General features: G+C 58.5%; 54 protein-coding genes (1 of these 54 only partly in view). 18 read left to right on the top strand and 36 right to left on the bottom strand.

From position 1 onward, the window contains the following. Positions 1-63 precede the first annotated feature (63 nt). Complete coding sequence (locus DKW72_RS02140; protein ID WP_111640654.1) at positions 64-948, top strand: sugar phosphate isomerase/epimerase family protein; 885 nt, start codon at positions 64-66, stop codon at positions 946-948. A gap of 83 nt (positions 949-1,031) precedes the next feature. Here the strand turns inward: DKW72_RS02140 and bglB are convergent, their stop codons facing one another. Continuing rightward, on the bottom strand, positions 1,032-2,138 hold the full coding sequence (gene bglB, locus DKW72_RS02135; RefSeq protein WP_111640653.1) for a beta-galactosidase BglB: 1,107 nt from the start codon (positions 2,136-2,138) through the stop codon (positions 1,032-1,034). Between the two features lie 286 nt (positions 2,139-2,424). Between bglB and DKW72_RS02130 the strand changes: the two genes are divergently transcribed. Next, the gene (locus tag DKW72_RS02130; RefSeq protein WP_111640652.1) at positions 2,425-3,939 is read left to right on the top strand and encodes a rhamnogalacturonan acetylesterase; all 1,515 of its coding nucleotides are present in this window, start codon (positions 2,425-2,427) and stop codon (positions 3,937-3,939) included. 60 nt (positions 3,940-3,999) lie between these two features. Next, complete coding sequence (locus DKW72_RS02125; protein ID WP_157960366.1) at positions 4,000-6,009, top strand: rhamnogalacturonan lyase; 2,010 nt, start codon at positions 4,000-4,002, stop codon at positions 6,007-6,009. A 57-nt stretch (positions 6,010-6,066) separates the two neighbouring features. On the opposite strand, the gene DKW72_RS02120 is transcribed toward DKW72_RS02125, so the two are convergent. After that, a complete protein-coding gene (locus DKW72_RS02120) occupies positions 6,067-7,404 on the bottom strand; it encodes an oligogalacturonate lyase family protein (RefSeq protein WP_111640651.1) in 1,338 nt (445 codons plus the stop codon). A gap of 233 nt (positions 7,405-7,637) precedes the next feature. Between DKW72_RS02120 and rhaM the strand changes: the two genes are divergently transcribed. The 5 genes from rhaM (at position 7,638) to DKW72_RS02095 (ending at position 14,022) form a co-directional block, all read left to right on the top strand. Further along, positions 7,638-7,952: an L-rhamnose mutarotase gene (rhaM, locus tag DKW72_RS02115; RefSeq protein ID WP_111640650.1), complete on the top strand. Its 315-nt coding sequence runs from the start codon at positions 7,638-7,640 to the stop codon at positions 7,950-7,952. A gap of 7 nt (positions 7,953-7,959) precedes the next feature. Continuing rightward, positions 7,960-9,342, top strand: a complete 1,383-nt coding sequence (locus tag DKW72_RS02110) for an FGGY-family carbohydrate kinase (RefSeq protein ID WP_111640649.1) — start codon at positions 7,960-7,962, stop codon at positions 9,340-9,342. Between the two features lie 142 nt (positions 9,343-9,484). Next, positions 9,485-10,270, top strand: a complete 786-nt coding sequence (locus DKW72_RS02105) for a DeoR/GlpR family DNA-binding transcription regulator (RefSeq protein WP_111640648.1) — start codon at positions 9,485-9,487, stop codon at positions 10,268-10,270. Positions 10,271-10,523: 253 nt separating this feature from the next. Further along, a complete protein-coding gene (locus DKW72_RS02100; protein WP_111640647.1) occupies positions 10,524-12,716 on the top strand; it encodes a bifunctional rhamnulose-1-phosphate aldolase/short-chain dehydrogenase in 2,193 nt (730 codons plus the stop codon). A gap of 13 nt (positions 12,717-12,729) precedes the next feature. Continuing rightward, positions 12,730-14,022, top strand: coding sequence for a TIM barrel protein (locus DKW72_RS02095; protein ID WP_111640646.1), 1,293 nt, complete (start codon positions 12,730-12,732; stop codon positions 14,020-14,022). Positions 14,023-14,140: 118 nt separating this feature from the next. On the opposite strand, the gene DKW72_RS02090 is transcribed toward DKW72_RS02095, so the two are convergent. Genes DKW72_RS02090 through DKW72_RS02080 form a run of 3 tightly spaced genes read right to left on the bottom strand, consistent with a single transcriptional unit; the run spans position 14,141 to position 16,990 of the window. Then, positions 14,141-14,782: a LutC/YkgG family protein gene (locus DKW72_RS02090; RefSeq protein ID WP_111640645.1), complete on the bottom strand. Its 642-nt coding sequence runs from the start codon at positions 14,780-14,782 to the stop codon at positions 14,141-14,143. Next, positions 14,769-16,226, bottom strand: a complete 1,458-nt coding sequence (locus DKW72_RS02085; protein WP_111640644.1) for a LutB/LldF family L-lactate oxidation iron-sulfur protein — start codon at positions 16,224-16,226, stop codon at positions 14,769-14,771. Before DKW72_RS02085 ends, DKW72_RS02090 begins: the two co-directional genes overlap by 14 nt. Further along, positions 16,226-16,990: a (Fe-S)-binding protein gene (locus DKW72_RS02080; protein ID WP_111640643.1), complete on the bottom strand. Its 765-nt coding sequence runs from the start codon at positions 16,988-16,990 to the stop codon at positions 16,226-16,228. The genes DKW72_RS02085 and DKW72_RS02080 overlap by 1 nt, the downstream gene beginning before the upstream one ends. A 137-nt stretch (positions 16,991-17,127) precedes the next feature. Here DKW72_RS02080 and DKW72_RS02075 point away from each other — a divergent pair, with 137 nt between their 5' ends. Continuing rightward, entirely contained in the window at positions 17,128-18,156 is a 1,029-nt protein-coding gene (locus tag DKW72_RS02075) for a glycoside hydrolase family protein (RefSeq protein ID WP_111640642.1), read from the top strand. A 90-nt stretch (positions 18,157-18,246) separates the two neighbouring features. Here the strand turns inward: DKW72_RS02075 and DKW72_RS02070 are convergent, their stop codons facing one another. After that, positions 18,247-18,627: a winged helix-turn-helix transcriptional regulator gene (locus DKW72_RS02070; protein ID WP_111640641.1), complete on the bottom strand. Its 381-nt coding sequence runs from the start codon at positions 18,625-18,627 to the stop codon at positions 18,247-18,249. Positions 18,628-18,775: 148 nt separating this feature from the next. On the opposite strand from DKW72_RS02070, the gene DKW72_RS02065 reads away from it, so the two are divergent. After that, a complete protein-coding gene (locus DKW72_RS02065; RefSeq protein ID WP_111640640.1) occupies positions 18,776-19,615 on the top strand; it encodes an SDR family oxidoreductase in 840 nt (279 codons plus the stop codon). 9 nt (positions 19,616-19,624) lie between these two features. Here DKW72_RS02065 and DKW72_RS02060 read toward each other — a convergent pair whose 3' ends face one another. From DKW72_RS02060 to DKW72_RS02030, 7 genes are all read right to left on the bottom strand, one after another. Then, positions 19,625-20,431 carry a DUF1961 family protein gene (locus DKW72_RS02060; RefSeq protein WP_111640639.1) on the bottom strand — a complete coding sequence of 269 codons (807 nt, stop codon included), beginning with the start codon at positions 20,429-20,431 and terminating at the stop codon, positions 19,625-19,627. A gap of 52 nt (positions 20,432-20,483) precedes the next feature. Further along, positions 20,484-21,779 (bottom strand): TRAP transporter large permease, encoded by a 1,296-nt coding sequence (locus DKW72_RS02055; RefSeq protein WP_111640638.1) that lies wholly within the window; start codon positions 21,777-21,779, stop codon positions 20,484-20,486. Then, a complete protein-coding gene (locus DKW72_RS02050; protein ID WP_157960365.1) occupies positions 21,772-22,254 on the bottom strand; it encodes a TRAP transporter small permease in 483 nt (160 codons plus the stop codon). Before DKW72_RS02050 ends, DKW72_RS02055 begins: the two co-directional genes overlap by 8 nt. Before the next feature lie 47 nt (positions 22,255-22,301). After that, positions 22,302-23,330: a TRAP transporter substrate-binding protein gene (locus DKW72_RS02045; RefSeq protein ID WP_198411184.1), complete on the bottom strand. Its 1,029-nt coding sequence runs from the start codon at positions 23,328-23,330 to the stop codon at positions 22,302-22,304. A gap of 189 nt (positions 23,331-23,519) precedes the next feature. Beyond that, positions 23,520-24,056, bottom strand: coding sequence for an RNA 2',3'-cyclic phosphodiesterase (gene thpR / locus DKW72_RS16740; RefSeq protein WP_111640636.1), 537 nt, complete (start codon positions 24,054-24,056; stop codon positions 23,520-23,522). A 2-nt stretch (positions 24,057-24,058) separates the two neighbouring features. Further along, entirely contained in the window at positions 24,059-25,039 is a 981-nt protein-coding gene (locus DKW72_RS02035; RefSeq protein ID WP_198411183.1) for a Gfo/Idh/MocA family protein, read from the bottom strand. Then, positions 25,039-25,503, bottom strand: coding sequence for a nuclear transport factor 2 family protein (locus DKW72_RS02030; protein ID WP_157960364.1), 465 nt, complete (start codon positions 25,501-25,503; stop codon positions 25,039-25,041). Before DKW72_RS02030 ends, DKW72_RS02035 begins: the two co-directional genes overlap by 1 nt. 135 nt (positions 25,504-25,638) lie before the next feature. Between DKW72_RS02030 and DKW72_RS02025 the strand changes: the two genes are divergently transcribed. Continuing rightward, complete coding sequence (locus DKW72_RS02025; protein ID WP_111640633.1) at positions 25,639-26,334, top strand: winged helix-turn-helix transcriptional regulator; 696 nt, start codon at positions 25,639-25,641, stop codon at positions 26,332-26,334. Between the two features lie 82 nt (positions 26,335-26,416). Then, a complete protein-coding gene (locus DKW72_RS02020) occupies positions 26,417-27,550 on the top strand; it encodes an NAD(P)-binding domain-containing protein (RefSeq protein ID WP_111640632.1) in 1,134 nt (377 codons plus the stop codon). Between the two features lie 39 nt (positions 27,551-27,589). Here the strand turns inward: DKW72_RS02020 and DKW72_RS02015 are convergent, their stop codons facing one another. Continuing rightward, positions 27,590-28,279, bottom strand: a complete 690-nt coding sequence (locus DKW72_RS02015) for an MBL fold metallo-hydrolase (protein ID WP_111640631.1) — start codon at positions 28,277-28,279, stop codon at positions 27,590-27,592. An 87-nt stretch (positions 28,280-28,366) separates the two neighbouring features. Between DKW72_RS02015 and soxR the strand changes: the two genes are divergently transcribed. Further along, on the top strand, positions 28,367-28,843 hold the full coding sequence (gene soxR, locus DKW72_RS02010) for a redox-sensitive transcriptional activator SoxR (RefSeq protein WP_232522281.1): 477 nt from the start codon (positions 28,367-28,369) through the stop codon (positions 28,841-28,843). Between the two features lie 98 nt (positions 28,844-28,941). Here soxR and DKW72_RS02005 read toward each other — a convergent pair whose 3' ends face one another. The 3 genes from DKW72_RS02005 to DKW72_RS01995 form a co-directional block, all read right to left on the bottom strand. Beyond that, positions 28,942-29,385, bottom strand: coding sequence for a YybH family protein (locus tag DKW72_RS02005; protein WP_111640630.1), 444 nt, complete (start codon positions 29,383-29,385; stop codon positions 28,942-28,944). Between the two features lie 88 nt (positions 29,386-29,473). Next, positions 29,474-30,391: a VOC family protein gene (locus DKW72_RS02000; RefSeq protein ID WP_111640629.1), complete on the bottom strand. Its 918-nt coding sequence runs from the start codon at positions 30,389-30,391 to the stop codon at positions 29,474-29,476. 61 nt (positions 30,392-30,452) lie between these two features. Continuing rightward, positions 30,453-31,127 (bottom strand): RluA family pseudouridine synthase, encoded by a 675-nt coding sequence (locus tag DKW72_RS01995; RefSeq protein WP_111640628.1) that lies wholly within the window; start codon positions 31,125-31,127, stop codon positions 30,453-30,455. A 70-nt stretch (positions 31,128-31,197) separates the two neighbouring features. Here DKW72_RS01995 and DKW72_RS01990 point away from each other — a divergent pair, with 70 nt between their 5' ends. Further along, a complete protein-coding gene (locus DKW72_RS01990; protein ID WP_232522280.1) occupies positions 31,198-31,434 on the top strand; it encodes a DUF2970 domain-containing protein in 237 nt (78 codons plus the stop codon). A 7-nt stretch (positions 31,435-31,441) separates the two neighbouring features. On the opposite strand, the gene DKW72_RS01985 is transcribed toward DKW72_RS01990, so the two are convergent. Continuing rightward, positions 31,442-31,924: a MarR family winged helix-turn-helix transcriptional regulator gene (locus tag DKW72_RS01985; protein WP_157960363.1), complete on the bottom strand. Its 483-nt coding sequence runs from the start codon at positions 31,922-31,924 to the stop codon at positions 31,442-31,444. Positions 31,925-32,168: 244 nt separating this feature from the next. Further along, positions 32,169-32,294 carry a hypothetical protein gene (locus DKW72_RS16660; RefSeq protein ID WP_269777869.1) on the bottom strand — a complete coding sequence of 42 codons (126 nt, stop codon included), beginning with the start codon at positions 32,292-32,294 and terminating at the stop codon, positions 32,169-32,171. 283 nt (positions 32,295-32,577) lie between these two features. On the opposite strand from DKW72_RS16660, the gene DKW72_RS01980 reads away from it, so the two are divergent. Continuing rightward, on the top strand, positions 32,578-34,242 hold the full coding sequence (locus tag DKW72_RS01980; RefSeq protein WP_111640625.1) for a nitrite/sulfite reductase: 1,665 nt from the start codon (positions 32,578-32,580) through the stop codon (positions 34,240-34,242). After that, the gene (locus tag DKW72_RS01975; protein WP_111640624.1) at positions 34,226-34,732 is read left to right on the top strand and encodes a DUF934 domain-containing protein; all 507 of its coding nucleotides are present in this window, start codon (positions 34,226-34,228) and stop codon (positions 34,730-34,732) included. The genes DKW72_RS01980 and DKW72_RS01975 overlap by 17 nt, the downstream gene beginning before the upstream one ends. Positions 34,733-34,762: 30 nt before the next feature. Here DKW72_RS01975 and DKW72_RS01970 read toward each other — a convergent pair whose 3' ends face one another. The 5 genes from DKW72_RS01970 to DKW72_RS01950 form a co-directional block, all read right to left on the bottom strand. Further along, on the bottom strand, positions 34,763-35,932 hold the full coding sequence (locus DKW72_RS01970; RefSeq protein ID WP_111640623.1) for a patatin-like phospholipase family protein: 1,170 nt from the start codon (positions 35,930-35,932) through the stop codon (positions 34,763-34,765). Between the two features lie 38 nt (positions 35,933-35,970). After that, the gene (locus DKW72_RS01965) at positions 35,971-37,590 is read right to left on the bottom strand and encodes an AMP-binding protein (RefSeq protein WP_111640622.1); all 1,620 of its coding nucleotides are present in this window, start codon (positions 37,588-37,590) and stop codon (positions 35,971-35,973) included. 114 nt (positions 37,591-37,704) lie between these two features. After that, entirely contained in the window at positions 37,705-38,880 is a 1,176-nt protein-coding gene (locus DKW72_RS01960; RefSeq protein ID WP_111640621.1) for a phosphoglycerate dehydrogenase, read from the bottom strand. A 65-nt stretch (positions 38,881-38,945) separates the two neighbouring features. Further along, positions 38,946-40,061 (bottom strand): phosphoserine transaminase, encoded by a 1,116-nt coding sequence (locus tag DKW72_RS01955; RefSeq protein WP_111640620.1) that lies wholly within the window; start codon positions 40,059-40,061, stop codon positions 38,946-38,948. 161 nt (positions 40,062-40,222) lie between these two features. Next, a complete protein-coding gene (locus DKW72_RS01950; protein WP_111640619.1) occupies positions 40,223-40,729 on the bottom strand; it encodes a hypothetical protein in 507 nt (168 codons plus the stop codon). An 878-nt stretch (positions 40,730-41,607) separates the two neighbouring features. On the opposite strand from DKW72_RS01950, the gene glk reads away from it, so the two are divergent. Then, positions 41,608-42,618, top strand: a complete 1,011-nt coding sequence (glk, locus tag DKW72_RS01945; protein ID WP_111640618.1) for a glucokinase — start codon at positions 41,608-41,610, stop codon at positions 42,616-42,618. On the opposite strand, the gene DKW72_RS01940 is transcribed toward glk, so the two are convergent. The 7 genes from DKW72_RS01940 to DKW72_RS01910 all read right to left on the bottom strand — a co-directional run bounded on the left by DKW72_RS01940 (position 42,575) and on the right by DKW72_RS01910 (position 50,779). Then, entirely contained in the window at positions 42,575-43,594 is a 1,020-nt protein-coding gene (locus DKW72_RS01940) for a LacI family DNA-binding transcriptional regulator (RefSeq protein WP_111640617.1), read from the bottom strand. The two genes, glk and DKW72_RS01940, sit on opposite strands and share 44 nt — an antisense overlap. A gap of 79 nt (positions 43,595-43,673) precedes the next feature. Then, positions 43,674-44,525: a thioredoxin gene (gene trxA, locus DKW72_RS01935; protein WP_111640616.1), complete on the bottom strand. Its 852-nt coding sequence runs from the start codon at positions 44,523-44,525 to the stop codon at positions 43,674-43,676. 6 nt (positions 44,526-44,531) lie between these two features. Continuing rightward, entirely contained in the window at positions 44,532-46,025 is a 1,494-nt protein-coding gene (gene lysS / locus DKW72_RS01930) for a lysine--tRNA ligase (protein WP_111640615.1), read from the bottom strand. A gap of 48 nt (positions 46,026-46,073) precedes the next feature. Further along, positions 46,074-47,169, bottom strand: a protein-coding gene (gene prfB / locus DKW72_RS01925; protein ID WP_111640614.1) for a peptide chain release factor 2 whose coding sequence is annotated in 2 segments (ribosomal slippage) — positions 46,074-47,096 and positions 47,098-47,169 — 1,095 coding nt in all. Because the reading frame shifts where the segments join, the coding sequence is not laid out codon by codon here. A gap of 119 nt (positions 47,170-47,288) precedes the next feature. Then, entirely contained in the window at positions 47,289-47,543 is a 255-nt protein-coding gene (locus tag DKW72_RS01920) for a DUF4404 family protein (RefSeq protein WP_111640613.1), read from the bottom strand. 69 nt (positions 47,544-47,612) lie between these two features. Beyond that, positions 47,613-50,099, bottom strand: a complete 2,487-nt coding sequence (locus DKW72_RS01915; RefSeq protein WP_111640612.1) for an ABC transporter permease — start codon at positions 50,097-50,099, stop codon at positions 47,613-47,615. Between the two features lie 2 nt (positions 50,100-50,101). Beyond that, positions 50,102-50,779, bottom strand: a complete 678-nt coding sequence (locus tag DKW72_RS01910; RefSeq protein WP_111640611.1) for an ABC transporter ATP-binding protein — start codon at positions 50,777-50,779, stop codon at positions 50,102-50,104. A gap of 83 nt (positions 50,780-50,862) precedes the next feature. Between DKW72_RS01910 and DKW72_RS01905 the strand changes: the two genes are divergently transcribed. Continuing rightward, positions 50,863-51,492, top strand: a complete 630-nt coding sequence (locus DKW72_RS01905; protein ID WP_111640610.1) for an arylesterase — start codon at positions 50,863-50,865, stop codon at positions 51,490-51,492. Here DKW72_RS01905 and recJ read toward each other — a convergent pair. The 5 genes from recJ to DKW72_RS01880 form a co-directional block, all read right to left on the bottom strand. Beyond that, a complete protein-coding gene (gene recJ, locus DKW72_RS01900) occupies positions 51,486-53,237 on the bottom strand; it encodes a single-stranded-DNA-specific exonuclease RecJ (RefSeq protein ID WP_111640609.1) in 1,752 nt (583 codons plus the stop codon). The genes DKW72_RS01905 and recJ overlap by 7 nt on opposite strands. A gap of 15 nt (positions 53,238-53,252) precedes the next feature. Then, on the bottom strand, positions 53,253-54,017 hold the full coding sequence (locus DKW72_RS01895) for a ThuA domain-containing protein (protein ID WP_111640608.1): 765 nt from the start codon (positions 54,015-54,017) through the stop codon (positions 53,253-53,255). 158 nt (positions 54,018-54,175) lie between these two features. Continuing rightward, positions 54,176-55,573 carry a threonine synthase gene (gene thrC, locus DKW72_RS01890; RefSeq protein ID WP_111640607.1) on the bottom strand — a complete coding sequence of 466 codons (1,398 nt, stop codon included), beginning with the start codon at positions 55,571-55,573 and terminating at the stop codon, positions 54,176-54,178. Positions 55,574-55,612: 39 nt separating this feature from the next. Then, positions 55,613-56,917: a homoserine dehydrogenase gene (locus tag DKW72_RS01885; protein ID WP_111640606.1), complete on the bottom strand. Its 1,305-nt coding sequence runs from the start codon at positions 56,915-56,917 to the stop codon at positions 55,613-55,615. 146 nt (positions 56,918-57,063) lie between these two features. Further along, positions 57,064-57,671, bottom strand: partial view of a DsbC family protein gene (locus tag DKW72_RS01880; protein WP_111640605.1) — the 3' portion only. Its footprint extends 160 nt past the window's final position; 608 of the gene's 768 nt are visible here — the last part of the coding sequence; its start codon lies off the right edge, out of view; its stop codon occupies positions 57,064-57,066.

The following is a 57,671-nucleotide window of genomic DNA, read 5'->3' as shown; positions in this document are numbered from 1 at the left end:
GTCTCCCGCTATAACACACACGCCGGGTCAGTCCCGCCACACCCACTCACTTTTGGTAGATCTATGAAACCTTTACTTGGCCTACGCGCCCACGACTTTGGACCCAAGCCTGCAGAGCAGCTCGCACCTTCCATCGCCGCATCAGGCGCCGCCTGCGTACAGTTGGCACTCGCTAAAGCGCTGCCCGAGGGCCATTTGTGGCCGTCAGACTTCAAACCAGGGGAGCTGGAGCAGATACGCGGCCACTTCGATAAAAACGGCCTTTCAATTGCGGTACTCGGCTGCTATATCGACATGGTTACCCCCGACGATCAGGCTCGCGAGCTGGAACTGCAACGATTTGAGGCGCATGTGGCCATGGCCGGCCGACTCAACTGCACCATCGTCGGCACGGAAACCGGCTCTCCGGACCCTTACCTGCATCACCCCGACGGTCGCGAACAGGCCTTCCAGGTAGCACTCGCGGGCATTCAGCGTCTGAGCAAGGCGGCCGAGGCTCAGAGCGGCGTGCGCGTGGGATTGGAACCGGTGGCCGAAACCCATGCAGTGGCATCCGCCACCCACGCCCGGCGCGTGCTCGACCACGTAAACTCCCCCGCGCTGGGCATTATTTTCGATCCGGTCAATCTGGTGCCACCCAAGGGACTCGACAGCATGGAGGCTTTTCTGGATGAATGCTTTGACGCCTTCGGCGACAAGATCATCGCCTTGCACGCCAAGGATTTTGTGATGGACTCGATTGCTGGCAGTCCCCGCAAGCGCGACAACCTGCCCGCCGGCACCGGTGTCATGGATTGGGTGGGTGTCTTTACCCGCTTGATCAAGGCCGGAAAACAACATGTACCGATTTTGCTGGAAGACGCGGGGCCCGATAGCGCCGCGCTGGCATTCACCAACCTGCGCGCCGCCTGGCTACAGGCTGAAGAGCACTTGTCAGCTAACCCCTGATCCCCCATAAAAAACGCCGACCAAGGGTCGGCGCTTTAGGGGCGTTTCGCTCGGGCGCCGCCACGCCAGGCGGCGGCGAACGATCAGATATACTTGTTCATGTATTCAACCAACGCCAGAATCGCCATGGACTGACCATAGGGCATGGACGTCAGGGGAATATCCCGGTAGCCCTGCAGGTCATCAAATACCGGCGTACCAAAAGACACATTCTGCAACTCGCCGTCATCGGAAATATTGGCCAGTACCGCGCTAATGGCTTTTTGCGCAACCGGTTCGTACTCGGCCGACAAGTAGCCTTTGCGCACACCCTTGAGAATACCGTAGGCAAAACCCGCCGCGGCAGAGGCTTCCAGGTAGGAGTCGCTGTCATCCAGCAGTGTGTGCCATAGGCCATCTTCATGCTGACACTCGGCCAAGGCCTTGACCTGGGCGTCCAGGGTCTCCTCCAGGAACATTCTCAAACCATCATCCGCGGGCAGATCCAACAGCTCGATAAACTCGGGAATGGCGATGGTCACCCAGCAGTTGCCGCGCGCCCACAGGGCATCGGCAAAGTTGTGGCGGCCGTCAAAGGTCCAGCCGTGAAACCAGAGCCCGGTCTTGCGATCCGCCAGGTACTTGATGTGCAGCATGAACTGGCGCTTGGCCTCTTCAACGTAGGCGGGGCGGTTCAGCAGCAGGCCGATCTTGGCCAGTGGCATCACCGACATCATCAAGGTGTCGTCCCACAGTTGCTGATGGTTCTCTGAGTTGAACACGATGTGCTGCAGGCCGTTTTCCTCGGTGCGCGGCATATCCCGCATTATCCACTCGGCCCACACATCCAGGTAAGGCAAGTAGCTGCGCTCATCCAGGCGCTCGGCCAAATAGGCCAACGTCAAAAACGGGGATACCGTGTTGACGTTTTTGGTTGGGGTGCCAGCCGCAAAACGGTCCTTGAACCAGTCCTGCATGACCTGCAAGGGTTTTTCATCGCCGGTAATGTCCCACAGCTTCAACAGGCCGTAGAGACCGATACCGTGGGTCCACTCCCAGTCGTTCCAGCCCTTGGTGTCGATCACCCGCCCGTCATCCAGGCGCAGGAGAAACTCGCCGCTGGTATCCTTGATGTTGACCAGGTTGTCGATCAGTTTATCGATGGTTTGCTGCACATCGCTGCGCTCGATGCCGTGTACTGTGTTAACCATAAAACACTCTCATTTATTGCTACAGATTTATTAGACCAAAGACTCCACGCGGCTTGGTGGATGCAGTTAGTATTCAGATCTACGACCTGATTGCCGGGCCGGGCGCCGACTCTACGGGGCGCGGCTCACGCTGAGCGCTAAGCATACCAGCTCCACTCGACAATGTCGATCATATTCAATCACAACTGGTCATAACTGTTCAGGCATGTTATAAAAGTGATTGGAATAGTGACCCGGCTACCCAGCGCCCCGTAGCCTGCCTAACAACGATAATGAGTGTACCGCCATGACAATCCGCTGCCTCTGCCTGCTTTTTTGGATTCTGCTCGCGCCCGCCAGCCTTGCCCAGCCAAACCTGCCCCGCATTGTTATCGCTGGGGACTCCACCGCCGCCAGCTATAACAACCCCGATCAGCAGGGCTGGGCAGCGGTGCTGGAAGAGTATATCGATACCGACCGCGCCCAGGTGATCAATCGCGCCCGAGGCGGACGCAGCAGCCGCACCTTTATTACCGAGGGCCTTTGGCAAACACTGCTGGACGACCTGCGGCCCGGAGATATCGTTGTTATTCAGTTCGGTCACAACGACGCCAGTCCGGTCAACGATACGACCCGCGCCCGGGGCAGCCTGCCCGGTACCGGCGATGAGAGCCAAGCCATCGACAACCAACTGACCGGCCAGCCGGAAACCGTTTACACCTTTGGCCACTACCTGCGCACCATGATTGCCGACGTGCGCGCCCAGGGCGCCACGCCCCTTTTACTGTCTCCTACTCAGCGCAACCGGTGGCACAGCGATGGCCGCCTGCGGCGCCACAACGACCACGGGCGCTGGGCCTATGAAGTAGCCCTGGCACAGAACACGGGCTTTATCGATCTGACGAATCTGGTCGCCGACCAACTTGAAGCCTTGGGGCAGGACGCTGTGGCAGCGCTTTACCCAAAAGATCACACCCACTTTAATCGCGCCGGTGCCCTACTCCATGCCGAGCAGGTGATTCGCGCGGCGCGCGGCCTGCGCCCGAACCCTTGGGATGACCTGCTTAACGACCGGGGCCGCGCTCTGGATGCCGACATAACCACTTGGCTGCGCCTGCCCATGCGCGCCCGGGCCGACCAGCGCTCGGTGTTTCTGATCGGTGACTCCACCGTGCGCAACGGCGCCGGGGACGGTGCTAATGGCGAGTGGGGCTGGGGCGATTTTCTAGCCCGATACCTGGATACCGGCCGGGTCAACGTCGTCAACCGTGCAGTCGGCGGTCTGAGCAGCCGTACCTACTATACTCAGGGCTACTGGACGCGCACCCTGAACATGATGCAACCGGGGGATGTGTTGGTGTTGCAGTTTGGCCACAATGACGCCGGTGCCATCAACGACGACAGCCGTGCCCGGGGTACGCTGCGGGGCATCGGCCCCCACTACCAACAGATCGACAACCGGCTCACCGGCGAGCCCGAAACGGTCTACAGCTACGGCGGCTATCTGCGCCGCTATGTCGGCGAGGCCAAGGCCCGAGGCATCACCGTGGTGATCTGCTCTCCCATTCCCCGCAATCGCTGGCAAGGAGATGCGCTGATTCGCGCCGAGGATTCCTACCCGGATTGGGCCCGGCAGGTCGCCCTTCAAAGCCAAAGCGCCTTTATCGATCTACACCAACAGGTAGCCCAGCGCTACGACCAACTGGGCCCCGAGCGGGTAACCGAGCTGTTTGCCAATGATCACACCCACACCAGCGCAGCCGGTGCCGAGCTCAATGCCGAGCTGGTGGCCCAGGCGCTCAAACCGCTACTGGGCCTGTAAATTTGAACCTGCCAGTTTCAGGCGTAGACGTTTTCTTCACCATAACAAAGAGAGAGATATATGAATCAACCTTGCACTCCCAGTGGGCGTCGCACACGCCTGGCCTACCTGGCTCTGCCTCTGGCCTTGAGCCTGGCAGGCTGCAGCGCCGACAACCAGAGCCCCACCAACACGAGCGCGACGTCAAGCGCCGCGCCCGCCGACACTCCGCTGGCACGTCAGATTGAACATCTGGATCGAGGCTTGTTGGCCGTGCCCGGGCCCGAAGGCATATTGGTGTCCTGGCGCCGACTTTATGGCGACAATGAATCCCTGAACTTCAGCCTCTACCGTAACGGTAACCGAGTCGCCACCGCAGGCAACCACACCAACTTTCTCGACCGCGAAGGCGCCCCCGGGGATGCCTATGAACTCCACCTGGATCAACAGTCGGTAGCCAGCACCGAGGCCTGGCAACAAGGCTACCTGGAGATCCCGCTGACGCCGCCCGCCGATGGCGTGACCCCGGACGGCGAGCACTATTCCTACACCGCCAATGACGCCAGTGTCGGCGATCTGACCGGCGACGGGCGCTACGAAATCATTCTCAAGTGGGACCCCACCAACGCCAAGGACAACTCCCAGGGCGGTTACACCGGCAACGCCTTTCTCGACGCCTACACGCTTGACGGTGAAAAACTCTGGCGCATCGATCTGGGGCGCAACATCCGCTCCGGTGCTCATTACACCCAGTTTATGGTGTACGACTTTGACGGCGACGGCATGGCTCAAATCGCTATGAAAACCGCCGACGGCACCATCGATGGTCAGGGCCATGTGATCGGCGATCCGGAGGCCAACTGGGTATCCGACGGCGGTAAAACCGAGGTGCGCGACCGCACCGGCTCAGTGGTCACCTCCGACGGGCGGTTAATGGGCCAATTGAAAGGTCGCATCCTCACCGGCCCGGAATATTTTTCCGTGTTCGATGGCCGCACCGGCCGGGTACTGGACACTGTGCCCTATATCCCCCAACGCGCACCCGGCAACGACAACCCCAGCATTGAAGAAATGAAAGACATCTGGGGCGATGGCTACGGCAACCGCTCCGAGCGCTACCTGGCTGGGGTCGGTTATCTGGATGGCGAGCGCCCGAGTGTGATTATGGCGCGCGGCTACTATGCGCGCACTGTGGTAGCCGCCTATGACTTCCGCGACGGCAAGATCAGTACCCGTTGGGTATTCGACTCCTCGGCGCCGGACATGCCCGAGAATTTTGGCGGTCAGGGTAACCATCAGTTGTCCATTGCCGATATCGACGGCGACGGCAAGGATGAAATTGTCTACGGCGCCATGGCCATCGACCACGACGGCTCCCCCAAGTGGACCACGGGCCTGGGCCACGGCGACGCTCTGCACGTCAGCAATCTGAATCCGGAAAACCCCGGTCTGGAGGCCTTTGGGGTGTACGAAAGCATGCGTGATAGCGGCGGCATCGGTTCGGCCATGCTGCGCCTGTCCGACGGTAAAATCCTGTGGAGTACCCCAGCCGAAAAGGATGTTGGTCGAGGCGTCGCCATCGATATCGACCCTCGCCACCCCGGCGCCGAAGCCTGGGCGACCAACTCCAACAACCTGTACAACGCCAAGGGCGAAGTGATCGCCGACACCCGTCCGCGTCAGGTGAATTTTGCGATCTGGTGGGACGGCGACCTGCTGCGTGAAATCCTCGATGACACCACCATCTCCAAGTGGGACTGGCACACCAACACCACCGTGCCACTGCTGGAAGCCACCGGCACCCTCTCCAACAACGGCACCAAGGCGACGCCATCGCTGTCGGCGGATATCTTGGGCGACTGGCGTGAAGAGGTGATCCTGCGCGCCGAAGACAATCGTTCCCTGCGTATCTATTCGACACCCATTCCCACCGAACACAGCCTGACGACGCTGATGCACGACACCCAGTACCGGGTCGCCATTGCCTGGCAGAATACCGCTTACAACCAGCCGCCGCATCCGAGCTTTTTCCTCGGACACGGCATGGACACGCCGCCCAACCCGGCGCGACGGGTAGTCAAGGCCGAGTAACACCGATTTGCACAACCGTGCGTAAAGAAAAGCGAGGCACTGAAACCAGTGCCTCGCTTAAAGCACTACCGCATACGTATGAATCGGCCCGTGCATATTGGAGCGAAACACCAGGTACTTACCGTCCGGTGAAAACTGCACGTTAGGCTCAACCCGATAGTCGTGCTTGCGCATATCCACCAGTTTGGTGCTCTTGAGCCGCCCGGGGCGAATCAATTCATCCGCATTGGGCGCACTGACTCCCAGATCGTCAATCACTTCGGCCTCAAACAGGTAAATATATTTGCCGTCCTCTGCGTGAGCCACCATTTCGCTGTCGCCGCCATCGCCCGCCAGCCACTTGCCGTCGTAGGAAATCTGAAAATGCACCGACCACTCATTCCGCTGCAAATGAAACTGCTGGCGCTTGTGGGTGGTTAAATCGTAGGTGGCCAGCCAGAAGCTTTCTCCGCGAGGGGTTTGCAGATCGTAGTACACCTTATTGCCGTCGTAGGAAAAAAACTCGTGCCCGGCAATTTCCATGTTCATGGTGCGTTTGTGCAGGGTACGCTTGTTGCTGCCGTCGGTGTTGATCATCCAGATCCGGTCCACCATATGCCAGGGGCCCTCGTGGCAATACATCAGCACATTCGGGTCGGTGGTGGAAAACTGCACATGGTTGAGCCACTCGGTGGATTCCAGAATCACCTTGCGCTCGCCGGTTTCGATATTGATGGTAAACAGCTCCATGGGAATCCGCTGAGCCAGACGGTCGGCCATACGCACCTCCTTGGCGGCGGCAAAACTCAGGGGTTTGCCGTCCGGGCCCAGGGCGTGATAACCGCCGTCGGTATTGGCCACGCGCTCACCCGGTTGCAACTCAAACAGACGCGTAGCGAAGGCCCCCGCCATCAGGGTGTCGTCGGCGTTGACTGTGACAATAAAGCCCTTGGGGAAAACCCCGATAAAGCGTGCCTCGCCCGTAGGAATATCAATGGCGTAATACTCGACGTTCTCGAACAGGTTGTCGTTGTCCTTCTCTTTCACCTCGCCCAGGTAGCGCCGGGCGTAGCAGATGGGTTTGGTTCTGGACACCATGATCACTTCGTAATTGCCCTCGGCCAGCAGGCTCGTTTTGTGCTCGACAAAATCGTACAGGCCGATGCCCTCGGGGGTATCCATGACCGTGTAGCGGCTGTCCCGGGTAAAAGAGTTGTCATGGAAGTACAGTGCCCTGGAGTTGTCCTGGTCCGAGAGCCGGATAATCTCCTTATTGCTAAGCGGGTCGCGCCAACGCTTGGGAATACCGCCCTCAGTCGACGCTTCACTCACGCGGGTGGCTGCACGCAGTGAGTCGGACATCATAAACAGGGCGCTGCCCAAGGTGGTGGTTTTCAGCAATTCGCGTCGGTTCATGGGATTACCTCTCTCGTCAGTACTGAGCGCGCGTCAGTGGTCATTATTGGAAGCCCGCCAAGGAGACGAAGCGCGCGCTGAGCGCCAAAGGTGCTCGAATAGCCTCGGCCGACATGCGCACATATAATCATATTCAATCATAAAGTTGAAGAATTTAATCACAAGTGATTGGAATTAAGGTATGATTCCAGGGACTTGTTCAGATAAAACCGACCTGCGGCAGGACCAAGACTATGGAAAAAATAGCCTTTGTGATGCAACTGAATCCCGGCCAAGCCGAGATCTACAAGCAACGCCACGACGATATCTGGCCCGAGCTGGCCGCCCAGCTCAAGCAGGCCGGGGTGTCTGACTATTCAATATTTCTGCACCCGGACACGCATCAGTTGTTTGCGGTGCTCAAACGCAGCCCCGACCACAGTATGAGCCAGCTGCCCGACACCGCCATTGTCAAAGCCTGGTGGCAGTATATGGCCGACATCATGGAAACCCACACCGACAACAGCCCGGTGTCCGTTGACCTGACTCCCGTGTTTCACCTGGATTGAGCGCCCCATGAAAGCAGTTCTGGATATTGGCAAAACCAACGCCAAACTCATTATTACCGACGACGCGGGCCTGCCCCTGCACACCTGCACCCGGCCCAACCAGGTGCGCGCCGACGGCCCCTACCCTCACGCCGATATCAGCGGGCTCTGGGACTGGCTGATCGCCAGCCTGCGGGGCTTTGACAAGGTGGGGTTGATCAGCCAGATGGCGATCACCACCCACGGTGCCACCGCCGCCTTGATCGACCCGGCCGGCGTTGACGACGACGGCCTGGTACTGCCGGTGCTGGACTACGAATTTGAGGGCATCAATACTGTGGATGCCGAGTACAACGCCCTGCGACCGGACTTTGCGGAGACTCTGTCCCCCAACCTGCCCTGCGGCCTGAACCTCGGCCGGCAAGTATTCTGGTTAAGCCGAAGCTTTCCTGAACAATTTGCCCGCGCCCGCCACCTGCTGATGTACCCCCAGTACTGGGGTTGGCGCCTGACCGGCCAACTGGCGAGCGAAGTCACCTCGCTCGGTTGCCACACCGACCTCTGGGCGCCGGGTCAGCGTGACTACTCCCGTCTGGTCGGCGCCTGCGGTTGGCAGCCACTGTTTCCGCCCCTGGCGCCCGCCGCCGCTGAACTCGGCACCGTATCCGCCGCCGTGGCCGAACGCACCGGGCTACCTGGGCACTGCCGTTTGCGAGTGGGCATTCACGACAGCAATGCCAGCTACCTGCGTTACCTGCACGCCAAAGCCGAAAGTAACGAACCCTTTACCGTGATTTCCACCGGCACCTGGACCATTTTGATGCAGGCCCAGGGCCAGCTGGAGGGGCTGGATGAACAGCGGGATATGCTCGCCAACTGCGATGCCTACAGCGACCCCATCGCCTGCGCGCGCTTTATGGGGGGACGCGAATACGAGGTAATCTGTCAGCGCCTCGGCGGTAATGTGAGCGAAACCGTCAGCGCCGAGGCAGTGCAGAACGCGATCGACCAGCAGTGGATGGCCACGCCCGATTTCAGCGGTGGCAACGGCCCTTTCGGCGGTAAGCCGCCGGGCCTTCATTGTCCCGAGCAGCCCCCTGCACCTGGCGCCATTGCCACGCTCTATTGTGCCCTGATGATCGACCAGCGCCTGACCGACCTGGGCGCACACGGCCCGCTCTATATGGAGGGCAGCTTCCTGAAGAACCCGCTGCTGTGCGCCCTGGTCGCCCAACTGCGGCCCGGGCAACCCCTGTACCTGTCCAGTGACGACACCGGCACGGTTCAGGGCGCATTGTTGCTCACCGGTGCGGAATCCGGAGCCAGCTCGCTGGCACTCAACGCCTGTCCACCCAGCACCTTCGAGGGCCTGGAAAACTACCGCCAGCGCTGGTACGCCCGTCTCGCCTAGAGACCGTGCCGGCACTTTCAATCACCGCACCGCAAATTTGATTGATTGTGATCGATTAAGTCAGTATTATGCTTACCTGTACAGATTTTGCGCTACGTTAGCGCCCAAACCACCCCTCTCTTATCTTCGCAGGAACAGGTGCATGCTGGAAAAACAACGGCAACAACTCATTTTGGATTTTCTGGATGAAAGCCAGTTTGCCAGTGTGCGCATCCTGTGCGAGCAGCTGAGTTCATCGGAAGCCACCATTCGCCGCGATCTGAACAAGTTGGCTGAACTCGGCAAAATCAAAAAAATTCGCGGTGGCGCCGAGGCGATTCCCTCCGCCGTCGCGCCAGCGGTCAAGATCTCCGGCAAATCCTTCTGGGTTGACAAGGAAAAAAACGTTCAGACCAAGCGCCTGATTGCCAAGCGCGCGGTTGAGCTGTGTGCTGACGGTGAGTCCATCATCATCAACGGTGGCTCCTCCACCTTTATGATGGCCGAGTTCCTGCAAGAACGGCAGATGAATATTTTAACCAACTCCTTTGTGTTGGCTCACGAGCTGCTGGAAAGCAGCCAGAACCAGATTACCCTGCCGGGGGGCGAGGTCTACCGCAAGCAGAGCATCATCCTCAGCTCCTTCGAAAACGACACCACCCAGAACTATCACGGCAGCAAGATGTTTATGGGCTGCCCGGGCATCAGTGAAGTGGGCGTTATGGAAACCGATCCACTGCTGATCCTGGCCGAACAGAAGCTGCGTAAACGCGCCGAAAAGTTGATCGTACTGGCCGACAGCAGCAAGATAGGCGTCAAGGGCAACCTGATTTTCAGCTCCCTCTCAGACGTCGACGCCGTGATCACCGACAGCAATGCCGATCGCGCGACCCTCAAGTACTTTGAACAGCAAGGTATCGAAGTCATCGTGGTCGAAGCCTGCGACTGATTCCCGCGCACCTGCCACCACCACTGGCGGCAGGTGCCAGCCCATTGCCCTGCCCCTGACCCGCCTCTGGAACCGCCCTCGCTACACACCCATACGCCACAGTGCACTCCCGGCCCCTCATCACTGCCAACTCAGGACCAGAAATGATTGAAAATGATTGTATTTGGCTAAAAATAGAGTTATATTGACTGTGTTGCCGACTCAACTGCGATCGGACGGATCGAAAATACTCAAATTCGTATAGGAAGTCTCAATGTCTTACCAACCCAATGAATACCAACATGTGCAATACTTGTGGGACGACGCCGTCGCCGACAAGCTCAGTCCGGTGGAGAATCTGGTATACCGCTCCAATATCTTGGGTGCGGACCAGCGGATCACCAACACCGGTGGCGGCAACACTTCCGCCAAAATCGATGAGAAGGATCCTCTGACCGGCGAAACCGTTGAGGTACTCTGGGTAAAAGGCTCCGGTGGCGACCTGCGCACCGCCAAAGTTGAGAACTTTTCCTCCCTCTACATGAGTAAACTGCTGTCCCTGCAGACCATGTACAACAACACCACGCCCAACGGCCCTAAAACCCAGATAGAAGATGACATGGTGGGCATGTACACCCATGCCACTTTTAATCTGAACCCCCGTGCAACCTCCATTGATACCCCGCTGCACGCGTTTATCCCCTACAAGCATGTGGATCACATGCACCCCAACTCGGTCATTGCCATCGCTGCCAGCAAAAACTCCAAGCAGCTGACCGAAGAAATCTGGGGCGGTGACCTGGTGTGGCTGGAATGGCAACGCCCCGGTTTTGACCTGGGTCTCAAGCTGCAACAGATCTGTGCCGACTACCCGGAAGCCAAAGGCGTGCTGCTGGCCGGTCACGGCGTCATCAACTGGGCCAACACCAGCAAGGACTGCTACAAGCTGAGCCTGGATATCATTGAAAAAGCCGCGCGCTATATTGAGGCCCAGGACAAGGCCGAGCAGACCTTTGGCGGCGCCCAGTACAGCAGCCTGGCACCGGAAAAACGCAACGAGGTACTGGTTGAGATTCTGCCCTTTCTGCGCGGCCTGATCGCCTCGGAAAGCAAGATGATTGCCACCGTACAATCTGACGATCCCATCCTGCGTTTTGTCAATGCCAAGGATGCGCCGCGCCTGGCCGAACTGGGCACCTCCTGCCCGGACCACTTCCTGCGTACCAAAATCAAACCGCTGTATGTGGCCTGGGATCCGCAAACGGATTCCATTGGGCAACTTAAAGCCCTGCTCGAAGCCGGTGTGCAACAATACAAGCAGGATTACCGCGCGTACTACGAAAACTGCAAGCACGCCAACTCCCCCAAACTGCGTCCGTCTTCGCCCTCCATCTGTCTGATTCCGGGTGTGGGTATGGTCGCCTGGGGCAAGAACAAATCCGAGTCCCGGGTGACCGCCGAGTTTTACAACTGCGCGCTGGAAGTGATGCGCGGCGCCGAGGCGGTGGACGAGTACATCGCCCTGCCGGTGCAAGAAGCCTTTGATATCGAATACTGGTTGCTGGAAGAAGCCAAACTCCAGCGCATGCCCAAGGAATCCACTCAAGCGCGCAATGTGGTCGTGGTTGTGGGTGCCGGCGACGGTATCGGCAAGGCCACGGCTCATCGGGTCGCCAAAGAAGGGGGGCACGTAGTATGCGCCGATCTTCGCCTGGAAGCAGCCGAATCAACGGCGACTGAGCTCACCAACCTCTACGGTCAGGGTATCGGCGTGGCCGGCAGCGGCATCTCCAGCTGCGGTCCCGCTATCGCGCTGGAAACCAACATTACCGATCGCAAGTCCGTTAAAGCGCTGTTCGATCAAGTCGTGCTCGCCTACGGCGGCATCGACAATGTGATCGTCACCGCCGGTGTGTTTACCGCCGAGGGCGCGGATTTCGAAAAGAACGATCGCAACTTTGACACCTGCTTCAATGTTAACGTCAAAGGCGGTTATGTGGTGGCCTCTGAAGCGTACAAAATCTGGGCCGAACAGAACTTCCACGGCAACTTTGTGCTCACCACCAGCGTTAACGCGGCGGTGTCCAAGAAAGGCTCGCTGTCCTACGACACCAGCAAGGCCGCTGCCAACCACCTGGTGCGCGAACTGGCAGTCAGCTACGCGCCGCTGGTCAACGTCAACGGTCTGGCGCCGGCGACGGTGGTGCAAGGCAGCACCATGTTCCCGCGCGATCGAGTGATTTCTTCTCTGGTAAAATACAACATTGCGTTTGAAGAGTCCGACACGTCTGAGGCACTGCGCGACAAGCTGGCCAACTTCTACGCCCAACGCACGCTGACCAAACAGCCCATTACTCCAGAAGACCAGGCCGAAGCCGCCTACCTGCTGATTTCCGGTCAGTTGAGCAAAACCACCGGCCAGGTTATTTCCGTCGATGGCGGCCTGCACGAAGCCTTCCTACGCTAAGGGTAGAATAACGATGAAACGATTGAATGCAGAACTGATTGAAGAGCACAACCAACACGAGCTGGCCGACCTGGAGCGGGATTACGCTGCTCTCGGAGAAAAGCTGAGCCGCAACGGCATCGCGATTGAAAAGCTTACCCAAGCGGCCGCCGAATTTCAGATTGCCGTGCCCTCCTGGGGCACGGGAACCGGCGGCACCCGCTTCGCGCGTTTCCCGGGCGAAGGCGAGCCGCGCAACATCTTCGAAAAAATTGAAGACTGTGCAGTCATCAACGAGCTGTCCGGCTGTACCGACAGCATCTCACCGCACTTTCCCTGGGATTGGGTCAGCGACTTTTCCGAGCTAAAGCAGGCCTCCGACAGCTATGGTTTGAAGTGGGTATCGGTCAACTCCAACACCTTTCAGGATCAGCCCGGCCAAACAGCGACCTACAAGTACGGCAGCTTGAGCAACACCCAGAAAGCGTCGCGCGAGCTCGCCATTCAGCACAACCTGGATTGCATTGAGTATGGCAAACAGCTGGGCGCCAAGAGCCTGACTGTGTGGGTGGGCGACGGCTCCAACCACCCGGGCCAGCAGCACTTCCAGCGCGCCTTTGAGCGCTACCTGGCCAGCGCCGAAGAGATCTACAAAGGCCTGCCTGACGACTGGGAGATGCACCTGGAACACAAGATGTTCGAGCCGGCCTTTTACTCCACTGTCATCCAGGACTGGGGCAGCAACATCCTGGCCGCCATGCACCTGGGTCCGAAATGTAAATCCCTGGTGGACCTGGGTCATCATGCCCCCAACACCAACATTGAAATGATTGTCTCGCGTCTGATTCAATTCAAGAAGTTGGGTGGCTTTCATTTCAATGACAGCAAGTACGGCGACGACGACCTGGACAGCGGTTCGCTGCACCCCTACCAGCAGTTCCTGATTTTCAATGAATTGGTGGACGCCGACTACCGCAATCAACCGGAATTCAATCCCGCTTATATGCTGGATCAGTCTCACAACGTGACTGACCCCATCGAAAGCCTGGTGAACTCGGCCATTGAAGTGCAGCGCTCCTATATCAAGGCGCTGATTGTGGATCGTGAGGCGCTCTATTCCCATCAGGACGCCAACGACGCCATGATGGCCTCCTGTGAATTGAAGAATGCCTTCAATCTGGATGTGTCGCCCATTCTGGCCATGGCCCGCTACCGCAAGGGCGCGGCCATTGAGCCGTTGATCAGCTACCGCGCCGCCAACTACCGCAAGACTACAAGCAAAGCGCGTCCGCGCGATCCCAACGCCAGCGGTTCCGGTATCGTGTAACCCCGTCATTCTCCCTTGGCCCGCCCTGCTTTTGCGCACGGCGGGCCTTTTTTATGGCCAAAAAAAAACGCACAAGGCCATAAGGCGCTGTGCGCAAGCAGAGCGAGGAGAAGCTCACTCACTGAGGAAGAATGATCACCACCAGGGTTCTGGGGCCGTGGGCACCATAAGCCAACGTCTGCTGAATATCAGCGGTTTTAGAAGGGCCAGACACCAGCAGCATATTGGTGGGCATCTGCTCGGCCCACCGCTGATCGACCATGGCGTGCGTCAGGTCGTTGTAAAGCGTCTGCTCACGCAAAAGCAGAATATGGCAGGGCGGCACCAGCGACAGACTTCTGGGTTCGTCGGCACCGGGGCGCAGCACCAACGTACCGGTCGCCGCCAGGGCGCAGTGAGCACTGGTAATCCCCACCTCCACCTCGTTAAATAACTGTTCTTTCCAATCTTCCATCGTGCCCGGCGGTAAAGGTTCGGCTACCTGAGTCAACTCTGGGAATTCAGCCAACACCCGCTCGGCGGCAATGACGCGGGTGGCGCCCTGCTCTCGCAGCACGTCAGTCACAACGGTTTGCAAGCGCGCCGTTTCGCACTGAATCACTTGGGCATGATTGGCCTTAAGCAAACTGACAAAGTGCTCGAGCGGGTCGACCAGCGTGGGCACTGCGGGCGCTGCACTCACCGGCGCTGCATCTACCGCGCCGCTCGAGGCCGCACGCAGTTTGTTGAGGATGGCCGCTTTGGCCTTAGTGGTTGCCATGGGCGCCTCCCGTCCGGTTCGACCCGGTGGCTCGATGTTTTAACAGTTGGTTCAGGGTCTTGGGCGCCGGCCGCGGTGTCGCCCGGCCTTTGTTCCAGGGGGTTTTTACCAGGCCCAGCAGCGGCCGCGCCAAGGCCACAACGCGAGTCACCACGCCATAAGCCCAAGGCCGACAGCACGCCCAGCGCCAGCTCTTCCAGACCAGTGCCTCCAGGCCCGAGCGGGCTGAACCCGCGCCTCGAATTCCGGTGCTGGCCTCACGCCCCAGGTTGGACTGCCGGCGCAGACGCTGCAGCAGGTTCGGAATCGGGATATTGACTGGGCACACTTCTTCACAAGCGCCACATAAGGACGAGGCTGTGGGCAGATCGTTGGTCTGCTCCAGGCCGAGCAAGTGCGGCGAGATAATCTGCCCGATGGGACCGGGGTAAACCGTACCATACGCATGGCCGCCAATACGGGTGTACACCGGGCAGTGGTTCATACAGGCACCGCAGCGAATACAGGAGAGCGTCTTGCGGAACTGCTCATCGGCATAGGCCTGAGTACGCCCGTTGTCGATCAGTACGAGATGTACCTCTTTCGGGCCATCGCGCTCCGCTTCGCCGTAGCCGCGCGGCCCGGAAATCATATTGAAATAGGTCGTAATGATCTGGCCGGTGGCCGAGCGTGTGAGCAGGCTCAACAGTGGCGGAGTATCCTGCAGCGACGCAATCACCTTTTCGATCCCCGACACCGCAATGTGTACCGAGGGCACCGTGGACACCATGCGCCCGTTGCCCTCGTTCTCCACCAGGCACAAGGTGCCGGTTTCGGCCACGGCAAAGTTGACCCCGGTGATACCGATATCCGCAGCCATAAAGCGTTCGCGCAGTTGAGTACGGCCGATATTGATCAGGGTATCCACATCGGTGGTGTAGTCCACGCCCGCGACTTTCTCGTGAAACAGCTGGCCGATTTCTTCGGCATTTTTGTGAATTGCAGGCATGATGATGTGCGACGGATGCTCGCCCGCCAACTGCACAATGTACTCGCCCATATCCGTTTCAATACAGTCCTTTCCGCGCGCGCCCAGGTAATCGTTCAGCTCGATTTCCTCGGTGGCCATCGATTTACCTTTGACCACCTGAGTGCCGTCGTGCTGATCGATCAGGCCATCAATAATCTCGTTGGCCTCCTGGGCAGACTCCGCCCAGTGCACCTGAATACCGTTGCGGGTACAGTTTTGCTCGAGCAACTCCAACAGCTGTGGCAAGTCGTCCAGGGCTTGCTGTTTGATGGTCTCCGCGCAGGCCTGTAACGCTTTGAATTCCGCCTGCTCGGGAAATACCCCTTGGCGCTTGCCTCGCAAGAAATCCATGGCGCCGCGAAAGTTCTGCCGAATCACCGGATCGGCCAGGGCCGCCTTGGCCTGGGCTTTAAAAGCGGTGGGGGTCGAGTGCATTATTCTGCTCCCTCCAACTTGGTACGTTCGCGCAGGTAAGAGGCCAGATGTAGCCCGCGCAGGTCGCGCTGGGCGTATTCCAGGTGGCCGTTGATATTGAGCATGCAGCCCCAGTCGGTGCTGACATAGCGACGACAACCGGTGTCGTTCAGGTGCTGGCCCTTATCCGCCACCATGGCCGAGGAAATGTCGGCCTGCTTGACCGAAAAGGTGCCGCCAAAACCGCAACATTCCGTAGCGTAGGCGTGCTCCACCAAATCGACCCGACTCAACTGGGACAACAGCGCCACACCTGTGTCGTGAATCCCCAGCTCGCGTCGACCGGAGCAGGAGGTGTGCAAGGTCACCGACTCGGGCTCACCCCGATCCACCAATTGCACTTGCAGGCAGTGCACCAAAAATTCGCTGAACTCGAAAATCCGGCGCGCAAACGCCGCCACTTGATCGTCCTCGGGCGCCAGTTCCCGGTAGTGCTTGCGCATCATGCCACCGCAGGAACCCGACAAAATCACAATCGGCCAATCACCGGGAAAGAGCGCCATCTGACTCTGGGCCACCTTGAGCGCCTCATCGGCGTAGCCTGCGTTGTAGGCTGGCTGGCCGCAGCAGGTCTGGCCCTCAGGGTAGAGTACTTCCAGGCCTTCAGCCTCCAGCAATGCGATTGCATCCAGCCCGGTTTCCGGGCTGAAGGAATTAACCAGGCAGGTGCCGTACAAATAGACTTTTTCAGGCTTGGAGGGGTAAAGCTTGACCTCGAGGCTCATGGCGCACCTTATTTTTTTGAATCACTGGGTTTTTAAATGATGGTTACCCGACTGGAACATCCTACCATGATCACTTATAATTGAAAATGACTAATTATGATTGATTTGATCGAATAACCACAAGGATCCCTGTCACTATGTTGTTCTCATTCCCACGCCACCTTCGGCTACTCGTGCCTCAAGGCAACCTCCGGACCCGGCGGATCGGCCTCTGGGCCAGCCTGGCGATTGTCGCCGGCTGCGCCAGCCCGGCGCCAGACGTCAGTGACGGCTACCTGTTCACCTACTTTACCCAAAATGGCGCGTCCGGCCTATACCTGGCGGCCAGCACCGATGGCTATTGCTGGTCCAAGGTCGAGCGCGATGGCGCCCTGCTCACCCCGGCCATCGGCGACGCCAAACTGATGCGCGACCCCAGCGTCGCGCAAGGCGCGGACGGCACCTACCACATGGTCTGGACCACCGGGTGGCATGAGAACCATATCGGCTACGCCTCGACACAGGACTTTATCACCTGGTCCGAGCAGCGCATGCTGCCGGTAATGGCCCACGAACCCAGCGTGCGCAACACCTGGGCTCCGGAGATCAGTTACGACGCAGACAACGACCGGTTTCTGATCTTCTGGGCTTCCACCATTCCCGACGCCTTCCCGGAAACACGCGCTTCGTCGGAAGACGAGCTCAATCACCGGATCTACTACACCGAGACCCGGGACTTCGACACCTTTGCGCCCACCGAGGTCTTCTACGACCCGGGATTCAGCGTGATTGACGCCACTTTTATGCGCTTTGAAGACCAGCTCTACTTTGTGATCAAGGACGAGACCCGCTTCCCGCCCAAAAAATATTTTCAGGTCACCACCGCCGACAGCTACACCGGGCCATTCGGCGAGCTCAGTGCGCCGATCAGCCCGGAGGGCTTATGGGTAGAGGGGCCAAGCGGGATTCAGATTGGCGACGCCGCCATCATTTACTACGACGCCTATATCGACCGCCGTTACGGCGCGCTGCGCTCCTATGACATGGAGCACTGGGAGGATGTCTCCGAGCAGATGCACTTCCCTGACGAAGGCACACCAGAGCGGATGCGCCACGGCTCAATTTTCCCGGCACCGGCAGAGCTGTTAACGCAACTGGGATATAGCGGCTGCCCGCTGGCCGATTAACTGGATCGGCCAGTGCGAACGGCTGGCTATATAGGTTTCACAAAGGATTTACCGAAACGGCGCAAGATTCTGGCAGCTCAAGTCTCAGCATCAAGATTCGCCGCGTCGCAACTCTGCTGCGTCGTAACTTTGCTGCGCCGCTATTACCGACTCAATATTTGCCTCTGCCCAACGCGCCAGCTCCGAGACCGTGGAGGCCAGCGAGCGCCCCAGCGGGGTGATGGAATACTCCACCGTCACGGGCACAGTGGCAAAGGCCTGCCGGTGAACCAGGCCGTCGCGCTCAAGCTTTTTCAGCGCCTGGGACAAGACCTTCTGCGACACCCCCTGAATCTCGCGTCGCAGCTGATTGAAGCGCATGGGTTGCTCGCCCAGCAGCCCTAGAATCAGCACAATCCACTTGTCCGCCAGACGGTCGAGCACCACCCTCGTCGGGCAGGCTTGTGCGTAGACATCATAGGCATGTTTCATGTTGTAACTCCGCTCATGGTGGTTTCCCGGTGGTAACCTGCTAACGTAAAAGTGCCTTCTTCACAGCGATCACCCAATATTATACCTTGTTTCCACCATATACCTGGTTTCTTTTAGAAACCCACTATTAACGTGAGTGGAGATGACAATGACGGGGAAAATTTTGGTGCTGGGTGCTACCGGCAATGTGGGCACCCCTCTGGTACAACAGCTGGTTGCCGCGGGTGAGCAGGTCAAGGCGGCGTCGCGCCATGCTACGCCGGTTGAGGGGGCCGAGGCAGTGCGCTTTGACTACACAGATCAATCCAGTGTTGACGCCGCCTTCGAAGGCGTGGACCGGGCCTATGTGATGCTTTCGGGGGGCTATGTCAATGTCATCGAGCTGTTGCAGCCAATTATCGAGGCAGCCGCCGAACGCGGGGTAAAGGTAGTCATGCAGTCGGTTCTCGGTGTCGATGCCGACGATAACATTCCCTACCGGCAGGTCGAGCTGTTACTGGAGCGCAGCGGCACGCCCTTCGTCATCTTGCGCCCGAATTGGTTTTCGGACAACTTTCATACCTACTGGCTTGCGGGCATCAAGCAGGGCGTGATTGCGGTGCCCGCCGGCGAGGGCAAATCCAGCTTTATCGACGTGCGCGATATCGCCGCCAGCGCAGCCGCCGCGCTCACCAGCGACCGCTTCGACGGCCAGGCCTTCAACCTCACCGGGCCAGAGGCACTCAGCTACGGCGAGGCGGCGGCAATCCTGTCCGAAGTGGCCAGTCGGGAAATTACCTACACGGCGGTGGACGACGCGACCTTCATCGGCCTGATGACCGACGCCGGCGTGCCTCATGAATATGCCGAGTTACTGGCATCGATCTACTATCCCGTGCGCGAAGGCTGGACGGCTGTGGTTACCGGGGATGTCGAAGCACTGACCGGACAAGCGCCGCGGTCCCTGCAGACCTACGCGAATGACTATGCAGCGCTCTTTTCAGGTTGAAAAAGCGGGCTAAAGGTGAGGGGTAAGATCCCAGATTTTCAAATCGCGGTACCGAAAATGGCTCCACTGCATTTGCCGTAAGCCCAACTTACCCGCCCCCAGTGCCGGCCCGGTATCTACGCCCTCGACCACCGGCTGGTCATCCACATAATCGATGACCAGCCGATCATCCACAAACATCTGAATATGATTGTCGGCCTTGATCAACGTCAGCTGATGCACATCGGTTGACTGGGTGGGAATACCGTCGGCACCGCTCTGCAGCAAACTGAAGGTATTGTTCTTACGCAAATTCGCGTGGCTGCGCCCCGGCTCATGCTCCACATTGGCGTAGTAGGAAATGTGGTAACTTTTAATGTCGCCCTCGGTATACTGGGTAAAGGTGCCATCGCGCGCTGGCAAGCTCGGGTCAAAGATGTCTTCACCGTCGGCGCCCATGGCCGCAAAGAATACAATCAGCAAACCCGCTTCCACCGCGAGGTTCTGCACCTCCCACGTCGCGATAAAGCTCTCAGGTAAATCTTTATCCAACCAATAGACATGATGCGCAGCCTGCTCGGGCGAGAACATTTCCATCCAGCCATCGCTGAACACAACCCGGGCGTCCCCTTCCATGACCCACCCAGCCGTATCGCTCGCATCCACCAATGGATAGTGATGGTCAGGCTCAACCTGTGCCACGACCCGCTCAGCTTTCACCGCCAAAGATGCACTTCGCTCGGAAAGCTCCGGATTGTCGGTACCGCTACAGCCAGCCAGGGCAGCACACACACTCAGGCCAATAGCCAGCCCCCGCCACAGGCGCAAGGTTTTCATAACAAGCTCCTCTTTCTCAAAAATCTACCGTTTAGGATGCGTCGAGCACGCGCTACAAATCCAGCAACCTTGGTAAGAACAGGGTAACTTCCGGAACCAGCGCAACCAGAATCAGCACCAGAACAATGACGCCATAGAACGGCATCAGTGAAGGCAGTATTTTCTCAACTTTCTCGTTGGCAACACTGGCACCCACGTAAAGGCCACTGCCGACGGGTGGCGTGATGGTGCCGATGCACAGGTTGTAGACCATGAAGACGCCAAAGTGCACCGGGTCCACGCCAATTTTCAAGGCAATGGGCAAAAGGATGGGGGTAAAAATCAGAATGGCCGGGCCAATATCCATAAAGGTCCCGATAATCAACAGGAACACGGTGATAATCAGCAATACCATGATGGGATTGTCGGAGAGCCCGAGAATGACATTACTGATCACCGCCGGCAACCCCGTGATTGCCATCGCAAAGGACATGGCGGACGATGTCCCCAGGAGAAACATGATGATCCCGGTCATGATCAATGATTTGATGAGAATCTCTCGCAGATCACGAAAGGACACCGTGCGATAGACCACCATGGTCAGAAAGGCGGTGTAGACAACTGCCACGGCAGAGGCCTCAATGGCGGTAAAGACCCCGGCAATAATACCGACCACCACGACAATAATCAGCAGCAGGCTGGGCAGGGCTTGCAGGGTGACCCGCAAAGCGACCCCCTTCTCCAACAGGTTCACGGAGCGGTATCCTCGCCGGCGCGCGATCACGTAGGTGACGAGCATACACCCTGCCCCCCAGAGCACACCGGCCACCAGGCCGCCCGCAAACAGCGCGGCAATAGAGGTTCCACCACTGGCCAAGGCATAAAGAATGAAGGCCGTTGTGGGGGGAATAAGCATCCCCGTGGGCGCAGAAGCGATATTGACGGCAGCGGCAAACGAATTGCGGTACCCCTCTTTGACGCTCATCGGCACCATAACCCCACCGATAGAGGTGGAGGCCGCGATCGCCGAGCCCGATATCGCCCCGAACATCATATTCCCGGCGATATTGGTGTGCGACAGCGAACCGGGAATGCGCCCACTGAAAAGCTTGGCAAAGTTCACCAGACGCATGGCAATGCCCCCGGAGTTCATAATAACCCCCGACAAAATGAAAAATGGCACTGCCAACAGGGAGAAACTATCGAGGCTGGAGAATATCTTTTGCGCCGTGGTAAAAAGCGCAACATCCATCGGCAATACCGATGCGATGGTGATCACCGATGACACAGCGATACAGATACCGATGGGAACGCCCAGTACCAGCAACAAGGCAAATGTTCCCATCAGTATAAATGCAGCATCAAACATCTTCGGGGATCTCCTCGTGAGGAGTCACTTCCTCGGTCAGTAACTGAATACAGTTCAACACGCTGTATACGACCAGAATGGCACCTGCCAAGGGCAATGCCGAATAGATATAACCCATCGGCAGGCCCAGCGAAGGCGATACCTGGTTCATGGTGATACTGGTGGCTTTATAGCCCCCCTGGATCAGAATGAAAATGGCGAAAGCCAGAAAAGCCAGCTCAATCAGAACTTGCCAGTAGCGTTGCCACTGCACCGATGCCTTGTCCGAAAACAGGGTGAAACTGACATGCTTGCGCAAGCCGGCGACATACGCCATGGCAATCATGGACACCCACACCAGAGAAAAGCGCAGAAATTCTTCGGTATAGGTGCTGGGAGATCCCAATAGGTAACGACTGATGATCTGCCAACAGGTCATGGCAACCATGGCCAGTAACCATAAGCTACACACCACTTCGACCGCACGGTCTAGCATGTTTCGAACCGAATTGAGCATAGGTTACTCCGCGTCAGTATCGGGAATCAGTCAGCCATCGCCCTGATTTGAAGATAAAGTTCATGATGACCGGGATACTCCTTCAAGTCCTCATAGATGGGCTTAACTGCCGCCAGAAAAGGGGCGCGATCAACGTCGATAAAATCCACGCCGAAGTCATTGATGGCGAGCTGGCGAGTCGCCTCGACCGCCTCATTCCACGCCAGCTTCTGAAATTCGATGGACTCTTCCATGGCTTCATAGACGGCTGTTCTCTGATCGTCTGTCAGCTTTTCCAGTGCCATAGCGCTGATCAGAACCACATCCGGGATACGCGTATGCATGGTATAGGTGTAATACTTGGCAATTTCGGCGTGCCGTGCGATCGTCAAAGCAAATTCATTGTTCTCGGCACCGTCAAGAATGCCCTGTTGCATCGCGGTGTAAACCTCTGCCTGCCCCATCGCCACCGGCGTAGCGCCGAGCAAGCGCATCATCTCGATGGCACCGGCACTTTGCATCACCCGAATTCGCCGACCCTGCAGGTCGTCCAACGAGCGAATAGGCCGATCCTTGACGTAAAAATTGCGTGAGCCGGAGTCGTAGTAGCCCATCCCGACAAAGCCGTTCTGTTGCGTCGACGCATAGATCGGCGCCATGATCTCAGGATCGTCCATAACGCGATAAAAATGCTCGGTATCCTCAAAGAGAAAGGGCATGGAAAAGACGCCGTATATCGGCGAAAAACTCTCCATCAGGCCCGCAGACACTTTGGTGATATCAACGGCGCCGACTTGCAGAAGCTCAACCAGCTCACGCTCCCCGCCCAACTGGCTGTCTGGAAAAAAACGGACGTTCACCTCGCCATCGGTTTTCTCTTCAATCCGCTCGCCCAGCAGGTGTAACGCATCGATGACCGGTTGACTGTTCTGGGCGTAGGCCACAAAGAGCGTAGTGCCCCGAGAGGTACCGGACCCCACGGCGGAAATTATGAGGGCGGCAAGCGCTGCCGAAATGACAGCGACGGCGCAAAGCATCACTTTCAAGGTATGGGACGATTTGGCAAGAGCGGTCATTATTATTGGCCTACTGCGTCGCGTAAATGGGCGCCCACGGTGAACAGGCACCTCATTACATCAAATTAAGTCATTTTCGATCATATTTGTGCAATTCTAACCCACAAAATGATTAAATGAAATATATAGGGGGATTATTTCTGGATTATCGCCGTGCGGAGCCGCTCAGACTCTCTGACCTCAAAACATTCAGTTGAGATTAAACCGCTTTATCACCGTGTAGCGTGAGCCTTCAGGCTGAAGAAAGGAACGGAAAAGCGCAACGTGACTAACACCGAAAGGCGGCAGGCTGAAGATCTTGTGGCGTGACAGTAGCGCCCCCACGTCACCACCACCGCGCCCGAATCGGGCCAGGGTTATATGCGGCCGATATGCCCGGTTATCGGTCGATAAGCCTGCAGCTGCCAATCGCCGGTCAACCTTCCCTTTCAACTCAACGAGCGGCCCGATGGGGCCGACACCAGCCCAAAGCACCCGAGCCTGATCAGCAGGGCCAAAGCAGCCGACACCTTGCACCTGCACGCTCAAGGGCTCAATGGCCACCCCCTCCAGTGCTCTACTCAGACGATCACTACTAACCCCATCGTCCAGATCCCCCAAAAAGCTCACTGTCAAATGCATCTGCGCCGGTTCCAGCCACCGCGCCTTGAGGCCGGGCTCGCGTAGAGCGCCAAGCTCGGCTGTGACAGCGTCAGGCAGCTCTATGGCAATGAAGAGGCGCGGCATTGTCAACGTAAGCGGTGTTTATAGATATCCAGAATCAGCTCAGTAGTCTTCCTCGCAGAGTCCGGGCCGGCCAGTGGCTCGCGGTTCTCGCGAACGGCGGCTTCAAAATCTTCGATTATGGCTTCATGGGCACTGGTGTCGGTGACCGCCGCGCTGGTTGCGCCGTCGTGGTGATAGTGCTCCCCGGGGACGCTTGGGTTTTCCACCCCATCCACGTCCCACTGGGTAATCACATCGTCGGTAAGGGTAAAACTGCCACGCTCGGTATGCACTTCCATGCGCGCGGCGAAGCCCGGCTTGGCGGCGGTGGAGGCCACCACCGTGCCGATCATGCCATCCTCGTGACGCATCAAGGCGGCGCCGTGGTCTTCGGCCTCAATGGCGTGTGCGAAGGTTTCCAGCATACTCACGATCTGGCGCGGCAACCCAAACAACCAGGTGTAGATATCCAGGTTGTGACACGCCTGCTGCATAAACGGCCCGCCCCCATCCAGGGCCAGACCGCCGCGGTAGTCACCGCTGTCGTAGTAGCTTTGGTCGCGATAGAATTTCGCGGCCAGGTCCACAGCATAGATACGCCCAAAAGCCCCCTTCGCAACCAGGGCCTTGACCGCCTGATTATCGGGACGGGTGCGGCGCTGAAAGCAGACAGCCAGCATCACGCCCGCCGTGCGGCAGGCCTCGGTCATCCGGTCCATGGCTTCGATACTGATATCCAGAGGCTTCTCGGTCAGTACGTGCTTGCCCAGCGACGCCGCCTCAATCGCACCCTGGTGATGCAAACCGTTAGGGGTTGCCAGTATCACCGCATCAAACGCGCTATCCACCGCCCCGAGGGTCGGCCAAACCGGTATTTCGGGGGCCACCTTGAGCGCCCGACCGGCGCGCGACACCGCGCCCACCAGCGTGCTCTCGGGCAGCGCACTCAAGGCGTTGACGTAGGTGCTGCTGATATTGCCAGTGCCGACTATCACATAGCGCATCACTGAACCTCTTCTTCTGAGCTCCACACCTTCATCGTCTGGTTGGCCAGCAGCTGGCATTCGCCATCCACAGCCACATAGGTTCGCATAAAGTGGTATTTGTTGCCGCGCACTGGCCCGCCTTCGGTGCGCGCGGCCTGCTCGACGGTGGTAAAGCCCGACAATACCGCGGTATTGTCTAAACGCCGGTATTTCACATCTTCCGAGCGTCGCGCCAGGGGCGCCCTGTGACCCTCCCCGAGTCGTCCTACCAGGGTCGCTTTGTCCTCGGTACTGCTGACAAGGTTATGCACCCACACGAAGTCCTCTGCGAGCAACTGCGCCATAAAGGTTGGATCACCGGTCCTGAGGGCCTGTTCGTACTGTTGGTCCAAGCGCTTCAGCGCCTGCGGCTCCAGGCATTCAGCGGCATAGACCACACTACTGACCATCGAAAAAACAATCGCTATTGCACTTTTTTTCATGTCTCTCTCCACGTTGTGCTTTATAGCCCGAAGCATCGCCTATTCGGCTACGCTTGTCCATCCGTGCGTCATCAGGTTGCCCTGCCCCCCTGCTCGCGCTAAGCTCAAAAGAACCACCCACAGGAGGGCCCAGCGATGAAAGGCTACGGTCAATTCTGCCCCCTGGCGCTGGCCTCGGAAATTGTCGGCGAGCGCTGGACACCCCTGATCTTACGGGAGCTGATTCTGGGTGCCCGGCGCTTCAACCATATTCATCACGGTGTGCCCCGGATCTCCCCCGCACTGCTTTCCAAACGACTCACCACCTTGCAGAGGGCCGGTATTGTTGAGCGGCAGACTATCGATACCCGCGTGGAATACTGCCTGACTGAAGCGGGTACGGAGCTGATCCCCATCATTGAGCAGTTGGCCCACTGGGGCAAGCGCTGGCTGCCCGCCACCCTCAGCCAGGATCGTGCCGACCCGGATCTCATAGTCTGGGATATGCATCGGCGCATGGCGCTCAACAAGTTACCGCTGACACGCACGGTCATTGAATTTCTGTTTGTCGACCAACCCGCCTTCAAGCAACGTCGCTGGTTGGTGGGTGACCGTCAGGGGGTCGACTTGTGTATCACCAACCCCGGCTTTGACGTTGACCTGGTGGCCACCACAGACAGTCGCACCCTGACCTGGATCTGGTTCGGTGATCTGCCCCTGGCGCAGGCCATTCGCGAGGACAAACTGCGACTGCAGGGCGCGCAACACCTGTGCCAGGCATTTCCCGGTTGGCTCCAGCTCAGCCCGGTCGCGGGCACCCCCCGCCAGCGACCGATAACGCTGCCGACCTGATCACTATAGATTCTGTAGTTGCCACCCACCCGGCCCGGTTTTAAGCTGAAAGACCCTCCCATAACCTGCGAGGCGATTGGCGATGGATACAGAAATCGATGTTGTCATTATCGGGGGCGGCCAGTGCGGCCTGTCTCTGAGCTATTACCTGCAAGGTGCGGGTATCGAGCACCAGGTGCTGGAGCGCGGCCAACGCATCGGCGAAGCCTGGCATAGGCGCTGGGATCATATGAACATGATCACGCCCAACTGGATTACCTTTTCCCTGCCGGGCATGGAGGACTGCCGCGACCCCCACAGCTTTGTCACCCGCCGGGACAACATCCGCTACCACGAACGTTTTGTGCGCACCCACAACACGCCCCTGCGCTTGGGCGTCACCGTAGAGCGGGTTCGAAAGCGCCCCGATGGGCGCTTTGAGGTCAGGTCGAATCAGGGTGATTGGATCGCCCGGCAGGTAGTCGTGGCCGTAGGGCCCTTTCAAACCGCCAATGTTCCCGCGTGCGCGCCACAGGTGGCTGCGGGTATTGAGCAGGTACACTCCGGCGAATACCGCAACCCGGAGCAGTTCGCCGCCGGCGCCAGGATTCTGGTGGTGGGCTCAGGCAACTCGGGCGTACAGATCGCCAGTGACCTGGCCAGCCGCCACTCGGTGACCCTGGCCCAGGGCAGCAACCCGCGATTGCCCCGTCGACTGACCGGCGCCGCATTTCTGAACATCTACAAAAACCTCGATGGCCCCGAAGTCACATTGAGCGACGCCGAACTCCAGCTGGAAGCCGATTTGATGTGGTGGATGAAACGACTGGGCGTCTGGGACATGCCTGTGGGCACACCGGTGGCCACAAAAATGGGCGCAAAGGATGGCGATGCCTCCTGTGGCCCACCCCTGGAGACCTTGGCAACGGAGCACGGCTTTACCCTGGCAGAGCGCGTAACCGGCGCCAAAGGCGCCGCCCTGACCCTGGCCGATGACACCAGGGTATCGCCCGATGTCATCATTTGGGCCACGGGGTGGCGCCGTGACTTTCACTGGATTGATATACCCCTGTTTGATCAGCACTGGCGCCCGTCGCATATTCGCGGTGTGACCCCGGTACCGGGATTGTACTTTCTGGGCCTGCGCTTTTTGCACAGTTTCAGCTCCGGCATTATCTTGGGCGCCCCGCGGGACGCCCGCTATATCGCGGGTGAGGTCGCGGCCCGGATGGTGTAGGGCCGCGCCTACTGCCGAATCAGCGGGGACTGTTCATCATCAGATGCCTGCGTAAGTCTCAACTTTCGACGGCACGTGTGTTTCGTCCCCCAGTAACCGGGCAATAGCCTCATCAACTTTGACGGGCCAGCTTTTCTCGGTCACAGGTTCGAACCCGTGCTTGCCTGTGTAGGCACTCCCAAACACCACATCTGGCCGCAAGTCGCGCAGCACCCGCAAGCTTTGCGCGAGCACCCGTCGATCAGCTTCCGAGTGAACACTTTTGATAAAACCCGCTGTCCAGCGATTACTGCGGTCTAAAAACAGCGTATCGCCAGTGAACAAATAGACCTTACCCGTGGGTGAATGAACTTGAAAACAGGTGCTACCCGCACTGTGGCCCGGTGTTGGGATCACCTCAATATTACCGAGGTGCGTGGCTTTCTCCGTGATATAGCGGTCGGGAGATCGCACCTTGGCGAAGGCTTCCGCCTCCGCTTCGTGGCCCCACAGCTCGGCACCGTAGATATCGGCGATATCGTTCAGGGTTTCCCCTAGCTCGTCCTCATGGCTCAGGTAGTGGCGGGCAACGCCACCACGGGCCGCCAAGCTCCTGATTTCACTGGTGTGCCCGGTATTGTAAAAAAGGACATTGCCATCAGGACGCGTTAGCAAATAAGCGTGCGTTTTTAATCCGGAAAACGGACTATAACTTTCTGTTTCCCACAGGTCCGGATAAATTTGTTTCATGACAGTCTCCTTGGTTGCTTGTCGAGTTGACAGCCACCACCCTAAAACTTAAAGTATTGTTTAAGTCAAGAGGATCGGAGAGACATTGTGAAAAAAGGCGATGACACAAGCACGGGCTGTCATGTTGAAGGCAGCGCCCTGACCATCGGGCAGGTCGCCAAGCGCAGCGGCATTACAGCCTCTGCGCTGCGCTTTTATGAAAGTAAGGGCCTGATCAGCAGTGCCCGCAATGCCGGCGGACAAAGGCGCTACCCCCGGGATATGTTGCGGCGGGTTGCGGTGATAAAAACCGCGCAACAGCTGGGAATTCCCTTGGCGGATATCGCCACGACGTTGTCATCGCTGCCGAAACGGCGCACACCCACCACCGAAGATTGGCACGCCCTGTCCTCTTCCTGGCAAGCCGATCTGACACGGCGTATTGAGCGGCTGATATTGCTGCGCGATCAACTCGATGAGTGTATCGGCTGCGGCTGCCTGTCGATGGAATGCTGCCCGCTGCAAAACCCGAACGATCAGGCGGCGTCCTATGGTCCGGGAGCGGTTGTACTGGAACAGGCTTAATGGGTGCCGTCTGCCCTGCTGACACGAGACGGTATTGACCCACCACTACCCGCCCCCCCGATGGGAGGGCGTTTACTGGTCAGCACGGCTTGAGCCTCTCAGGGCGCGAGATCTTCCGCGATTTTCATCGTCTGCGGGTCAAACGGACTGGAGTAATGTTCGTGCACGATCCGCCAGCCCTCGGGCATGTTGCGACAGCACACGGTGGCGCGCAACCACCCTATTTGCTGCTCACCTTTATCGTCAATGCAGCCGCACCGGCTCACGTAGTGGGCAAAGGCGATGTCGCCACCAACGCTGACGGTCACTTCGTGCGGTTCCATAATCATTTCGCCGCCCGGCGGCATAAACGACAGGCACATCTCCCAGTGTTGACGGTAGGCGTCGACGCCTTTGTGCTGCAGTGCGCCAATGGCATCAAAAGCAACCACATCCGGTGTGTACAACGCCATCACTGCATCCAGATCCCCTTTGCAGGTGGCGTCGACCCATTGTTGTATCAGCGTGCGAAGTGCAGTTTCGTGGTGTTTGGTGTCGGTCATAGTGGCCTCCAGAATCAATGTCAGTCGATACGTTCCAACAGAACGTATCGCTAATCGATTGGGGCGAGAGGATTTCGACAACTGCCCCTCATGGCGTTTTGTCACGCGCCCTTTGTAACTCCGCAAGATCAAATTTTTTCATCTTGAGAAACGCCTGGGTCACGCGCTCCACCGTCTCAGCGTCGTCCTGCAGCATATCGTTCAGGGCACTGGGTACCACTTGCCATGAGAGGCCGTATTTGTCCTTGAGCCATCCGCACTGCTCTGCCTCCGGGATGGCTGAGAGCTTGCCCCACAACCTGTCAATCTCCCGTTGATCTTCACAGTTCACGACGAAGGAAATGGCTTCGTTAAAGGCAAAATCGTGCTCGCGGGCACTGTCCATAGCAACGAACCACTGCCCTTCCAATGTAAAATCGGTGAACATCACGGTGCCCTCCCGGTCTGGCGCCATACCGGCCGGATAACGCACCAGTTCGCCACGGGCGGCACTTTCGAACACTGAGCAGTAAAAATCGGAGGCTTCCTCCGCCTTGCCGCAGACGTCTCCGACAAACAGCAGCGACGGGATGATGACCGGTCGCTCTTCGCCTTCGGGGTCGGTGAGGATAAGCTGCCACGACAACCCATACCTGTCTTGAATCCAGCCATAGCGTTCGCTGAACGGATAAGCATCCAGCGGCATCAACACCTCTCCGCCCTCGGAGAGCTTTTCCCACACGGCATCTATTCGCGCTCTCGCATTCCTGTCTTTCGACGGATCGAAGTTCACCATAAAAGAAACTGACGGATTGAAGGTAAACAGAGGCCCGGCGCTTATCGCCATAAACGCGTGCCCCCACAGTACAAAAGATACGACATCACAATCGCCCGAGGGCGTATTGTGTAGCCTGGTCACGTTGGTGATTTTCGAGTCGGGAAAGACTGAGCAATAAAACTCCGCTGCGTCTTCTGCTTCACTGTCGAACCACAGATGGGGCACGATTTTCTGCTTAATCTCGGTCATGACGGGTCTCCAGAATGGGCAATAGGCCTTACCTAATCGAACGGGAAGCTCCCATTTCGACCTAAAAGGGTAGCGCACTTTCTCCACTCACCGATTGCCCGGAAAAGGGGTCGGTAAAACACAGGCGCCTGGCATGCAGCAGCAGGCGCGGCGCGGCGGCGCGATCGCTCTCACCGGCATAGAAGTCGCAGCCCAGGATGGGGTGACCGATGGCCGCCAGATGTAACCGCAGTTGGTGAGAGCGGCCGGTGACCGGGAACAGGGCGACACGGGTGGTGTTGGTCTCGCGGTCGCGTTCAAGCACGCGGTAGTCGGTTTGCGCCGGTTTGCCGGTCGCGTAGCAGACCTTGCATTTGGGGCGCGCCTCCGGGTCGGGGGCGATCGGCAGGTCGATGTGGCCTTCGTCCCGGGCAATCAGGCCGCGCACCACCGCCTGGTATTCTTTGCTCACACTGCGCTGCTGGAACTGGCGGCTGATCTCGGACAGCGCCCGCTTGTTGAGCGGTACTACCATGATCCCCGAGGTGTCGTAGTCCAGGCGGTGGACGATCGCAGCCGTGGGGAATTCCAGGTGCAGACGCGCGATCACACAGTCGCTGTTGAGCGGGTTGCGCCCCGGGACGCTGAGCAGCCGCGCGGGCTTGTCGACCAGCAGGTAGTCGCGGGTTTCCGCCAACAGGGTGACCGGCTCCGCGGTGGCTGGCAGGTGGATCAGCTGGCTCGGGTCCTGGCTCATGAGGTTCTCTCGGGGCTTTTGTCGGTGACTGAAAACAGGCATTATAGCCGACACAACGGGGAGTATGATGATGACCGACGACGAGCGCGACCAGCGCGAACCACATTCAAAGCCCAGTGTTGGGCAGATTATTTTCAGTACCCTGGCGGCGGCCTTCGGCGTGCAGAGCAACAAGAACCGGGAGCGGGATTTTACCGGCGGCAATATCTATATTTACATGGCCGCCGGGGTCATCTTCACCACGGTGTTTGTGGTGCTGATGGTGCTTCTGGTGCGCTTTATTCTGCGCAGCGCAGGCGCACTCTAAGGCGCGCTTAAACGTGCTTCCAGAGATTCAGGGTTTCCACCCCACCGGCGCGCAGCAACTTTTGGATATTGCCTTTGAAGGCTCGCAGTTCAGTCGGATGCAGCTCGCTTAAAAACCGGGTTTGATGCTCAGCAGCGGCGCTGTTGAGCTGTTCAATGAGCTGCTCACCCGCCTTGGTCATGAAAATGGTGACCGAGCGCCGATCCAAGCCTTCGTGTACCCGCTCAATAAAGCCCTTCGCTTCCAGACGATCCAGCAGACGGGTCACAGCCGAGCGATCAACACCGATATTGTCGGCAATCTGGGCGGGGGTGCGGGCAAGCTGGTGGTGCAGGACGTTGAGGGTCATCCACTGAGGCCAGGTGACGTCATAGGCCTCAAGTTGCTGATTGAACTCTTCTTTCATCAGATTCGACAGGCGGGAAATCCAAAAACCGAAGCTGTTGTGCAGGTGAAAGCCGGATTGCTGCAGACTGCGTGCCTTTTCCATCGTTTTACCTCGATACTGCCCACGAAATGTCATGAATCGTCAAAAGTGTGACACAGATCACTTGTCGAGACAATAGTTGCGCCTGCAACCTTGCCTTGCATTCCAATCCAAGCGCTATGAAAGCTCATTCAGGGGAGGATGTTAATGCGGTGGGGGATACAGTCAGAGTCAGAAAAAATGACGAGAGAGGCTTAGCCGAACGGCATCAGCCTCAGCGGGCTAGCAGCAAGCAGAATACAGTGCGTTAGGCACCCTGGCTGGCAATCCAGAAGATGCAGGTTGCAACAAAAACAGCGATCAGTGCCACAGCGGCAACGGCGTCGGCAATCGTATCCGGTGATTCTTGATGACTTTCAAATTCTTCAGTCATTATTTTTATCCCCTCATGGTCTTTTAGTACGGCAGGATGGAAAGGTCATGTCCGGCGGAATTTTAAACACATTCTGTAGAGTGATGACAAGTCTTTTACGCCACCAATATAACCAAAACGCATCGATTTAGCGCAAAACAATCGTTCTCAGCGGCGGCTGATCTTGGTATCTTGGCGGTCACATTGAGAGCCCCCGACACCCTTCGAAAGCCGCCTGATACTCGCGATCAGGCGGCATTTCGTGTATGCTGCGCGGCTTCCTGACGGAGTGAAACGAGCCTTTATGTATATCTACGACGACCACGATCATACAATTTTGCGCCAGCGGGTCGCCCAGTTCCGGGACCAGACGCGCCGATACCTCGCTGGCGACATCCCCGACGAGCATTTTCTGCCGCTGCGCCTGCAAAACGGCCTCTATATTCAGCGCCTGGCGCCCATGCTGCGCATCAACGTGCCCTACGGTATGCTCAATAGCACACAGCTGCGTACCCTGGCCCATATCACGCGCACCTATGACAAGGGCTACTGCCACGTCAGTACCCGCCAGAACATCCAGCTCAATTGGCCGGAGCTGGAAGAAGTGCCGGACATCCTGGCCGAACTGGCCAAGGTGGAGATGCATTGCACCCAGTCGAGCGGCAACTGCATCCGCAACATCACCTCCGATCAGTTTGCCGGCATCGCCGAGGACGAGGTGATTGATCCCCGCCCCTACTGCGAGATTCTCCGTCAGTGGTCGAGCTTTCACCCGGAATTCGCCTTCCTGCCGCGCAAGTTCAAGATCGCCGTCAGTGGCTCTGAGCGTGATCGCGCCGCCATTCAGGTGCACGATATCGGCCTCCAGCTGGTGCGCGACAGCGAAGGCAAAACCGCCTTCAACGTGTACGTTGGTGGCGGCCTGGGCCGGACGCCGGTTATCGGCAGCCTGATTCGTGAAGCTCTGCCCCAGGAGCACATTCTGTCCTATCTGGAAGCCATTCTGCGGATCTACAACCAGTTTGGTCGCCGGGACAACAAGTTCAAGGCACGCATCAAGATTCTGGTAAAAGCCATGACCCCCGAAGTGTTTGCCGAGAAGGTCAACGCTGAGTGGGCACACCTCAAAGACGGCTACAACACCCTGATTGAGGACGAGATCGCGCGCGCCAAGAGCTACTTTACCGAGCCCGCCTATGAGGTGCTGGACGACGGCGAAGCACAGCAGGCGCTGGACGCCCAGGCCGCCGAGAGCGTGGCCTTTGGCAAGTGGTTGCAGCGCAACGTGCGCGGCCACAAGCAGCCGGGCTATGCGGCGGTGACCCTGTCCCTCAAGCCGACCGGCGTAGCGCCCGGGGATGTGACCGACAAGCAACTGGAAGTGATCGCCGACCTGGCCGACGCCTTCAGTTTTGGTGAAGTCCGCACCACTCACGAGCAAAACATTGTGATGGCGGATGTCAAAAAGGCCGATCTTTACGCCCTGTGGCAAAAAGCCAAGGTCGCCGGCTTTGCGACCCCGAACATTGGCACGCTGACCGACATTATCGCCTGCCCCGGCGGCGACTTCTGCTCCCTCGCCAACGCCAAATCAATCCCGATTGCCGAGGCCATCCAGCGCCAGTTTGATGACCTGGACTACGTCTACGATCTGGGCGATATCGACCTGAACATTTCCGGTTGCATGAACGCCTGCGGCCACCACCATGTGGGCCATATCGGTATTCTGGGTGTGGACAAAAAAGGCGAGGAGTTTTACCAGGTTCAGCTCGGTGGCAACGCCGCCAACGACGCCTCCCTGGGCGCGGTGCTCGGCCCCGCCTTCAAAAGCGAGGAAATGCCCCAGGTCGTCCAGAAGATCATCGACGTCTATGTGGACAACCGCAACGGCGACGAGCTGTTTATCGATACCTTCCGCCGCATCGGCGTGGCCCCTTTCAAGGAGCGTGTATATGCCAAAGCTAGTTAAAGACGGCGCCGTGATTGACGATACCTGGACGCTACTGGAAAAGCCCGAGGGCGAGCCTGCGGAGGCTGAGGTGCCGACCGGCGCGGTGATCGTCCCCCTGAGCGTCTGGCAGGCGCAGAAGGACACGCTTGCCCAGCGCCCCGATGTCGGCGTCTGGCTCGACAGCGACGAAACCGCGGATCAACTGGGTGAAGATGCTGCGCACTTGCCGCTGGTGGCGGTCAACTTCCCCGTCTTTGCCGACGGGCGGGCCTTTACCACTGCCCGGGTGCTGCGCGAGCGCTATGACTTTCAAGGCGAGTTGCGCGCGGTCGGGCATTTTATTCGCGACCAGCTGTGCTATCTCCGTCGCTGCGGAGTGAATGCCTTTGCTTTTGCGGATCAGAGTATCAACCTGGAGGAGGCCGCCCAGTCGCTGCACGACTTCAGCGAATACTACCAGGCCAGTGTCGACCAGCCACTGCCGCTGTTCCGCCGGCGCGCATCCTGAACCTGAGGCTTCCTGGCCGCCGCCCGGCGGTCAGGAAGCCACTTTCCTGCCTGCATCACTGAGTGCGAAGAAACGCTCCAGCCGCTCCGCCTCCCACATGGTGTCCTGATATCCCAATTCCATTAATTCGCGGATAAAGCCGTTGTGAAACAGCAAGTAACTGGCCGCGGTCGCGCCACCCCCCTTGGCGGTGGCGCCAATGGCTTTAAGGAAGAAGCGCAGGCTCTTGGGCAAATACCGGACATTGCGCCCCGCAATCGCATCGAGCGCCCGTGACGGTGAAATCACCATATCCTCAACCACGCGTAACTGCTTGCCGGTGGCGTCAGTAATCCCCTGGCCTTCGGGTAGGCTGCGCACCAGCTTATTCACCCGCTCCAGATGCTCCAGGTCGACTTCCAAGGCGTCGATAAAGGCGCTGTTGAACAACTGACCTACGATCTGCGCCATTGAGGGTGAATGCCGCACCGGACGCCGACGACCGGGCTGTTCGAGTTCGCGATTGCCGCTGACCCCAATGACAAAGACCGAATCAGCCCCCAGATTGAGCGCCGGGCTGATAGGTGCCAACTGGCGTAATGCCCCGTCACCAAAATACTCCCGGTTGATACGCACAGCGGGAAAAATGGTCGGGATGGCGGACGATGCCAGAAGGTGTTCGAGCTTCAGGCGCGTGGGCACGCCCACCCGTTGATGCCGCTCCCAGCCGGTCAGGCTTTCATGCCCCTGAAAGAAGCTCACCGACTGCCCGGAACTGTAGCCCAGCGCTGTCACACACACGGCGCGCAGCTTGCCTTTGGCAATATTTTTATCGATATTCTCAAAGCGTACCGCCGTCCCCAGCAGGTGCCAGAGCGGCGAATTGTCGAGCATGGACAGCGGTCGACGGCGCCCTACCCCCTCGTTGAACAACGACATGCCGATCAGGCCCATACCTTTAAAGATATCGCCCCAACCGTGCAGGTAGATCTGATCAACGGTGAGATTGTCCCAAATATTGCCAAGCGTGGTGACCGCCTCCCGGAAACTGCCCGGATGCGCAGCCAGGGCCAGGGCATTGATGGCGCCGGCGGAGGTCCCACAGATGATCGGAAAGGGATTGGTCGCATTGGCAGGCAGTATCTTTGCCAAGGCCTGCAAGACGCCCACCTGATACGCGGCTCGGGCGCCACCGCCAGAGAGTATTAACGCTCTGCTCATAGTCAACTCGTTACGTCGGCGCCAATACTAGGTCGGCACTACTGGGGTTCGGCATCACGCAGTTCGCGGCGCAACACCTTGCCCACATTGGTTTTAGGTAACTCATCGCGGAACTCAACCTGATGGGGCACCTTGTATGCCGTCAGTTTGGTCTTGGCAAATTCGCGCACTTGTTCAAGCGTCAGGTCCTTGTTGGTACTGACGATAAAAGCCTTAACGACCTCACTGCCCTCGTCATCGGGAATCCCGACCACGGCCGCCTCGGTAATGTCCTCATGGGAACACAGCACATCTTCCACTTCGTTCGGGAAGACTTTAAAACCAGAGACATTGATCATGTCTTTCTTGCGGTCGACAATCTTCACGTAGCCATCATCCTGAATAACCGCCATATCGCCGGTTTTGAACCAGCCTTCGCTATCGAGTGCCTCGGCGGTTGCATCCGGGCGTTGCCAGTACCCCTTCATGACCTGAGGGCCGCGCGTGCACAGCTCACCAGACTCGCCATTAGGCAGGCTATTGCCCTCTTCGTCGATGACCTTGCACTCGGTGTCCGGTACCGGCGTGCCCACGGTGCCGAGCTGAATTCGCCCCGGTTGGTTGGCACAGACCACGGGCGAGGTTTCGGTCAGACCATAGCCTTCGCACACTTCCGAACCGGTCACTTTCTTCCAGCGCTCCGCCGCCGCGGCCGTCAGTGCCATTCCGCCCGAGGAGGTCAACCGCAGGCTGCTAAAGTCCAGCTTGAGGAAATCCTCGTTGCGGCACAAGGCATTGAACAGGGTGTTAAGACCGACAAAGACCGTAAAAGGTACACCCTGAAGGGCTTTGACAAAGGCTGGAATATCGCGCGGGTTGGGAATCAACACGCTCTGGCTACCCAGGGACAGGCCCGCCATACAGTGCAACGTAAACGCATAAATATGGTAAAGCGGCAGGGGCGTGATAAACACCTCCTGGTTCTCCCGCAACGCCTCAGACAGATGCTCACAGAGCTGCATCTTGTTGGCCACCAGATTGCGGTTGGTGAGCATGGCGCCTTTGGCCACGCCGGTGGTGCCGCCGGTGTACTGCAGGACGATCACGTCCTCGGGCTTCACCGCGACCGGGCTAAAAGCCTTTTGCTCGCCCAGCGCCAACGCCTGACGCAGCCCGACCGGATCATCAAAGGAAAACGGGGGCACCATTTTCTTGACGTACTTGACCGCAAAGTTGAGTAGCACACGTTTGACCGGGGGGTGCAGATCCGCCAACTCAGTGACGATCACCTGCTCGACCTGGGTATCCTTAATAACCTCCGACGCCGCCTTGGCAATATTGGCGAGCACCACCAGTGCCTTGGCGCCAGAGTCTTTCAACTGATGTTTGATCTCATGGGCGGTATACAGCGGGTTGGTATTGACCACCACCAACCCGGCACGCATCGCGCCAAACACAGCCACGGGGTATTGCAGTACATTGGGCAACTGCACGGCAATGCGGTCGCCGGGCTCGAGGGCCGTATGGTTCTGAAGATAACTGGCAAAGCGCGCTGACAGTTGGTCAATATCCCGATAGGTCAAGGTATGGCCCATGCAGGTAAAGGCGGCACTGTCCGCATACTGTTTGCAGGCTTGCTCAAATACCTCGACGACCGTCCGATTGTAATCAGCGCTCATGCATCGACTCCTGTGTTTTTATTGGCGCACAAGTTAGCGCCGGCAGGGGCCGGCGCATCTGTTTTAATAGTGGCAGAAGGCGCCGCTTTGTCAACACCTCCCGAACACTACTCCTCAGATCACCCGCACGTTGATGACATGCTCGACCTCGGCAATCGCCTTGATCACGGCCTCGGACGGGACCTGTTCCAGGTCGATAATATTGTAGGCAATATCCTTGCGGCTTTTGTTAACCATATCGATGACGTTGACATCGTGATCAGCCAACACCGAGAGTACGTGCCCAAGAACGCCGGAGACGTTGTCATTACTGATCGTCACGCGAGCGCCGATGTTATCAGCCCGCTCCATGGTGACCGCCGGGAAGTTCACTGAATTGGTGATATTGCCCTGCTCCAGATAGGCCATCAGCTGATTGGCCGCCATGATTGCGCAGTTCTCCTCTGCCTCGGCGGTGCTCGCACCAATGTGCGGCATGGCGTAAACGTCATCACGGTTGAGCAGGCAGGGTTCGGGGAAGTCGCATACGTAACGCCCCAAAACACCCGCGTCCAGGCTCTCGACCACGGCTTCAGCGTCGACGATGGCCTCGCGGGCGAAGTTCAGCAACACCGCACCCGGGCGCACAGACTTCAGGGTTTCGCTGTTGATCAGGTGTTGAGTGGCCTCAATGGCCGGTACGTGCAGGGTAATATAGTCCGCTCGGGCAAGCAGCGCCTGCAGGTTCTCCATCCGGCCGACCCGATTGGGCAGGCGCCAGGCGGCCTCCACCGACAGTGCCGGATCATAGCCGACCACATTCATACCCAGCGCCAAGGCGGCATCTGCGATCATCGAACCAATTGCGCCCAGCCCCACTACACCCAGAGTCTTGCCTTTGAGCTCACTGCCGGCGAAGCGCGATTTCTCTTTCTCCAACAGTTTGGACATGGCGTCAGCATCGGTCATGTCGGTCAGGCTATTCGCGTAAGCCATACCCGGCAAAATGCCGCGCGAGGACATAAGCATGCCCGCCAACACCAGCTCTTTGACCGCATTGGCGTTGGCACCGGGTGAATTGAATACCACCACACCTTTTTTGGTGTACTCCTCCACCGGCACGTTATTGACGCCTGCACCGGCGCGCGCAACCGCCTTGACGCTCTCAGGCAAAGGTTCGCCGTGGAGCTTGTGGCTACGCAGGATATAAGCGTCCGGGTGACCAATCTCGCTGGCCACTTCGTAGCTGTCGCGGCCGAACAGGTCCAGGCCTTTGGTCGAAATCGTGTTGTAGGTTTTTATTTTGTACATGGGTCAGCTCCCTAAAACGGACAATGGCAGCCCGGGGGCTGCCATAGACAAATAAATTCAGGTGGTTATGCGGTCACTTGCTGGTAGGCCCAGGTGAGCCAGGGCAGCAGCGCTTTGACATCGTCAGTTTCGACCGTCGCACCGCACCAGATCCGTAGGCCCGGGGGCGCATCGCGGTAGGCACCGATATCATAGGCCACGCCTTCGGTATCGAGCAATTTGACCAGTTGTTTAACCTGCTCCGGCGTCGCGTCCAGGGTAAAGCAGACGCTGGTATTGGAGCGGGTTTCCGGGGTCTGTGCGAGGAAACTGATCCAGTCGTTCTCCGCGACAAACTGCTCGAGCACCGCCAGATTGGCATTGGAGCGCGCAACGGCCCCTTTGAGTCCACCAATGGACTCGATCCAGTCGAGCGCGTCCAGGTAATCCGCGACACAGAGCATGGAAGGGGTATTAATGGTCGCACCTTCGAAGATTCCCTCGATCAGCTTACCGCCCTTGGTCATGCGGAAGAGCTTCGGCAACGGCCAGGGCGGCGTGTAGGACTCCAAACGTTCAACCGCCCGCGGGCCGAGAATCAACATGCCGTGAGCACCTTCACCGCCGAGCACTTTTTGCCAGCTGAACGTCACCACGTCGAGCTTTTCCCAGGGCAGGTCCATCGCGAACACGGCCGAGGTAGCATCGCAAATGGTCAGTCCCTTGCGATCAGCGGGGATCCAATCGCCGTTGGGCACCTTCACGCCCGACGTCGTACCGTTCCAGGTAAAGACCACGTCGTTGTCGAAATTGACTTTGCTCAGATCCGGCAGATCACCGTAATCGGCTTCATGCGCAGTCAGGTTGTCGAGTTTGAGCTGCTTGGTGGCATCCGTGAGCCAGCCCTTACCGAACGACTCCCACTGCATGATATCAACCGGGCGCTGCCCCAACAGCGACCACATGGCCATTTCCACAGCACCGGTGTCCGAACCGGCAACGACACCCACGCGGTAACCTTTGGGCAAACCCAGAAGCCGGGCAGTGTCTTCACAGGCACGTTGGAGCGCCGCCTTGCCGAGCGCGGAGCGGTGCGAGCGCCCGAGAGTGCGAACGTCAAGCGCATTCAGGTCGTAGCCCGGGCGCTTGCTGCACGGACCGGATGAAAAATTGGGGTTGTTGGGTTTTACCTGCGGTTGCATAGGTGTCCTCTTTCCTCAATGCCTAAGGGGCTGGGCTGTCGTAAACAAAGGGGCGATTATGCCAGCTCTGACGTCAATAACCTAGCGGGCAAAGAAAAACCCCGAGGCGGAACCCCGGGGTTTTGCAGTCGCCGGTCTTATCCGGCCGTGCGATCAGCGCCTTAGAAAGTGAAGCGCAGACCGACACCGATTTCGTTGTCCATACCGTTGGTGTTGATTTTATAGGAACCTTCCACCGCCAGATTCTCTTCGAAGAAGTAGCGGGTGCCGACTTCAAGACCGAAGAAGCCATCCCACGCGGTGTCATAAGTCCCCCGGAAAATCACCGGGATTACCATGTCGTCGTTCTGCAGGTGGTAGCTAGCACCCACGATGGCGCCGGTATCGTCAAACATGCCCCAATCATAATGGCTGATACCGAGAACAGCTGACAGACTGCTGTCAATATCGCGCATCAGGTATTCACCCGTGACTCGCAGAACCGAATCACCGGCATCAATAAACTTGCCGTGCAAAGAAAGCTCCGGCGTCAACGAGCCGCCACCGGCCAGGTAGACGTTACTGTCGCCAAAATCATAGATACCGCCGGCGATGTAAGCGTCGGCAGACGCGTGTGCAGAAAAAGCCATTGCACCAGCGATAGCAGTCGCGATCAGGGTTTTCTTCATAACAATAATCCTTGCTGTATATTCAGTAGATTTCCACAACAACAACGTGTGTTGTGCGCGAATCGTAACACAAGCGTAACACGATTCTAAGGACGGAAACCGGGATCAGCTCACACTCCCAAGCTGACTAACGGCCCCTCGCCGAGTGATCGTGCACGCCATGACCTGTTAGTGGGTATAGCCCCCTTTCCGCCAGGATGCAACCTTATGGTGCACGCTTATTCTCGCGCCCCATCGCCGCCTCAGCCGGCAACAAAACACAATATCATCCTACTTTAAGCCATGAATTAGGACGCTATGCAGACACACCAAAACAAATAGAGGACAGAAAGGCAATAATAACACACATGAAGGGATAGTTTAATTTATTTGAGGAGCGCAATCATTTTTCGTTGACAGGCCTCTCCGCAAGAGTAACAATAGCCTTAAGCAAAAAAGCCCTCTGGAGTAACCCCCAGAGGGCGAAGGGACACGTCGATGTATCAACCAGGCACCGACGGTGAGAGACCTGAGAGATCGATATCGATCTACAACACCAGAGACCGGCAAAGCCGGCGATAAAAAAAGACACCACAACCACCCGGAAGGGCGAAAGCTCTTTCGGGGGTGTCGCACAACACACCCCTAGCCTCTTTTCCTCTGGCTAACGACAATCGATTTCTCATTCGAAATAGTACACCATTCCCGAATGACTTATCAAATGTCGTCGATAGTTACTTTACTCCCAGCTGACAGCGCTGTCAACCCAACGAAAACGATTTTCTTTAATTTGCGCGCCAAGCGCGATTGACAGCGCTGTCAGATGCCCTTACACTGCCGAAAATAGGGGCCTGCCACCGGCACAGCCAATTTCATGCGTGAGCACTACGGGAAGTCAAATGAGTCTGTTATTGATTGCCGATATTGGCGGTACCAACGCCCGATTGGGCGTGATTGAACATCATGCCGGCCAGAACGCCGACACTACCCTTCAGCGTCAAGCCCCCAAACTCGAACAGAGCCTGCGCTGCGCCGATTATGCGGATCCGGAAGCCCTGATCCGCCACTACTGCAACCAGGCGGGTATCGACATCCCCCAGTACGCCTGCCTCGCCATCGCAGGCCCGGTAGAGAACGGCATGGTTAAAATGACCAACCACAACTGGTCATTTTCGGCCCAGTCGCTCACTGCCAATCTCGGCATGACGCGTATGGAGCTGCTCAACGACTTCGCCGCTCAGGCCCATGCGGTTCCCCATTTGCGTCCGGAGCACACGGTTTGCCTGTACCAGGCCGACGCAGCCCCTTTGGCACCAAAAGCAGTTCTCGGGCCTGGCACCGGCTTTGGCGCGGCTGCCATGGTGCCTACAGAAACGGGCCCCAAAGTCCTGACCGGAGAAGGCGGCCATGTGAATTTTGCCCCCGGTACGGAGCGCGAAATCGCGATCCTGCAGTACATGCTCAAGCGTCAGGCCCACGTATCCCTGGAGAACCTCATTTCCGGGCAGGGGCTGGTCAAGCTGTACACCTCGCTGGCCGCGATCGATGGCGTCGTACCGGAGAACTACACCCCGGCAGACGTGAGCACTAAAGGCATGCAAGGCGAAGACGCCTTGTGCGAGGAAGCGATGCAGATTTTTTGTGCCGTCCTGGGTTCGGCTGCGGGCGATAAAACCCTGAACTACGGCGCGCTGGGCGGCATTTACCTGGCCGGTGGCATTTCACCCCGCATTGTCGACTACCTGCCCAAAACCGACTTTTTGGCACGTCTGCAAGGCAAGGGGCCCATGCACGGTTACCTGCGCAAAATCCCAGTGTATGTGGTGACCCACGGCACCGCCGCCCTACTCGGCTCGGCCGCCTGGATCATTCACCTGCGGGAGCGGGACCAACAGAGTCCCGCACAATAATACTGGATGCCAAAACCTGGTTGCTGAGCCCTTTCTGGCCCTTGACGCGCTGCAAGAGGAGTTCAGTCGCGCGTCGAGCCATTTCCTGGATGGGCTGGCGCACAGTGGTCAGCGCCGGCCAGATCTGGTGCGCCACCGGACTGTCATCAAAGCCCGCCACCGACAGTTGCCCCGGAATGGCGATACCCATCTCATGCGCCACCTTGATAACGCCGGCCGCCATATCGTCGTTACTCGCAAAAATGGCGCTCGGATGCCGAGGCCGGGACAGCAGCGCACGCGCAGCCTCTTCGCCCGATTCAAATGAGTTGAGGCCCTGCACAACCAATTTAGGGTCGATACTGAGTCCGCTCTCCGCCATCGCCTCACGAAAGCCATCGTAGCGGTAGGCCACCGCCTTGTGATCCGGGTGGCCGGTAATAAAACCAATGCGCGTGTGGCCCAGCTCGATCAGGCGCTGGGTCATGTCGAATGCGGCTTGCTGGTCGTTGGTTTCCACGTAAGGCGAGTTCTCTTTCTCCACCGCCGGGGCAATCCGGACAAAGGGAATCTTCTGTTCGTTGAGCAACTCGATGATCTCCGGCACATCCGATACCGGCGGCGTCAGGATAAGACCGTCGACGCGGGTCTGCCGGATGACGTCGGCAATTTCCTTGGTCACCTCCGGGTCTTCGTAACTGCACGGGTGAATCAGCAGATCGTAGCCCCGGGCCCGACAACTGCTGAGCACACCGGTCTGCACGTCGAGCACATAACTGGCACTGGGGTTATCGAACAACAGACCGATCACGTAGGACTTGCGACCCGCGAGGCTGCGGGCAGAAAGGTTGGGCCTATAGTCCAGCTCGTCCATGGCCTTCTGGACTTTTTCCCGCGTGGCGGGACGCACGTTGGGCTCTTTGTTGGCTACCCGGGATACGGTCTTAATGGAGACCCCGGCGCGTTTGGCGACATCATCAATGGTTGCATTGGCCACGTCAGTTCTTCCGTTGCATTATCGGTTCGCTAAAACCCGCCGCTTGCCCGGGCACCCGTTGTTTTTGGAACGCTTGTACTCAATAAAGCAGTGTAAACAATTTGCGCTGAAACTCCACCGCCAACGGATCGCCTTTGCCCAGACTGGCCAGTATGTCCATCAGCGTCTTTCGAGCGCCGCCCTCGGCGTAATTCTTATCCCGGGTCAGAATAGCCATCAGGTTCTCCAACGCGGGCCGGTGATAACCTTCCTGGTATTGCTGCAGCGCCAGTTTGTAACGGGCGTCCAGGTCGTCCGGATTCTGTTCGAGCGCTGCTTCCAGTCCTTCCAGCTCTGGTGTCTTGGCGGCCTGCTCACTCAAGGCCAGCTGTGCTTTGACTTGCTCGTAAAGCGCGTCCTGATCCGCCAGCTTGACGGTATCAAGCAGCTGCCCGGCCTCATCCGGGCGTTTGAGGTCAACCAGCGCCTGTGCCATCAGGCACGCCACCTGCGGTGGCTCGCCCGCCAGCTCGTACACCTGACGCAACAACGGCAGAGCGTCCTGGGCCTGGCCCTGCGCCAGCAACGCCTGAGCCTGTTGCAAATCACCCTCCCAGGGTTTGGGCAAATGCTTTTCCAGCAACGCGCGCACTTCGGTTTCCGGCTGCGCACCGCCAAAGCCGTCGAGCGGCTGACCGTCTTTGATCAGCATCACCGTGGGCAAACTGCGCACCCCAAACTGCCCCGCCAGCGTCTGCTGATCATCGGCGTTGATTTTGGCAAGCAAAAACTGACCCTGGTACTCATTGGCGAGCTTCTCCAGAATCGGGGTCAGGGTTTTACAGGGGCCACACCAGTCGGCCCAAAAATCCACCAGTACCGGACGTTTGAAAGATTCATCAATCACCCACTGCTGGGCGGTCTCCATGGTGACATCAACAATGTTTTGCATAACGATTTACCCTTGGGTTTCCGGACGCATGGCCGGGAACAACAACACGTCGCGAATTGAGGCAGCGTTGGCAAACAGCATCACCAGGCGATCGATACCAATGCCTTCACCGGCAGTCGGCGGCAGGCCGTACTCAAGCGCGCGAATGTAATCGGCATCGTAGTGCATGGCTTCATCGTCGCCGGCGTCCTTCTCGCGCACCTGCTCCATAAAGCGCTCAGCCTGATCTTCGGCATCGTTCAATTCCGAGAAGCCGTTGGCCAGCTCGCGGCCCCCCACAAAAAACTCGAACCGCTCGGTTACGGCCGGGTTGGTGTCACTGCGTCGGGCCAACGGTGACACCTCAGTCGGGTACTCGGTAATGAAGGTCGGCTGATCGAGACGGTGCTCGACTGTTTTCTCGAAAATTTCAATCTGGATTTTACCCAGCCCGTAAGCATCCTTGACCGGAATACCCAGCTTGTCCGCCACCGCTTTGGCGGCGTCGCGGCTGCTGATATCCTCGGCATTCAGATCGGGGTTGTACGCCAGAATCGAGTCGAACACGCTCAAACGGCGAAACGGTTTGCCAAAATCGTATTCGCTCTCCTGATACTGAATCGTGGTCGTACCCACGACTTCCTGACACAGGTTGCGCAGCATGTCTTCGGTCAGATCCATCAGGTCGTTGTAGTCGGCATAGGCCTGGTAGAATTCAATCATGGTGAACTCGGGGTTGTGTCGGGTGGACAGCCCCTCGTTGCGGAAATTGCGGTTGATTTCATACACCCGTTCAAAACCGCCCACCACCAGGCGCTTGAGATACAGCTCTGGCGCGATACGCAAATACATATCCATGTCCAGGGCGTTGTGGTGAGTGATAAACGGCCGCGCGGTGGCACCCCCGGGAATGGTCTGAAGCATGGGGGTTTCCACCTCCATAAAGTCCCGACCATTCATATAGCGGCGAATAAAATCGATACAACGTGAGCGCAATCTGAAGGTATCGCGCACGTCCGGGTTGACGATCAGATCGACGTAGCGCTGGCGGTAGCGCAACTCCTGATCGCTCAGGCCGTGATATTTCTCAGGCAGTGGCCGCAGGGATTTGGTCAGCAGCTGGTATTCGTCCAGAGTGACATACAGGTCGCCGCGTCCGGACTTGCTCAGGGTGCCTTTGACCCCGACGATATCGCCGATGTCCCAACCGCCCCACTGGTCGCGCAAGACCTGCTGCGCGGCCTTGTCGGCGTACAGCTGGATACGACCGCTGGCGTCCTGCAGCACCATGAAGGGGCCGCGCTTGGCCATTACCCGTCCGGCGACGCTCACCACCTTGCCCATATCTTCGAGCGCCTCTTTGCTCTGCTCACCAAATTCGGCCTGCAGATCAGCACTCTCATGCTCGCGACGAAAGTTGTTCGGAAAGGGATTGCCCTGTTCGCGAATACTCGCCAGTTTGGCGCGCCGTTCGGCAATCAGTTTGTTCTCGTCCTGGGCGGTCTGGGTGTCTTTGCTCATAGAGTGCACTACCGATAATTTCGATCGTTAGAAAAGTCAGTGCCGGCCTTAGAGGCCGGCCTTCAAACTGGCGACAATAAATTGATCCAAACCGCCGTCAAGCACGGCCTGGCAATTGCTGGTCTGGACGTTGGTGCGCAAATCCTTGATGCGCTGATCGTCCAGCACGTAGGAACGAATCTGGCTGCCCCAGCCGATATCGGCTTTGTTGTCTTCCAGAGCCTGTTTGGCTTCGTTGCGCTTGAGCATTTCCTGCTCATACATGCGAGCGCGCAGCATCTTCATGGCCCGGTCCCGGTTCTGGTGCTGGGAACGTTCGCTCTGGCAGCTCACCACGATCCCCGTAGGTCCGTGAGTCAGGCGCACGGCCGAATCGGTTTTGTTGACGTGCTGACCGCCGGCGCCACTGGCCCGGTAGGTGTCTACACGGAGATCCGCCGGATTGATGTCAATTTCGATATCGTCGTCGATCTCGGGAGAGACAAACACCGAGCAGAACGAGGTGTGGCGGCGATTGCCCGAGTCGAAGGGCGACTTGCGTACCAGGCGATGGACGCCGGTTTCGGTGCGCAACCAACCAAAGGCGTACTCGCCTTCAAAGCGGATGGTGGCACTTTTGATGCCTGCCACTTCGCCCGCCGAGGCCTCCTCAAGGGTGGTTTTAAAGCCCTTGTCCTCGCCCCAGCGCAAGTACATACGCAGAACGATTTCGGCCCAATCCTGAGCCTCGGTGCCACCCGAACCCGACTGGATATCCAGGAAGGCATTATTCGGGTCCATTTCGCCGGAGAACATCCGACGAAACTCCAGGGTTTCAAGCTGGGCGTCCAGGGCATCGATTTCGCCTGTGACCTCGGCCACACTGGCCTCATCGCCTTCATCGGCCGCCATTTCCAGCAACTCTCGGCAGTCGGCCACGCCGGTCTGCAGATCTTCGATGGTTTTTACCACCGTTTCCAGGGAGGCGCGCTCGCGCCCCAGGGCCTGCGCCCGGTCCGGGTCTTCCCAGACCCCCGGCTCACTCAGCTCCAGTTCAACTTCAGTCAAACGCTCTTTTTTATGAGCGTAGTCAAAGATACCCCCTAAGCACATCGGTGCGCTCAGCGAGGTCTTTCAAGCGGTTTAACAGTGGATTGATTTCCATAAATAGCCAATCACCTAAGTCTGTCGGCGGGAGGGTAAAGAAAGGGAGGCATTCTACCTTAGCGGGCCGCTTTCACCAAATGGCAAAAGGGCCCGCCGGGACGGGTGGAGGCGGGAGCGTCAGACGCCGATATTTTTCAGGGTTATCATGATTTCGCGCAGCACCGCGCTGGTACGCGGGTGCTCCTCTTCCATGTCTTCAATCAGCAGCTCCATGGTTTCCAGCATCGCCGGATCCGGTGGCGCCTTGGCGCCGGCCGGGTGGATATGTCGCTCCACGTCGTCCAGCAAGCGCCGCTGGGCTTCGCTCGGTTGGTCGTCGCCGTACATATCGTGCAGCTCGCCAATCAGGGTTTTGATGCGTTGCTGGGGCATAGGCGGTTTTCCTCGCGGTTGTTGACTATAGTGACAGTATAGCAACCCCTTGACCGGATGTGGCACCGATCACGCCAGTTCCCGTAACACTTTGCCTGGCGGCGTGGTGACCACTGAGCGGCAGCCCGCCACGCCCAAGCCCGATACCAACGCCGCTCCGGCCAAAGGCCCTGCGATCCAGAGCCAGTAATGGGGGCGCACCGGAATCTCCAGCACAAACAACTGCAACCCCATCAGCAGCACTTCGGCGCCGACAATGGCAATCACGCCGGCGAGCACGCCGAGGATAGCGAACTCGTAGAACACGCTACCGAGAATCAACTGGCGCCGGCTGCCCAGCGCACGCAACAAGGCCGACTCCTGACGCCGAGCCGCGAGGCTACCGTTGACCGCCGCAAACAACACCAGCACGCCGCCAAACAGGGTCATCCACAACACCAGCTGCACCGCATTACTCACCTGGGTGATCACCCGCTGTACCTGCTCAATGATACGATCCAGTTCCATCACCAGAATGGTCGGGTATTGGCGCAACAGCTGATTCAAAAACGGCTTATCCTCCGCAGGCAGATACATGCTCGTAATGTACGTGGGCGAGAATTCATCGAGTGCGCCGGGTTCGAAGATGAAATAGAAATTCGGCCGCATGCTGTTCCAGTCGAGGGTGCGGATACTGGCGACTTCGGCACGCAGCTCCAATCCGCCCACCGAGAAGCGCAGCCGATCACCCAACGCGAGCCCCAGTCCCGTGGCCGCATCCAATTCAACCGACACCCCGGGCAGGTCGGCATCCGAACGCTGCCAGTCATCCCACCAGAGGCCCTCAATAATTTCGTTGTCTTCCGCGAGGCTGTCGGTCCAAGTCAGATTGATTTCCCGGCGCAGGGTATTGTGCTCCAGATCCAGCTCGCGCGCGTTGTTGTCATTGATCTCGGTGAGTCGCCCACGCACCATCGGATAGAGCGGCTGGCGCTCAATATTCTCATCGTCGAGCAGCCGCTGGATTGGCGCTACCTGATGTTCGGGAATATTGACCAGAAAATGGTTCGGCGCCCCCTCGGGCAAAGTCGCCTGCCACTCCGCCACCATGGAGGTGCGCACCACCAGGAGCGTGAACAGCAGCATCAGGGCCACCGAAAACACCGCTATCTGAATCAGACTTTCGGCACGCCGGCGCTGCAGACTGGCCACCGCCAGACGCCAGATGCTGCCGGCACTGGCACCAATACGCCGGCTCAAACTGAGCAGTGCCAGGGCCAACCCGAGGGTAATCAGCAACACCACCAAGAGCGCCGCGAGCACACTCAATGCCAGTGCCAGGTCTCTTGAGAAAAGTGCGACCAGCACCACGACCGCAAGCGCGGCGAAAAACAATTGCCAGGAGGCTTCCAGCCGGTTCGGCTCCAGCTCCCGACGCAAAACTTTGAGCGGCGGCACGCCGGGCAAAAACCACAGGGCCGGCAACGCGAAACACACCAAAGCGATGACGCCGGTGAGCAGGCTGAACACATAGGGGTAAAAACCTGGTGCCAGCAACTGCACTTCAAAACCGGACTGAATCCCCCAGGCGATCGCGCGCTGGGCGATTTCCGCCAATACCAAGCCTATCAGCGAGGCGCCCGTCGCCAGTACCAATAGTTGCGTCAAATACAAGCGACGCACCTGCCCGGCACCGGCGCCGAGACTTTTCATCAGCGCCACCTGATCCTCATGGCGCTCGGCAAACTGACGCGCCGACAAGGCAATGGCCACCCCGGCCAGCAGCACACCGATGACCGCCGCGAGCAATAAAAAACGCTGACCGGTGTCCAGGGTGTTGGTCAACCCCTGCTGAGCCGTACGCAGGTCGATAATGCGCTCGTGCTCACCCAACGCCTCTTCCAACCATTCCACACCCTGACGCAGGACCGTATCGCTGTCGGCGGCAAGCAACCACTGGTAGGTCACCCGGCTGCCGGGCTGGATGACTTCCGTGCGCTCGAGGTCCTCCAGATTCATCAACAGGCGCGCGCCCATGGCGTTAAACGGGTTGCCGCCATCGGGCTCACGCACCAGAATACGGGTCACCGTCAGTTCGTACTCGCCCACGCCGACGGTATCCCCCAGAGCGATATCCAGCAGCGGCAACAGCCGCCCATCCACCCAGGCCTCCCCCGGCGCGGGCACGCCCTCGGCCACCACGTTGCCGTCGGCGGCAAAGGCGCGCTCGTTGACCACCAGATTACCCCGCAAAGGGTAACGCTCGTCCACGGCCTTGATCCCTGCCAGATACATTTCTTCGCCGGCGAACACCATGGAGGAGAAGGTCACCGCCTGGCTCTGCTGCAAACCCCGGGCCTCGGCTTCGGGAAACCAGTCCGGATTGATCGGGCGCGAGCTGCGCACCACCCGGTCCGCGCCCAGCAACGCATTGCTTTCCTGAATCAGGCTGCGTTCGAGACGATCGGTAAACAGGGCGATGGCGCCCACCACACCCACGGCAATCACCAACGCCAGACCGAGCAGCTTCAGCTCGCCACTGCGCCAGTTGCGCCATAACAACCGCAATGCCAGCATGCTCACGCTCCCTGCAACTCGCCCGCGGTCAGTTCGACCCGGCGCCCACAGCGTTCGGCCAGGCGCTCCTCGTGAGTGATCAGAAGCAGCGTAGTGCCCTGCTCGCGGTTGAGCTCAAACAAAAGATCGATGATCTTGGCGCCGGTGACGGTGTCCAGGTTGCCCGTGGGCTCATCAGCGAAAAGTACCCGGGGCTGGCTGGCAAAGGCACGGGCGATGGCGACCCGCTGCTGCTCACCACCCGAGAGCTGGGGCGGGTAGTGGCTCAGGCGCTCACTCAAGCCCACGCGCGCGAGAAACTCCCGGGCGCGCTCGCGGGCGCCACTGACGCCGCGCAATTCCAGCGGCAACATGACATTCTCGAGCGCACTCAAGCCCGGCAACAGTTGAAACGATTGGAAAATAAAGCCCACATGATCGGCGCGCACCTTCGCCCTGCCCTCCTCGTCGAGGGTGGTCAACTCCCGACCCGCAAGGGCCACGCTGCCACTGGTGGGCGTATCCAGCCCCGCGAGAATACCCAGCAGGGTCGACTTGCCGGAACCCGAAGGTCCGGTGATCGCCAGACTCTCGCCGTCCGCTACCGAAAGGCTGACCCGATGCAAAATCTGCAGCTCGCCCTCAGCGGTTGTTACCCGCTTCTCAATATCACGAGCATCCACCATCAATGTGCCGGTCATTCACTGTTCCTCAACTTTTTCCAATTTGTGCGGACTAAACGGTATCATGACTTACGCCCAACCCTCTTCAACGGATGCTTGCGATGACAAGATACTTGCGACTGCTGCTGTGCCTGTTAATTCCCCTGAGCCTTTCCCTGCCCACCTGGAGCGACGATCGCCCCGTGATTCTGGTGATGGGTGACAGCCTGAGCGCCAGCTACGGTATCGATCAAGAGGATGGCTGGGTCACACTGCTGGCAGCGCGCGTGCGTGAAGACCACCCGCACCGGGTGATCAACGCCAGCGTCAGCGGCGAAACCACAGGCGGTGGCCTGGCGCGCCTGCCGGCCCTGCTGGACAACCATCAACCAGACATCGTGATACTTGAACTCGGAGGCAACGACGGCTTGCGTGGCCATCCGATTGGCGGCATGAAGCGTGAACTGGCGGCCATGATCGAACAAAGCCAGGACGCTGGTGCCGAGGTTCTGCTGGTGGGCATACAGATCCCGCCCAACTACGGTTCGCGCTATACCCGCCAGTTTGCCGAAACCTTCCCGGCCCTGGCGCAGGAGTACCAGATTCCTCTGGTGCCCTTCCTGCTCGAAGGTGTCGCGACCGTCGAAGGCATGATGCAGGACGACCGCATCCACCCCACCGCCGCGGGTCAACCGATCATGCTTGAGCACGTCTGGGAGCAACTGGCGCCGATGCTGGATGGCGCTCAGTGATTGCCGCTGGGAGCACCCAGGGGCTCCAGATAATCCACCAGCAACTGCACTGACTGACGCCCCCGGTACTCATTGACGTCGAGCTTGTACGCCAGGCGCACGCGCCGAACCTGCTGATCGGGCCACTGAGCCAGGTCGACATTGAAAGCAATAGCATCCAGGGCCTGTCGGCCCTGCTCGTCCGGGCTCACCACCAGTTTCAGGTGCTTTTCACCCACCAGGCGCTGCTGAATCACCGTGAACTCACCGTCGAACAGCGGCTCGGGAAAATGCTGCCCCCAAGGGCCAGCCTGGCGTAGCTGACTGGCCAAATCCAAACTGAAATCAGCGGCGCTCAGCTCCCCATCGGTGATGACCTCGGCCGCCAGGTCCTCATCGGTCAGTTGGCGCCGGACTTCAGTATCGAAGGCTTGCTGAAACTCGTCGAAGTGTTCGCGCTTGAGACTCATCCCCGCCGCCATGGCGTGGCCCCCAAATTTCTGCAGCAGGTGCGGGTGACGTGCCGCCACCGCATCGAGCGCATCGCGAATATGCAATCCGGGAATGGAGCGCGCTGAACCTTTGATCTCACCGTCGCCAGCATCAGCAAAGGCAATGGTCGGGCGGTGATGGCGGTCCTTGATACGCGAGGCCAGAATGCCAATCACCCCCTGGTGCCAGCTGCCATCGTACAAACACAGGCCCCACGGCAATTCGCCCTGCTGTTCGCCCAGAACCCGCTCCAGCATCGCCTGAGCCTCCTGCTGCATACCGCTTTCAATGGCTTTGCGGTCGCGGTTGAACTCATCCAGCTCCAGGGCCATTTCCCGGGCCAGGGCGTCGCTCTCGCACATGAGACACTGGATGCCCCGGGCCATGTCGTCCAGGCGCCCAGCGGCGTTGAGGCGCGGGCCGATGGCAAAGCCCAGATCGGCAGCTACCAACCGGTGGGGCGAGCGTCCGGCCACTTCCAGCAGCGCCCGGATGCCCGGACGCGCCAGACCGGCCCGAATCCGCTCCAAACCCTGAGCCACCAGCAGACGATTATTGCGATCGAGCGGCACCACGTCGGCAACGGTCCCGAGCGCGACCAGATCCAGGTAATCCACCATCTTGGGCTCGGGGATGCCTGCTTCGGCAAACCACCCCATTTGACGGAGTTCGGCCCGCAGTGCACTCATCACATAAAAAATCACCCCAACCCCGGCCAGGTGCTTGCTCGGAAAAGGGCAGCCTGGCTGGTTGGGATTCACAATGGCCTCGGCAGGGGGCAATTCCTGCCCCGGCAGATGGTGATCGGTAACCACCACCGCAATACCCCGCGCCTGCGCCGCACGTACCCCCTCAAGGCTGGAAATGCCGTTATCCACGGTGACGATCACATCCGGCGCCATCGCAGCCGCCACCTCGACAATCTCGGGGGTCAGGCCGTAGCCGTATTCAAAGCGGTTGGGTACCAGATAATCAACCTCGCGCAGGCCCATGGCCTTGAGCGCGAGGACCGCCAACGCCGAGCTGGTGGCGCCGTCGGCATCAAAATCCCCGACCACCAACACTTTCGCGTCCGCCACAACGGCGTCGGCGAGCAGACTGACAGCCTCGTCCATGCCTTTAAACTGCGGACGCTGAAGGTATTTAAGCTGGTAATCGAGTTCTTCGGGGGAGGCAATGCCCCGCGCCTGGTAGACGCGAGACAGCACCGGAGGCAGGTTGTCGGCCACTATGGCAGAGCCCTGAGGCTCGCGCCGACGAATCAGTTTTTGCATAGTATCCTGATAGGGTTATTGCTCGCCCATGGCCCAGCGGATACCCCCGAGGATATGGCGCATAAACAGCGGCTCCTCGAAGCTCTCACTGGTGTGGCCACCGGCGGTGTAAAAAGAACGGCCGCCATCGTAATTGTGATACCAGGCGATCGGGTGATGTTCACCGTGCCGGCCGCCCTCAAAGGTGTTGCCATCGAGATTCATGATCACAGTGACGTCGTCATTGAAATTCTTGAAGTTGTACCACTCGTCGTAACGCTCCCAGCGATTACCGTCCAGCTCTTCACGCAGAAAAGCGGTCGATGGGTGCTCGAAGGTGAGCACGACCTTCTCTGCGGTCTGGTTGTGCGGATGGTTTCTGAATTGCGCGCCCACCAACTTGTTATACCAAGGCCACTCGTACTCGGTGTCCGTGGCCGAGTGAATGCCCACAAAGCCGCCCCCAGCGCGAATATAGCCTTCAAATGCTTTGCGCTGTGCGTCGTTAAACAAGGTTCCCGTGGTGCTCAGAAACACCAGCGCATCGTAGGTGCTGAGAATTTCCGGGGTAAACAGCGCCGCGTTCTCGGAAATATCCACCATGATGCCCTCACGCTCCCCCATCTCGAGCAGCGCTTTCTGGCCATCGATAATGGACTCGTGACGCCAGCCACTGGTTTTGGAGAAGACCAGAATGCGCGGGTGGTGTTCAGCCAATGCGGGTTGAGACAGCAGGCTGGCAATCAGCGCCAGGGCCAGGGCCAGAAAAAGGGAGACAGACACCTTGTGACTGTACAGCATAGTGAACTCCTGTTATTGACATAATGGGCCCGCAACTTATGAGGACTATATGACCACAAGCCAGAGTCCGATTCAACTGCCACATACGCGCAGAACGATTGTTCAGTGTAAAGCTGTGCTAAGCCGATCCGCGCCTCCGGAGGGAGGCGCGGCCCAGACTAAGGGCGAATATTACGGCTGATAAAGTCCTGTACCTTGGCGATGTCATGATCCAGAACATCATAGCGCTCCTCGCGCTGAAACAGGTCCGCCATATGGTGAGGCAATGCCGGGTCGCTATCCTGCCCCGCTTCGCGCACTGCATCCGGAAATTTGGCGGGATGGGCAGTGGCCAGACACACCATGGGCACGTCTTTGCGCCGACGGGTCTGGCGCGCCGCTTCGACGCCAATGGCCGTGTGCGGATCAAGCAGGTACTCACAGTGATCAAAGACATCACGAATCACTTCCACAGTGCGCTCGTCACTCACCCGATGACTGCTGAAAAGGGATTGCGCTTTTTCCAGTGCCGCGTTGTTCAGGGTCATGGTGCCAGACTTGAAGTCATCCATCAGTTGGCGAATAGCGTCACCGTCGCGATCGTAAAGATCGAACAGCATCCGCTCAAAGTTACTCGACACCATGATATCCATACTCGGCGACAGAGTGTGCTCGAGCTGGTGCTTACTGTGGTCATTGTCACTGATACAGCGGTGCAGGATATCGTTGCTGTTGGTGGCGACCACCAACTGGTCAATGGGCAGCCCCATGCGCTTGGCGAGGTAGCCGGCAAAAATATCACCGAAGTTACCCGTGGGTACCGAGAAGGCCACCGGGCGGTGAGGCGCGCCCAGCGCAATACCCGCGTAAAAATAGTAAACGATCTGGGCCATGATGCGCGCCCAGTTGATCGAGTTGACTGCCACCAATTGGCGGTCTTCCGGCAGGAACGACTGGTCGGCAAAACTGGCTTTGACCATGTTCTGGCAATCGTCGAAGTTGCCTTCAAGCGCAATGTTGTGGACGTTGTCTTCGAGCACCGTCGTCATCTGGCGACGCTGCACTTCCGACACCCGCTGGTAAGGATGCAGAATAAAGATGTCGATATTATCGCAACGGCGACAGCCTTCGATCGCGGCCGAGCCGGTATCGCCGGAGGTCGCCCCCATCACCACCACTTTCTGGTCGCGTTTTTTCAGCAGGTGATCAAGCAAGTGACCGAGAAACTGGAGCGCGAAGTCCTTGAAGGCCAGGGTCGGCCCCTGAAACAATTCCAGGACCCACTCGTTGTGTCCGGTCTGCACCAGCGGGGCGATCGCATCGTGACGAAAGCTGCTATAGGCCTCAGCGATAATACGCTTGAGTTCGGTGTCGCTCACGGCTCCATCAACAAATGGCGCCATCACTTTGAACGCCAATTCCTGATAGGACAGGTTAGCCCAGGAGGCGATTTCCTCCTGACTGAACGACGGCAGGGTTTCCGGCACGTAGAGTCCACCATCCGGAGCCAGACCCGTAAGAACCACTTCTTCAAAGGTCAGGGCCGGAGCCTGACCGCGCGTGCTGATGTATTTCACGTTGTTAACCTGTGTGCAGTGTCAATGACGATGGAGCCATTACTTCAAATATTCCACGCGAATACGCGTGACCGGGCTGGTGATGGAGCTGAGGGCTTCGATCTTGATGATCGCATCCATCAACTGCTTCTCCAGAGCGCGGTTGGTCAGCAGGATCAAGGGCACGATTTCCTCGCCCTCCGGCGCTTCCTTTTGAATCAGGGCTTCAATACTGATCCCGGAATCGCTGAGGATCTGGGCAATCTGTGACAGAACCCCTGGGCGATCCAGCGCCGACATGCGCAGATAATACGCTGTTTCAATATCTTCCATGGGCAGGATGACTTTGTCCCGCAGCGAGTCCTGATGGAAACCCAAATGCGGCACCCGGTGTTCCGGAGATGCCGTCAAGGTGCGCGCGACGTCGATAATATCGGCAATCACGGCCGAGGCGGTCGGCTCCGCGCCGGCACCGGCACCGTAGTAGAGAGTCGGACCAACGGCATCGCCCTTTACTACGATCGCGTTCATGACGCCGTCGACATTAGCCAGTAGGCGCTTGGCCGGGATCAGAGTGGGATGCACTCGCAGTTCGATGCCATCGGGGCTGCGCTTGGCAATACCCAGGTGTTTGATGCGATAACCCAGCTCACCGGCGTAGGCCACGTCCTGGGGCGCAACGCGACTGATGCCCTCGGTGAATACCTTGTCGAACTGCAGCGGAATACCAAAGGCAATGGAGGCAAGAATCACCAGCTTGTGGGCCGCATCGGTGCCTTCAACGTCAAAGGTCGGGTCGGCTTCGGCGTAGCCCAGGGCCTGGGCTTCAAGCAGGACATCTTCAAATTCCCGAGCCTTGTCGCGCATCTCGGTGAGGATGAAGTTGCCGGTGCCGTTGATGATGCCCGCCAGCCATTCGATCCGGTTGGCCGACAGGCCTTCACGGATCGCTTTGATGATCGGTATACCACCCGCGACGGCGGCCTCGAAGGCCACAGTGACGCCTTTGGCGTCGGCGGCTTCAAAGATTTCGTTACCGTGCTCCGCAATCAGAGCCTTGTTGGCGGTAACCACGTGCTTGCCGTGTTTGATCGCTGTCAGAATCAGCTCTTTGGCGTCCGTGGTGCCACCAATCAGCTCAACGACAACGTCGACCTCCGGGTTGGTGGCCACTTTGAAAATGTCCGCAACCACATTCAGCGCGCTGACATCACAGTTAGGATTGTCCCGACGCGCGCCAATCTGGCTGATAACAATATCGCAGCCGGCGCGGGCGTTGATGGCTTTGCCGTTGCGCGCCAGTACATTGACTGTGCCGCCGCCGACGGTGCCGAGTCCACAAATACCAAGTCGTACCGGTTTCAAGATAGTGTCTCCCAGATAGCAGGCATGTTTCGAAAGGAATATGAACACCCCCCTAAAAGCGCAGGGGCAAAGGGCGACAACCTTACTGAGGGCCGGGGACGCTGTCAATCACCGCGCCCCACTTTTGCGCGCCCCCGACGGAGCGCCTATAGGCCGAGGCGGCGGGCCAGCTCTTCGGGTGGAACGTAGCCGCCAATCATAGTGCCATCGGCCAACAGAATCGCGGGGGTGCCGGAAACGCCGATCTCGCTGCCCAGGCGGTGCTGGGCTGCCACCGGGTTATCACTGCAGGCCGTCAACTCAACCGGACGCAGGTTCTTGAGTTGATCCATGGTGCCCTGTCGGTCGTCGGCACACCAGGCGGTCTGGAGCTTACGGCCGGACTCGCTGTTGACCCCGGCGCGCGGGTACGCCAGGTAACGGACTTCGATACCCAAATCGGCATAACCGGGCTTGCGCTCACCGCCATCGTTGTACGCGTTAATGTGATTGTGCAGGCGTCGGCAAAAGCCGCAATCGACGTCGGTAAAGACATAGATCACCGCCTTGGTATCACCCGTGGCAGCAAAATTGATGGTGTCACCTTCGTCGAGCGCGGCTACAGCATCGCTGCGCTGCTCTTTCAGATAGGGGTCTTGCACCTGGGTAAAGCCGCCCGCTTGAACATCGTACATATCGCCAAGGACGAAACGGCGACCATCGGGAGTGATATAGAGGGTCGGCCCTCCGGTCACACTCACCTGATAGAGACCGT

It is taken from the genome of Marinimicrobium alkaliphilum (assembly GCF_003259155.1).
In the GTDB taxonomy this organism is placed as follows: domain Bacteria; phylum Pseudomonadota; class Gammaproteobacteria; order Pseudomonadales; family Cellvibrionaceae; genus Marinimicrobium_A; species Marinimicrobium_A alkaliphilum.
The sequence above is the reverse complement of the archived record's forward strand: the minus strand, read 5'-3'. Positions and strand labels throughout refer to the sequence as shown.

Bases quoted from the DNA above. Each gene is read 5' to 3' on its own strand.
- DKW72_RS01965 (WP_111640622.1), bottom strand. From the start codon at position 37,590: ATGAGCGCTGATTACAATCGGACGGTCGTCGAGGTATTTGAGCAAGCC.
- DKW72_RS02055 (WP_111640638.1), bottom strand. From the start codon at position 21,779: ATGTTTGATGCTGCATTTATACTGATGGGAACATTTGCCTTGTTGCTG.
- DKW72_RS01915 (WP_111640612.1), bottom strand. From the start codon at position 50,099: ATGCTGGCATTGCGGTTGTTATGGCGCAACTGGCGCAGTGGCGAGCTG.
- DKW72_RS01950 (WP_111640619.1), bottom strand. From the start codon at position 40,729: ATGAAGAAAACCCTGATCGCGACTGCTATCGCTGGTGCAATGGCTTTT.
- DKW72_RS02065 (WP_111640640.1), top strand. From the start codon at position 18,776: ATGACGGGGAAAATTTTGGTGCTGGGTGCTACCGGCAATGTGGGCACC.
- DKW72_RS01895 (WP_111640608.1), bottom strand. From the start codon at position 54,017: ATGCTGTACAGTCACAAGGTGTCTGTCTCCCTTTTTCTGGCCCTGGCC.
- DKW72_RS01905 (WP_111640610.1), top strand. From the start codon at position 50,863: ATGACAAGATACTTGCGACTGCTGCTGTGCCTGTTAATTCCCCTGAGC.
- DKW72_RS01920 (WP_111640613.1), bottom strand. From the start codon at position 47,543: ATGCCCCAGCAACGCATCAAAACCCTGATTGGCGAGCTGCACGATATG.
- bglB (WP_111640653.1), bottom strand. From the start codon at position 2,138: ATGGTTAACACAGTACACGGCATCGAGCGCAGCGATGTGCAGCAAACC.
- DKW72_RS02090 (WP_111640645.1), bottom strand. From the start codon at position 14,782: ATGGCAACCACTAAGGCCAAAGCGGCCATCCTCAACAAACTGCGTGCG.
- DKW72_RS02005 (WP_111640630.1), bottom strand. From the start codon at position 29,385: ATGACCGACACCAAACACCACGAAACTGCACTTCGCACGCTGATACAA.
- trxA (WP_111640616.1), bottom strand. From the start codon at position 44,525: ATGCAAAACATTGTTGATGTCACCATGGAGACCGCCCAGCAGTGGGTG.
- DKW72_RS02075 (WP_111640642.1), top strand. From the start codon at position 17,128: ATGTTGTTCTCATTCCCACGCCACCTTCGGCTACTCGTGCCTCAAGGC.
- DKW72_RS02045 (WP_198411184.1), bottom strand. From the start codon at position 23,330: ATGACCGCTCTTGCCAAATCGTCCCATACCTTGAAAGTGATGCTTTGC.
- DKW72_RS01975 (WP_111640624.1), top strand. From the start codon at position 34,226: ATGCCAAAGCTAGTTAAAGACGGCGCCGTGATTGACGATACCTGGACG.
- DKW72_RS02020 (WP_111640632.1), top strand. From the start codon at position 26,417: ATGGATACAGAAATCGATGTTGTCATTATCGGGGGCGGCCAGTGCGGC.
- rhaM (WP_111640650.1), top strand. From the start codon at position 7,638: ATGGAAAAAATAGCCTTTGTGATGCAACTGAATCCCGGCCAAGCCGAG.
- DKW72_RS02105 (WP_111640648.1), top strand. From the start codon at position 9,485: ATGCTGGAAAAACAACGGCAACAACTCATTTTGGATTTTCTGGATGAA.
- DKW72_RS01980 (WP_111640625.1), top strand. From the start codon at position 32,578: ATGTATATCTACGACGACCACGATCATACAATTTTGCGCCAGCGGGTC.
- DKW72_RS02120 (WP_111640651.1), bottom strand. From the start codon at position 7,404: ATGAACCGACGCGAATTGCTGAAAACCACCACCTTGGGCAGCGCCCTG.
- DKW72_RS02125 (WP_157960366.1), top strand. From the start codon at position 4,000: ATGAATCAACCTTGCACTCCCAGTGGGCGTCGCACACGCCTGGCCTAC.
- DKW72_RS01970 (WP_111640623.1), bottom strand. From the start codon at position 35,932: ATGAGCAGAGCGTTAATACTCTCTGGCGGTGGCGCCCGAGCCGCGTAT.
- glk (WP_111640618.1), top strand. From the start codon at position 41,608: ATGAGTCTGTTATTGATTGCCGATATTGGCGGTACCAACGCCCGATTG.
- DKW72_RS02100 (WP_111640647.1), top strand. From the start codon at position 10,524: ATGTCTTACCAACCCAATGAATACCAACATGTGCAATACTTGTGGGAC.
- DKW72_RS02070 (WP_111640641.1), bottom strand. From the start codon at position 18,627: ATGAAACATGCCTATGATGTCTACGCACAAGCCTGCCCGACGAGGGTG.
- DKW72_RS01955 (WP_111640620.1), bottom strand. From the start codon at position 40,061: ATGCAACCGCAGGTAAAACCCAACAACCCCAATTTTTCATCCGGTCCG.
- DKW72_RS01960 (WP_111640621.1), bottom strand. From the start codon at position 38,880: ATGTACAAAATAAAAACCTACAACACGATTTCGACCAAAGGCCTGGAC.
- DKW72_RS01990 (WP_232522280.1), top strand. From the start codon at position 31,198: ATGACCGACGACGAGCGCGACCAGCGCGAACCACATTCAAAGCCCAGT.
- DKW72_RS02110 (WP_111640649.1), top strand. From the start codon at position 7,960: ATGAAAGCAGTTCTGGATATTGGCAAAACCAACGCCAAACTCATTATT.
- DKW72_RS02000 (WP_111640629.1), bottom strand. From the start codon at position 30,391: ATGACCGAGATTAAGCAGAAAATCGTGCCCCATCTGTGGTTCGACAGT.
- DKW72_RS02030 (WP_157960364.1), bottom strand. From the start codon at position 25,503: ATGAAAAAAAGTGCAATAGCGATTGTTTTTTCGATGGTCAGTAGTGTG.
- DKW72_RS02050 (WP_157960365.1), bottom strand. From the start codon at position 22,254: ATGCTAGACCGTGCGGTCGAAGTGGTGTGTAGCTTATGGTTACTGGCC.
- DKW72_RS02095 (WP_111640646.1), top strand. From the start codon at position 12,730: ATGAAACGATTGAATGCAGAACTGATTGAAGAGCACAACCAACACGAG.
- DKW72_RS02025 (WP_111640633.1), top strand. From the start codon at position 25,639: ATGAAAGGCTACGGTCAATTCTGCCCCCTGGCGCTGGCCTCGGAAATT.
- DKW72_RS01910 (WP_111640611.1), bottom strand. From the start codon at position 50,779: ATGACCGGCACATTGATGGTGGATGCTCGTGATATTGAGAAGCGGGTA.
- DKW72_RS02085 (WP_111640644.1), bottom strand. From the start codon at position 16,226: ATGCACTCGACCCCCACCGCTTTTAAAGCCCAGGCCAAGGCGGCCCTG.
- DKW72_RS02140 (WP_111640654.1), top strand. From the start codon at position 64: ATGAAACCTTTACTTGGCCTACGCGCCCACGACTTTGGACCCAAGCCT.
- recJ (WP_111640609.1), bottom strand. From the start codon at position 53,237: ATGCAAAAACTGATTCGTCGGCGCGAGCCTCAGGGCTCTGCCATAGTG.
- DKW72_RS02035 (WP_198411183.1), bottom strand. From the start codon at position 25,039: ATGCGCTATGTGATAGTCGGCACTGGCAATATCAGCAGCACCTACGTC.
- lysS (WP_111640615.1), bottom strand. From the start codon at position 46,025: ATGAGCAAAGACACCCAGACCGCCCAGGACGAGAACAAACTGATTGCC.
- DKW72_RS01985 (WP_157960363.1), bottom strand. From the start codon at position 31,924: ATGGAAAAGGCACGCAGTCTGCAGCAATCCGGCTTTCACCTGCACAAC.
- DKW72_RS02015 (WP_111640631.1), bottom strand. From the start codon at position 28,279: ATGAAACAAATTTATCCGGACCTGTGGGAAACAGAAAGTTATAGTCCG.
- DKW72_RS16660 (WP_269777869.1), bottom strand. From the start codon at position 32,294: ATGACTGAAGAATTTGAAAGTCATCAAGAATCACCGGATACGATTGCC.
- DKW72_RS02080 (WP_111640643.1), bottom strand. From the start codon at position 16,990: ATGAGCCTCGAGGTCAAGCTTTACCCCTCCAAGCCTGAAAAAGTCTAT.
- DKW72_RS02130 (WP_111640652.1), top strand. From the start codon at position 2,425: ATGACAATCCGCTGCCTCTGCCTGCTTTTTTGGATTCTGCTCGCGCCC.
- DKW72_RS02060 (WP_111640639.1), bottom strand. From the start codon at position 20,431: ATGAAAACCTTGCGCCTGTGGCGGGGGCTGGCTATTGGCCTGAGTGTG.
- DKW72_RS01995 (WP_111640628.1), bottom strand. From the start codon at position 31,127: ATGAGCCAGGACCCGAGCCAGCTGATCCACCTGCCAGCCACCGCGGAG.
- thpR (WP_111640636.1), bottom strand. From the start codon at position 24,056: ATGCCGCGCCTCTTCATTGCCATAGAGCTGCCTGACGCTGTCACAGCC.